The organism is Nocardioides jensenii JCM 1364 = NBRC 14755 (assembly GCF_001552535.1).
GTDB classification, from domain to species: Bacteria; Actinomycetota; Actinomycetes; order Propionibacteriales; family Nocardioidaceae; genus Nocardioides; species Nocardioides jensenii.
On the sequence record NZ_BCRJ01000011.1, the window covers coordinates 1 to 57,671 of the forward strand.

General features: G+C 69.0%; 51 protein-coding genes and 1 riboswitch (1 of these 52 running past the window's edge). Of the genes, 35 read left to right on the forward strand and 16 right to left on the reverse strand.

Features of this window, described 5'->3' with window-relative positions; genetic code table 11:
• From NJ4_RS05425 to NJ4_RS05435, 3 genes are all read right to left on the reverse strand, one after another.
• Positions 1-2,223 (reverse strand): SNF2-related protein (locus NJ4_RS05425; protein ID WP_245644470.1); only part of this gene is annotated, 2,223 nt, incomplete at its 3' end.
• Positions 2,220-6,233, reverse strand: coding sequence for an Eco57I restriction-modification methylase domain-containing protein (locus NJ4_RS05430; RefSeq protein ID WP_067431371.1), 4,014 nt, complete (start codon positions 6,231-6,233; stop codon positions 2,220-2,222). The genes NJ4_RS05430 and NJ4_RS05425, both read right to left, overlap by 4 nt.
• Positions 6,234-6,380: 147 nt before the next feature.
• Positions 6,381-7,670: a DUF1173 domain-containing protein gene (locus NJ4_RS05435; protein WP_067431374.1), complete on the reverse strand. Its 1,290-nt coding sequence runs from the start codon at positions 7,668-7,670 to the stop codon at positions 6,381-6,383.
• A 345-nt stretch (positions 7,671-8,015) separates the two neighbouring features.
• Here NJ4_RS05435 and NJ4_RS26340 point away from each other — a divergent pair, with 345 nt between their 5' ends.
• The 4 genes from NJ4_RS26340 (at position 8,016) to NJ4_RS05450 (ending at position 13,188) form a co-directional block, all read left to right on the forward strand.
• Positions 8,016-8,291: a hypothetical protein gene (locus NJ4_RS26340; RefSeq protein WP_217996768.1), complete on the forward strand. Its 276-nt coding sequence runs from the start codon at positions 8,016-8,018 to the stop codon at positions 8,289-8,291.
• Between the two features lie 68 nt (positions 8,292-8,359).
• A complete protein-coding gene (locus NJ4_RS05440) occupies positions 8,360-11,242 on the forward strand; it encodes a hypothetical protein (protein ID WP_217996769.1) in 2,883 nt (960 codons plus the stop codon).
• Positions 11,243-11,343: 101 nt separating this feature from the next.
• Positions 11,344-11,733, forward strand: a complete 390-nt coding sequence (locus tag NJ4_RS25035; RefSeq protein WP_082748209.1) for an NUDIX hydrolase — start codon at positions 11,344-11,346, stop codon at positions 11,731-11,733.
• Between the two features lie 123 nt (positions 11,734-11,856).
• Positions 11,857-13,188 (forward strand): ISL3 family transposase, encoded by a 1,332-nt coding sequence (locus NJ4_RS05450; protein WP_067431380.1) that lies wholly within the window; start codon positions 11,857-11,859, stop codon positions 13,186-13,188.
• A gap of 95 nt (positions 13,189-13,283) precedes the next feature.
• Here the strand turns inward: NJ4_RS05450 and NJ4_RS05455 are convergent, their stop codons facing one another.
• The 11 genes from NJ4_RS05455 to NJ4_RS05505 all read right to left on the reverse strand — a co-directional run bounded on the left by NJ4_RS05455 (position 13,284) and on the right by NJ4_RS05505 (position 24,096).
• Positions 13,284-13,901 (reverse strand): TenA family protein, encoded by a 618-nt coding sequence (locus NJ4_RS05455; RefSeq protein WP_067431551.1) that lies wholly within the window; start codon positions 13,899-13,901, stop codon positions 13,284-13,286.
• A 14-nt stretch (positions 13,902-13,915) separates the two neighbouring features.
• Positions 13,916-14,536, reverse strand: coding sequence for a thiaminase II/PqqC family protein (locus NJ4_RS05460; protein ID WP_067431383.1), 621 nt, complete (start codon positions 14,534-14,536; stop codon positions 13,916-13,918).
• Positions 14,533-15,342, reverse strand: a complete 810-nt coding sequence (gene thiD, locus NJ4_RS05465) for a bifunctional hydroxymethylpyrimidine kinase/phosphomethylpyrimidine kinase (protein WP_067431386.1) — start codon at positions 15,340-15,342, stop codon at positions 14,533-14,535. The genes NJ4_RS05460 and thiD overlap by 4 nt, the downstream gene beginning before the upstream one ends.
• Positions 15,339-15,917 (reverse strand): thiamine phosphate synthase, encoded by a 579-nt coding sequence (locus NJ4_RS05470; RefSeq protein WP_067431389.1) that lies wholly within the window; start codon positions 15,915-15,917, stop codon positions 15,339-15,341. The genes thiD and NJ4_RS05470 overlap by 4 nt, the downstream gene beginning before the upstream one ends.
• A complete protein-coding gene (locus tag NJ4_RS05475) occupies positions 15,914-16,723 on the reverse strand; it encodes a thiazole synthase (RefSeq protein ID WP_067431399.1) in 810 nt (269 codons plus the stop codon). The genes NJ4_RS05470 and NJ4_RS05475 overlap by 4 nt, the downstream gene beginning before the upstream one ends.
• A 5-nt stretch (positions 16,724-16,728) precedes the next feature.
• A complete protein-coding gene (gene thiS / locus NJ4_RS05480; protein WP_067431401.1) occupies positions 16,729-16,929 on the reverse strand; it encodes a sulfur carrier protein ThiS in 201 nt (66 codons plus the stop codon).
• Between the two features lie 5 nt (positions 16,930-16,934).
• The gene (gene thiO, locus NJ4_RS05485; protein ID WP_082748200.1) at positions 16,935-18,068 is read right to left on the reverse strand and encodes a glycine oxidase ThiO; all 1,134 of its coding nucleotides are present in this window, start codon (positions 18,066-18,068) and stop codon (positions 16,935-16,937) included.
• The gene (thiE, locus tag NJ4_RS05490) at positions 18,052-18,690 is read right to left on the reverse strand and encodes a thiamine phosphate synthase (protein WP_067431404.1); all 639 of its coding nucleotides are present in this window, start codon (positions 18,688-18,690) and stop codon (positions 18,052-18,054) included. Before thiE ends, thiO begins: the two co-directional genes overlap by 17 nt.
• Entirely contained in the window at positions 18,687-20,039 is a 1,353-nt protein-coding gene (locus NJ4_RS05495) for a purine-cytosine permease family protein (RefSeq protein WP_067431408.1), read from the reverse strand. Before NJ4_RS05495 ends, thiE begins: the two co-directional genes overlap by 4 nt.
• Positions 20,029-20,141: riboswitch (TPP riboswitch) on the reverse strand. It overlaps the preceding gene by 11 nt.
• A gap of 288 nt (positions 20,142-20,429) precedes the next feature.
• Positions 20,430-22,862: a site-specific integrase gene (locus tag NJ4_RS05500; RefSeq protein WP_067431411.1), complete on the reverse strand. Its 2,433-nt coding sequence runs from the start codon at positions 22,860-22,862 to the stop codon at positions 20,430-20,432.
• On the reverse strand, positions 22,855-24,096 hold the full coding sequence (locus tag NJ4_RS05505) for a tyrosine-type recombinase/integrase (protein ID WP_082748201.1): 1,242 nt from the start codon (positions 24,094-24,096) through the stop codon (positions 22,855-22,857). The genes NJ4_RS05500 and NJ4_RS05505 overlap by 8 nt, the downstream gene beginning before the upstream one ends.
• Positions 24,097-24,191: 95 nt before the next feature.
• On the opposite strand from NJ4_RS05505, the gene NJ4_RS05510 reads away from it, so the two are divergent.
• The 3 genes from NJ4_RS05510 (at position 24,192) to NJ4_RS05520 (ending at position 28,385) form a co-directional block, all read left to right on the forward strand.
• Positions 24,192-26,711 carry a hypothetical protein gene (locus NJ4_RS05510; protein ID WP_217996771.1) on the forward strand — a complete coding sequence of 840 codons (2,520 nt, stop codon included), beginning with the start codon at positions 24,192-24,194 and terminating at the stop codon, positions 26,709-26,711.
• 154 nt (positions 26,712-26,865) lie between these two features.
• Positions 26,866-27,315, forward strand: coding sequence for a hypothetical protein (locus NJ4_RS05515; RefSeq protein ID WP_217996772.1), 450 nt, complete (start codon positions 26,866-26,868; stop codon positions 27,313-27,315).
• Positions 27,312-28,385: a PDDEXK nuclease domain-containing protein gene (locus NJ4_RS05520; RefSeq protein ID WP_082748202.1), complete on the forward strand. Its 1,074-nt coding sequence runs from the start codon at positions 27,312-27,314 to the stop codon at positions 28,383-28,385. The genes NJ4_RS05515 and NJ4_RS05520 overlap by 4 nt, the downstream gene beginning before the upstream one ends.
• Before the next feature lie 87 nt (positions 28,386-28,472).
• On the opposite strand, the gene NJ4_RS05525 is transcribed toward NJ4_RS05520, so the two are convergent.
• Both NJ4_RS05525 and NJ4_RS05530 read right to left on the reverse strand, forming a co-directional pair.
• Positions 28,473-28,859, reverse strand: coding sequence for a hypothetical protein (locus NJ4_RS05525; protein ID WP_067431413.1), 387 nt, complete (start codon positions 28,857-28,859; stop codon positions 28,473-28,475).
• A 111-nt stretch (positions 28,860-28,970) separates the two neighbouring features.
• Complete coding sequence (locus NJ4_RS05530; protein WP_067431416.1) at positions 28,971-29,327, reverse strand: ArsR/SmtB family transcription factor; 357 nt, start codon at positions 29,325-29,327, stop codon at positions 28,971-28,973.
• Positions 29,328-29,738: 411 nt separating this feature from the next.
• On the opposite strand from NJ4_RS05530, the gene NJ4_RS05535 reads away from it, so the two are divergent.
• The 28 genes from NJ4_RS05535 to NJ4_RS05670 all read left to right on the forward strand — a co-directional run.
• Positions 29,739-30,539 (forward strand): hypothetical protein, encoded by an 801-nt coding sequence (locus NJ4_RS05535; RefSeq protein WP_157550782.1) that lies wholly within the window; start codon positions 29,739-29,741, stop codon positions 30,537-30,539.
• Between the two features lie 392 nt (positions 30,540-30,931).
• A complete protein-coding gene (locus NJ4_RS26515; protein WP_245644471.1) occupies positions 30,932-31,447 on the forward strand; it encodes a hypothetical protein in 516 nt (171 codons plus the stop codon).
• Between the two features lie 2 nt (positions 31,448-31,449).
• The gene (locus NJ4_RS05545; RefSeq protein WP_067431421.1) at positions 31,450-32,229 is read left to right on the forward strand and encodes an SAF domain-containing protein; all 780 of its coding nucleotides are present in this window, start codon (positions 31,450-31,452) and stop codon (positions 32,227-32,229) included.
• Positions 32,229-33,062, forward strand: a complete 834-nt coding sequence (locus NJ4_RS05550) for a hypothetical protein (RefSeq protein WP_067431426.1) — start codon at positions 32,229-32,231, stop codon at positions 33,060-33,062. The genes NJ4_RS05545 and NJ4_RS05550 overlap by 1 nt, the downstream gene beginning before the upstream one ends.
• Positions 33,062-34,561: a CpaF family protein gene (locus NJ4_RS05555; protein ID WP_067431429.1), complete on the forward strand. Its 1,500-nt coding sequence runs from the start codon at positions 33,062-33,064 to the stop codon at positions 34,559-34,561. Before NJ4_RS05550 ends, NJ4_RS05555 begins: the two co-directional genes overlap by 1 nt.
• The gene (locus tag NJ4_RS05560) at positions 34,561-35,436 is read left to right on the forward strand and encodes a type II secretion system F family protein (RefSeq protein ID WP_067431432.1); all 876 of its coding nucleotides are present in this window, start codon (positions 34,561-34,563) and stop codon (positions 35,434-35,436) included. The genes NJ4_RS05555 and NJ4_RS05560 overlap by 1 nt, the downstream gene beginning before the upstream one ends.
• Positions 35,437-35,441: 5 nt before the next feature.
• Positions 35,442-36,341, forward strand: a complete 900-nt coding sequence (locus tag NJ4_RS05565; RefSeq protein ID WP_067431435.1) for a hypothetical protein — start codon at positions 35,442-35,444, stop codon at positions 36,339-36,341.
• 36 nt (positions 36,342-36,377) lie between these two features.
• Entirely contained in the window at positions 36,378-36,575 is a 198-nt protein-coding gene (locus NJ4_RS05570; protein WP_057294254.1) for a hypothetical protein, read from the forward strand.
• 49 nt (positions 36,576-36,624) lie between these two features.
• Positions 36,625-37,038 carry a TadE/TadG family type IV pilus assembly protein gene (locus tag NJ4_RS05575; RefSeq protein WP_067431438.1) on the forward strand — a complete coding sequence of 138 codons (414 nt, stop codon included), beginning with the start codon at positions 36,625-36,627 and terminating at the stop codon, positions 37,036-37,038.
• Positions 37,035-37,751: a TadE/TadG family type IV pilus assembly protein gene (locus NJ4_RS05580; protein ID WP_067431441.1), complete on the forward strand. Its 717-nt coding sequence runs from the start codon at positions 37,035-37,037 to the stop codon at positions 37,749-37,751. The genes NJ4_RS05575 and NJ4_RS05580 overlap by 4 nt, the downstream gene beginning before the upstream one ends.
• 26 nt (positions 37,752-37,777) lie before the next feature.
• Positions 37,778-38,191: a pilus assembly protein TadG-related protein gene (locus NJ4_RS05585; RefSeq protein ID WP_245644472.1), complete on the forward strand. Its 414-nt coding sequence runs from the start codon at positions 37,778-37,780 to the stop codon at positions 38,189-38,191.
• A gap of 25 nt (positions 38,192-38,216) precedes the next feature.
• Entirely contained in the window at positions 38,217-41,465 is a 3,249-nt protein-coding gene (locus NJ4_RS26875; protein ID WP_067431447.1) for a LysM peptidoglycan-binding domain-containing protein, read from the forward strand.
• 318 nt (positions 41,466-41,783) lie between these two features.
• Complete coding sequence (locus NJ4_RS05595) at positions 41,784-42,683, forward strand: hypothetical protein (RefSeq protein WP_067431450.1); 900 nt, start codon at positions 41,784-41,786, stop codon at positions 42,681-42,683.
• 76 nt (positions 42,684-42,759) lie between these two features.
• Complete coding sequence (locus NJ4_RS05600) at positions 42,760-43,008, forward strand: hypothetical protein (RefSeq protein ID WP_067431453.1); 249 nt, start codon at positions 42,760-42,762, stop codon at positions 43,006-43,008.
• The gene (locus tag NJ4_RS05605) at positions 43,005-43,952 is read left to right on the forward strand and encodes a hypothetical protein (protein ID WP_067431456.1); all 948 of its coding nucleotides are present in this window, start codon (positions 43,005-43,007) and stop codon (positions 43,950-43,952) included. The genes NJ4_RS05600 and NJ4_RS05605 overlap by 4 nt, the downstream gene beginning before the upstream one ends.
• A gap of 19 nt (positions 43,953-43,971) precedes the next feature.
• Positions 43,972-44,301, forward strand: a complete 330-nt coding sequence (locus NJ4_RS05610) for a hypothetical protein (protein ID WP_067431459.1) — start codon at positions 43,972-43,974, stop codon at positions 44,299-44,301.
• 1 nt (position 44,302) lies between these two features.
• A complete protein-coding gene (locus NJ4_RS05615; RefSeq protein WP_067431462.1) occupies positions 44,303-45,121 on the forward strand; it encodes a hypothetical protein in 819 nt (272 codons plus the stop codon).
• Between the two features lie 8 nt (positions 45,122-45,129).
• Positions 45,130-46,506 carry a hypothetical protein gene (locus NJ4_RS05620; RefSeq protein ID WP_067431465.1) on the forward strand — a complete coding sequence of 459 codons (1,377 nt, stop codon included), beginning with the start codon at positions 45,130-45,132 and terminating at the stop codon, positions 46,504-46,506.
• Positions 46,503-48,041, forward strand: coding sequence for an SCO6880 family protein (locus NJ4_RS05625; RefSeq protein ID WP_067431468.1), 1,539 nt, complete (start codon positions 46,503-46,505; stop codon positions 48,039-48,041). The genes NJ4_RS05620 and NJ4_RS05625 overlap by 4 nt, the downstream gene beginning before the upstream one ends.
• A 248-nt stretch (positions 48,042-48,289) precedes the next feature.
• A complete protein-coding gene (locus NJ4_RS05630; RefSeq protein ID WP_067431563.1) occupies positions 48,290-49,825 on the forward strand; it encodes an ATP-binding protein in 1,536 nt (511 codons plus the stop codon).
• 73 nt (positions 49,826-49,898) lie between these two features.
• Positions 49,899-52,565 carry an endonuclease/exonuclease/phosphatase family protein gene (locus tag NJ4_RS05635; protein WP_067431470.1) on the forward strand — a complete coding sequence of 889 codons (2,667 nt, stop codon included), beginning with the start codon at positions 49,899-49,901 and terminating at the stop codon, positions 52,563-52,565.
• Between the two features lie 92 nt (positions 52,566-52,657).
• On the forward strand, positions 52,658-53,242 hold the full coding sequence (locus NJ4_RS26530; protein WP_067431473.1) for an ATP-binding protein: 585 nt from the start codon (positions 52,658-52,660) through the stop codon (positions 53,240-53,242).
• A gap of 2 nt (positions 53,243-53,244) precedes the next feature.
• Positions 53,245-53,727, forward strand: a complete 483-nt coding sequence (locus NJ4_RS26535) for a hypothetical protein (protein WP_245644473.1) — start codon at positions 53,245-53,247, stop codon at positions 53,725-53,727.
• Positions 53,728-53,761: 34 nt separating this feature from the next.
• Entirely contained in the window at positions 53,762-55,237 is a 1,476-nt protein-coding gene (locus tag NJ4_RS05650) for a type IV secretory system conjugative DNA transfer family protein (RefSeq protein ID WP_082748214.1), read from the forward strand.
• A gap of 14 nt (positions 55,238-55,251) precedes the next feature.
• Positions 55,252-55,953, forward strand: coding sequence for a hypothetical protein (locus NJ4_RS05655; protein ID WP_067431480.1), 702 nt, complete (start codon positions 55,252-55,254; stop codon positions 55,951-55,953).
• The gene (locus tag NJ4_RS05660) at positions 55,880-56,662 is read left to right on the forward strand and encodes a helix-turn-helix domain-containing protein (protein ID WP_245644474.1); all 783 of its coding nucleotides are present in this window, start codon (positions 55,880-55,882) and stop codon (positions 56,660-56,662) included. The genes NJ4_RS05655 and NJ4_RS05660 overlap by 74 nt, the downstream gene beginning before the upstream one ends.
• Positions 56,663-56,678: 16 nt before the next feature.
• Positions 56,679-56,975 carry a hypothetical protein gene (locus tag NJ4_RS05665; RefSeq protein WP_067431483.1) on the forward strand — a complete coding sequence of 99 codons (297 nt, stop codon included), beginning with the start codon at positions 56,679-56,681 and terminating at the stop codon, positions 56,973-56,975.
• A 684-nt stretch (positions 56,976-57,659) separates the two neighbouring features.
• Positions 57,660-57,671: the 5' end (the start) of an ATP-dependent nuclease gene (locus NJ4_RS05670; protein ID WP_067431486.1), read on the forward strand. Its footprint extends 1,773 nt past the window's final position; 12 of the gene's 1,785 nt are visible here — the first part of the coding sequence; it begins with the start codon at positions 57,660-57,662; the stop codon falls past the right edge of the window.

The following is a 57,671-nucleotide window of genomic DNA, read 5'->3' on the forward strand; positions in this document are numbered from 1 at the left end:
CGGGGCAACGCGCCCGCGGTAGTCCGCCAGCGGTGACCCAACAGGCGCGTTCGCTATCGCCTCGACGACGGCCTCGTGGATCGGGAGCACGGTGTCGGTGAAGGCGGAGAAGATGATGACCTTGCGCCGGTCGGCATGCGACAACCCGCGCGGGTCGACGCGCTGGGCTTCGGCCGCGACCTGGGTCAGCTCTTCGATGAGCCGCTCGACCTTGGGCTCGATGCCGTCGATGACGACCTCGGCGAGGTCCCGCAGCTCGCGCAGCAGGGTGATGTCGGAGTCGACGTCGGCCTGAAGCTCGGTGAGGTGGTAGCCGTCAGCTGATTCGATCTGGTCGTCCCTGTCGAACTCCAAGACGAACTCGTCGAGGTCATCGGAGTCCGAGGAGACCCACTCGCTCAGTGCCTCGCCCTTGAGCACGAAGCCCTTGCCGAGCGCGTCAAGGAACGACTCGTGGGAGACGATCATCTTCTCCAGCGAAGCGTGTAGCGCCTGCGGGCTCGACTCCAGTCGTTTCAGCAGCCCCGAGCGGAGAAGGCCGACATTGCTGATCTGGTATTCCTGCAAGTCGTGGTCGACCGTGTACATGCTGGACAGATAGCGGGCAAGCATCAGCCGCTTGGGGTCGCGGCTGCGGTCCTCCCACGCGCGCGGCGCGTGCGGGTCGGTCGGGTCATCGAGGGCGTAAACCATGGCGTCGATGAGCGCAAGGCCATCGTCGTCGAGGTCGTAGTCGATGCGGCGGACCTTGGGCTGGGGGAACTTGATCGTCGTGGGCTTGCCGTCCGGGCCGATGATCAGTTCGTTGGCGTAGTGCTCCTTGACGAACTTCCGGGTGCGGCGAACGGCGACCTGGTCCATCAAGTCGAAGAGGTGCTCGGGCGTGAGGTTGGCCGGGTCGATGGCCTGCGCTTGCTTGATGTACTCGCGGATGCTGGGGATGCCGAGGGAGGCAAACCGGGCGTCGTCACGGATGAAGTACTTGACCAGCGTCTCAAGATCGTTGAGGGAGTTGTTGACCGGCGTCGCGGTGAGCAGCACGACCCGCTTCGGGCTCCCGGCGGTGATTACGCGGTCGACGGCACCAGAGCGCTGCGCGCCGGAGTTGCGGAGGTTGTGGGCCTCGTCGATCACGACGAGGGAGTAGTCCTCGACCTCCTGAAGGAACGCGTCGATCGACCCCTTGTCGGGGTCTAGGCGGTTGCGGACCTCTTCGTAGGAGTAGACCTTCACCCAGCGGCTGAAGTCGTGGGTTTCCAGGAACGGCTCCCACATCGAGGACTTCAGCGCCGCTGGAGCGACGATGAGCACGCGCTGGCGGTTGATATTCGCGGTTCGGTAGATGACCTCACCTGCGAGGTAGGTCTTGCCGAGGCCGACCTCGTCGGCAACCAGAACACCGCCGTGCTCGTCGAGAAGGCGCTCCATGCGAGTCACGCCGTCGGCCTGGAACCGGGTGAGGTTGAGACCGGTGCGAACGTTCGGGTTCTCGTCGACGTCGAGGTGCTCGCCGTAGAGCTCCCAGAGCATGCGCAGGTAGACCGACCACGGGGTGTGCGGGTCCCAGAGGCGGCCGTAGAGCTCGGCGAGATCGTAGGCATCGCTGAGGTCCCAGAAGTTTTCGAACCACTCGCGCACTTTGCCGGCCGAGCTGGTGCCACCGCCCGTGCCGAGGTTCAGCTCGGCGTTGTGGGCGAGGCCGGCGTACGTCATGTTCGACGATCCAGCGATCGCCGTCGGCGCGGCGCCGTCCTCGACGAGGTAGGTCTTGCCGTGCAGGAAGCCACCCGTGTACCGGCGAACCTCCACTCGGGCGGCGCCGTCGGGGTCGACACGCTGGAGCCACTCAACCATCCGCTTCGCCTCGGAGGTGGGCACCCGCGCGAATCCCATCGTGTCCCGCTCGGCCTCCAGCCAGGCCTGGTGGTGTGCGATCGCGGCGTCGCGACGGGCGTCTTGATCCGCGTCACCCCGGGTGATCGCCCGGACCGAGTCCTCCTGGGGCTCCGCGCCGAGGAGCAGCCGCACGCGGGGCGCGGTCTCCAGCTCGTCGGCGAGCAGGGCGAACCCGGCAGGGTTGATGTACGCCGTAGCGATCGCGATGGGCGGAGCCGTGACCTTGTTCTCGCGCAGCAGCCGGAAGAGTTCGTTGACCTTGTCGGCGACCGTTGTCTCTGGGTCGCTCGGCGCGTAGTTGGTCGCGAAGTCGGGAAGCTGCGTCATGCCTTGCCCTTCCACTCTCGATAGTGCTTTAGCACCGCTTCCAGCCGAGGCTCGTAGTCCCATCCGCGGTGGAACGTAGCGAAGACGTGCTCGAGCTGGTCCTCGGTCAGACCGAACAACAGGCCCGAGAGGGCGTCGAGCTCCTCGACCAATGCGTCCTTCTCGACAGCGGTGGTGACAGAACCAATCGGTACTCCGACCTCGTCCGCCCACTGCGCGTAGCGCTCATCGACTGCCGCGAGTCGCCCCGAGATCTCCACTACGCGCGAGACCTTCAGATCGCTCGGCGCGAACACGGGGACGGGGAGCCAGTTGAAGATGTGGAAGTTCATGTGCAACTCGACGTATCGGCGCGAGTACCAGTCGAGCGGAATCGAACTCAGAATGCCCAGGACATACGCTTCGGCATCAGCGCCGCCCGTTCGCCGGACCAGGAGGGGCGCGCTGTTGATGAGCACCGCCGGAGGAATCAAGGCAGCGATCATCGTCCTGGTGTTGGTTGGGTTCGTGATATCGCGGAACGCGATGCGAGGCACCTGGTAGGGCAGGCGTCCCTCCTTGACCATCGCCGCAACGTCCATGCCGCGGTAGGCGCTCGAGGAAGTGCGTACCTGCCGCTGGAGCTTCTGCACGACTCTGTCCTTGATCGCCTGTGCGCCGGCGGATCCGTGCGCGGTACCAGCATCTGGTGCCCAGATGTCAAAGGAGGCACCTTTGAGGACCCGAACCGCCTTGCTGAAGTCGCCTACCGACCAAAGGGCTGCATCCGTCGTCTGGTTGAAGTCGCCCTGGACGGGCACCATCTCGAAGTCGTTTCGACTCTGCCCAATGCTCGGTGCCTCCCGCAGTTTCAGAAAGACGTCAAAGCTCTCTGGGGACGGCAGGAGTGGAAATGATGCGCCCTCAGACCAGCTCCTCAGTTGGTCCTTCGACACCGGCAGGGCGCTGGCCTCGGCCTTCTCCACGAAGGTGCGTTGATCGGTGAATGGGCCACTGACGTGCACGTCCGCGTCGGACCCCTTGTCAACAACGACCAGGGCGATTGAGTAGCGGCCATCGACGCCTTCGAACACCCACCCGCCAGTGTTGATCAGGTTGGTGACGCTAGCGAAGGTACCGGCCGTTAGCACGGCATCGCGCCAGTCAGATGAGCCCAGCGCGGAGGTCGCCGTCCGCGGGAGGACGACCGCGAACCGACCTCCCGTACGCGTGAACTGGAGGAATCGCCACCCGAACGCCTTGTAGAGGTCAGCGTGGCCCCTCTCGAGGCCAGGAAACGGTCCCTTGGCCAGCACCGCGCGGAGAGCGTTCGATGCATCGCGCTCGACCTCCATCTGGGCTAGGAGGTCGGGCCGGCTTTCGCGGTACTCCTCAATCAGCTGTTGCTGACGCTTGACGGGGTGCCCCTTCAGCCCAGGGAAGCGAAGCGTCCAGAACTTGATTTCCTCGTAGACAAGTTCCTCCCAGGGAGGATTGCCCACAACCACGTCGAAGCCCGGCGAGTCTCTGACGAAGACTTCTGGGAAGAGATATGGCATGTGAGCTGGCACCAGATCGTTGGCTGTCTCCTGGACCGCGGGCTTCGACAGGACCCGACGAAGCGATTCCTCATCGAGGATCAGATCCGGCTGGACAGTTCCAATCCGTGCCGCGACAGCGGCATCGAAAATCTGACGCGCAGTGTCCGCAGCCTGCCGTGCCTCTGCGAGGAGGCGCGCGCCTTGCTCAACTTCGGCCTTGTTCGCCTCGCTGGCGTTGGCGACGTCGACGAGCAGTGTCTTCGATGAGGCGAGTTGGTCGGTGAGGATCTCGTCGAACAGACTCATGTCGCCTGGGGTTCGGCCGGGCTGGAGAGCGTCGAGCGCTTCGTCGATGGTCCCGATCCCGGTGAGGCTGTTGGCGTTGACGAGGCCGTGGTCGAGATTGCTCATCGGCAATCCGGGTACGAACGTGTGGATCCAGAGTGCGAGGCGCGCGAGCTCGACAGCCATCGGGTTGATATCGAGGCCATAAATGCAGCGCCGCGCGACCTGGCGGCGAAGGAGGCCGACCTCGTCGACCTCGCTCGTGGCGACGTCGTCTGTGCCGAGGGCATCGCGAGCCACAGTTGCGAGGCGGAGCAGCTCCTCGGTGACGCCAGGCACGGCGTGCTCGGTGAGGAAGGTGCGCATGAGTGCTTCGATCTTGTCGACGGCGGCAACGAGGAAGTGCCCCGATCCCATGGCAAGGTCAGCGACGCGGAAGTCGAAGAACTCGCGGGCAGCCGCTGAGGCGTCGCCCTTGTTGAGGTAGTCGGCGACCTTCTCTAGGTGGGCGGTGAGGGCTGGCACGATGGATCGCTCGATCAAATGGTCGACGACGACCTTCGGGGTGAAGTACGAACCGGTGGCCTTGCGTTCGCCCGATGCGGTGTGGAAGTAGACCGACGCGAATGGTGCGTAAACCTCATCGCCCGGCTTGGCCGGGACCCAGGCACCGCTGCTGTCGACGGTCAGGTCTTCCTCTGCGAGCGAGAGCGAGCTCTCCAGGAGGCCTTCGTAGATCGTGCCAAACTCGCGGACGCTCAGAGAGCGGAAATCGACCGGGCCGAGCACACCGTCACCAGTGACGTCGATAAGGAGGCTCTTCAGTGCTGGGCCGATCACGCTGTCGGGCAGCTCGATCTTCTTGATGAGCGCGCCTTCGGGCGAGCGGTCGAGGTCGGTCGAGAAGAGTCCGCCGTTGTAGGAAGGGATCTGCCATTGCGGGTTGCCCTGGTCGATGGCGTTCCAGACCTGCACGAGGTCGAACCAGATGGTGGCGGAGTCTCCAAACTCGTCGGATTCGGAGTCGAGAAGCCGGCGCGCGTTAGTCTTGAGGCTGTTGGCGTCGAAGCCCTCGTTTCGGCCAGAGGGCAGGAGTCCGCGGTCCTCTGCGTACGCCTGGAACAGGAGCCGGAAGAGGATGCGCAGGGTGACGCGGTAGGCGAGCGAGAGCCCGTCGGCGTCGAGTGGCACGGCGGCGTACTTGGCGAGGCGCTGGGCGACCTCGACCGCGACGGGCGGCACGATCTCGTCGTAGATGCGCTCGCGGAGGCGCGCGCCGAGTTCGCTGGCGTAGCGCGAGCTGTCGCGGAGGAGCTCATCGGCGGTGCCGTCGGCGACGAGCGCGTCGGCCGAGAAGACCAGCGGGAGGAGTGCGGCGTACTCGGAGTCGATGGTGGAGAGGTCGACCTCGAAGAACGTTTCGGCTTGGCCCTTGGAGCCGACCCCGACGCCGTCGCGGCCGGGGTAGAGCCGGATCTGGTCCTTGCGGAGTACGACGAGCCAGGGCACCTCCTGCTTGGATGCCACCGCGAGCCCGAACGCGACCGGTGAGAGTTGGAAGCGTTGGGTCTTGGCGTCGAACTGCTCGGTGTCGTCGAGCAGGACAGCGACGGCGCGGGGCGGGTACCCCCCGATGGACAGCAGCATGGTGCCGTTCGGTCCAGGCTGGGTTCCGAACCCGAGGGCTTCGACGAGCTGCTTGCCGCGCTTGCTAAGCAGGCCCCCGGCCTTGTTGCCGAGTGCCTCCCAGTCGGATCGCTTCGGAACGTTGCTGGTGATGTGGTGCGAGGCGAAGAGGCCGCTGTTGGTGAACCCGGCGACACCGGTCGAGTCGTTGGCCTTGCGGAGGCCGGCGAACCGTTCGGTTGCGGCGAGGAGGTCGGGCTCGGCGAGCACTGACTGGAGCTGGCGCTGCGCTTGCTCGAGCGGTAGGGCGATCGGCTGGGCCTGCGGGTCGGGGCCGAAGAGGTGGACCGAGCCGTCGTGGACAACGGCGACGACGAGTTGGACCTGCGTCCGCCCGGTTCGGGCGGTGAAGAGGTCACGGAGTCCCTGTCGCGATGGCGCAGCGATGGCGGTCGCGACAGCGACCTGGAACCCGCCGAGGCCGTGCGGGTCGGGGCCGAGGTACACCTTCTCGGTGGTGACGCCTTCGGGCGCGGACGGATCGGTCCAATTCACGACCTTGTCGGCGGTCAGACGCACGTCGGCTCCCTCGGGGTTTGGCAGGGCCGCGAGCGTGCGGCCCCGACCTGAAACCCTACCGACGGCGGCCGCCGGAATACTCCAAAAAACCAGGGGCCCTCTACGCCGGCATGATTCGGCGCTGCCCCGCTGGGCATGACGTCCTGTTCAGTGGTCGCTGTGGGGCGTGGTGTGCCGATGGTCAGCCACGGGCGGGAGGGCCGGCATATCCTCGGTGACGACCCACGTCCAGACCTCGGTGCCGGTGTCGGTGGCGATCTGGGCGGCGGTGTCGCGGTCCTCGTCGCTGGTGAGCAGAAACGCCGCGGTAGGGGTCTCGGTGTCGGTGAACACCAGGGAGGCCATGGGCTTGTCGGGAGCGAGGTTGTAGCGCAGCGACTTGGTGAACCTGCGGCGTGCGGCGATCGCGGCGTCGAGGAGCAGCTTGTCGAGGAGCGACTCGTACGGAAGCCAGTGCTCATCGGTCATGACCAGGGAGATCTCCTCGGCGGTGGCCAGACCGGCGCGTCCCACGGAGAAGGTCGCGATCACCATCAGGTGGCCCTCGTCGTCGGCCTGCGACAGTTCGAGCTCGTCACCGAACCGCTTGTTGAGGCGGGCCAGGAGCTTGTCGTCGATCATGAGCGGCGCGTCGGGCAGGTGCCTGACGAGGAGCTTGTGCCCGAACCGCGCCGGCACGATGTCCTTGTATTCGCCGATGAGCATCATGAACTGCTGGCCGGCGCCGTGCTGCTGCATCGGCGCCCACGCGGAGAGGCGCCGCGCGGCGATCTCGGCCTTCTTCTCGACGTTGAACGGCTCGGGGATGTACAGCCTTGTGGCGAGCGGCTTGCCCTTGGTGAACTTTCCGCGGGCGGCCTGGCGCAGGTACCAGGAGACGATGCGCCAGTTGCGTTTGCCGTCCATACCGGGCGTCCAGGTCGCCAGGTCGGCTTCTTGCCACAGGTAGTGCAGGACGGCGCGGAGGGTGAGGCGGTTGGGGTCGGCTGCGACGGAGTCGGCTACTCCCCCGCCTCCGGCGCCGGCCGGGGCTGCTCGCTCAGCCTTGGACATGCGGAACCCCAGCTTGATGGCGGTCAGGCCGCTGTCGGTTTCTTCGGTGATCGCTGAGCCGAGGACCTGGCCGAGCCCGGAGAGCTGTTCGGGCGGCAGGTAGGAACCGCAGCGGTGCGCGTGTTCGAGGCCGGAGTCGGGCATGCGTTTGATGACGTACTTGTCGGGCCCGATCTTGGCGACGTACATGGCCACGCCGTCGGGGCGGCACAGGCACAGGGGCCGGATCCGGTCGGTGTGCGCGGCCGCGAGGAGCTGCTGGACGTCGCGGTTGTTGATGTGGGTGATCCGGTGGCCGTAGAGCTCGAAGGTCTGCCGGTCACCGGCGTGGTCGTTGCCGTGGTCTGCCCGGCCGCTTGGCGGGGCGCTGTGTGTCGTGGTCATGCCCGGAGAAGCAACGAACCCACGCGCCGATCGGACGCCTCGCGCCGGGCCGGCCTGAACTTTTTCCACATCTTCTCGCCGAGGTGTCCGATCTGCGGTCCGGGTGGGTGCCTTTCGTGGTGAGGGCGGTGGTGAGCCGTGGCGTGGGTGTCGCGGCCGGCGTCCTCGCCAACTGGTTGGAGGTGCCGGGCGTGGCGCGACGGCGTGCGAGTGTTGCTGACTCTGATCAGCTGGCGCTGTGGGATCTTGGTGAGGAACCTGGTGACCAGGCCGGTGAGGTCACCAGCGAGGGCGAGCTCCACACGGGCAGCTCCCTGCAGGTCGTGACGGAGGAAGGGGCTCGGTATGAACCCGTACGGGACGCGGATGCGGGAGCACTACGCGAAGCATCGGGCCACGGAGTTGGCGGCGATCGCCGATCCGGAGAGTTTCTTCGAGGAGCTGGGGCTGCAGATCGAGACGGAGATCGACACGTTGGCGGACGAGATCGCCGGCCCGTCGGACCCGTCGGAGGGCTACCTGGAGCGCGTGGGCCGGCTGACCGAGGCGAGGACGACGGCGGAGTCGGAGGTCCTGCGGCAGCACATGAGGCCGGGTCTGACGACTCCCCCGAACACGTAACAACCGCGGCAGACCTCGTCGTCGACGTACAGCCGGCGACTGCGACCGCTCCGACGGGAGCGCCGGCGGTGGAACCTGCCGGGCTGATTCCTTCCGGGGAGTCGCTCCGGTTCCGGCCGGGCTCGCAGCGGGACCTGGCACCGTCGACGCCACGGGAGCGGCTGACCGCGAACGTGGCTGTGCTGGAACTGCTCGCCCAGCTCGACGAGGAGAACAGGCTCCCCTCGGCGCAGGAACAGGGTGTGTTGGCGCGCTGGTCGGGTTGGGGGTCGCTGCCGGAGGTCTTCGACGACACCGCCAACCACAACGAGGCCGCGGCGCGGGCTCGCGAGCTGCTGCAGGGCCGCGTCCGTGCCGCTGCGGCACGGACCACGCTGAACGCGCACTACACCGACGCCGCTCTGGTCAAGGCTGTGTGGTCGGCACTCGGCGGAGCCGGGTTCGACGAGGCCTCCGGGGGCCGTGTCCTGGAGCCCGGCTGTGGGTCGGGGACCTTCATCGGGTTCGCGCCCGACCATGTCCGAGACGTGGTCGGCGTCGAGCTGGACCCGACCACTGCCCGGGTCGCGTCGCTGCTCTATCCGGCCGCGGACATCCGCGGCGAGTCGTTCGCCGAGACCCGGCTGCCCGAGGGAAAGCGGGACCTGGTGATCGGCAATGTTCCGTTCGCCGACGTCGTCCCGCACGACTCCACTCACAACCGGCTCGGGCTGAGCCTGCACAACTACTTCATCTACAAGAGCCTGCACCTGGTCCGCCCTGGTGGTGTCGTGGCAGTGCTGACCTCGCGATGGACGATGGACGCAGCGAACCCGGCCGCCCGGGACGCGTTCTCCGACATGGCGGACCTGGTCACCGCGTATCGGCTGCCGAACCAGACCCACCACCAGGCGGCCGGCACTGACGTGATCACCGACCTGCTGGTCTTCCGGCGACGCCTCGAGGGCGAGGAGCCATTGGATCTCACGCCTGGCTGGCGGAATCTGGAGAGGTTGCCGTCGTTCCGGGCCGGGACCGGGCTCGAGGACGCCGAAGTCAATCTCAACTCGCTGTTCGTGCAGCAGCCGGCCCGTGTGCTGGGACGCCTCACGTCCCGCTCAGGCCGGTTCGGGCCCGAAGTCGCCGTCAGCCCACCGTTGACCAGCGAAGGTCAGAGCCTCGCCGAGTGGGTCGCAGCGGATCTGGAGCGCCAGCTCGGCTTCGACCTGTCCAACTACGCCGACGTACGGCCCCTGTTCACCCCTCCCCCGGCCCCGACTCGGCCCACCAGCGCCCCGGCGACCACGTCGTCGACGCCGAACCCGGCTGCCGGTCCGTCGATGCCGGGTATGCCGGTTCCGCATCCTCGTCGCGGTGCTGGCGAGGAGGAGCCGCTGATGCTGCCTGGGGCGGTGGTGCGGGCCGAGGGCCACTTCAGCATGGGCGCGGACGGCGGCTGGCTGCACGTGCGCGACGGCGTCCCTGAGCCACTGGAGGTGCCGAAGTCGCAGGCGCACGAGCTGCGGATGCTCACCGGGCTGCGCGACACGGTCGTCACACTGCTGGAGGCCGAGGCGACCACGCCCCTACCCGGTGACCTGCCGACGGCCGCCACCTTGCCCAAGGGGCCGAGCGCCGTGGGTGAGGAGCGGATGACGGCGCTGCGGGGGCGGCTGAACCGGCAGTACGACGCCTACGTCAAGCGGTACGGGCCGATCAACCGGGTCACCAGCCGCAACACCGGCCGGATCGACCCGAAGACCGGTGAACCGGTGCTCGCGCAGGTGCGGCCGCGGCAGGGAGGGTTCCGCGGCGACCCCCACTCTCCTGCCGTGTTCGCACTCGAGCACTACGACTCCGCGACCGGCACGGCCCGCAAGGCCGACATCTTCACCGAGCGGGTCGTCGCGCCACGGGTGTTGCGCACTCGCGCGGACTCCCCGGCCGATGCAGTGTCGCTGTGTCTGGACACCTACGGCGAGCTACGGACCAGCGAGGTCGCCCGGCTGCTCGGCGTCGACCAGACGCAGGCGGAGACCGAGCTGGAGGCGTTCGCGTTCGTCGACCCCGAAACCGTCAAGCGCACCGAGGACGGCTGGTCGGCCGCATGGGTGCCACGCGCGGATCTCCTTTCCGGGAACGTCCGTGCCCGGCTGACCCGGGTCGGAGAGGTCCTCGAGCAGCTCGTCGAGGGCGCTGCCGCGACGGGCGATGAGTCGGCACGGCCGATGGTGCGCCGACTCCAGGCGGCCGAGACCGCGCTGACAGAGGTACTGCCCGAGGACCTGGGGCCGACCGAGATCGTCGCCCAGCTCGGCGTGCCGTGGGTGCCGGCCAAGACGGTGGAGCAGTTCCTGCGCGAGACGCTCGATGACCGCACCGTTGAGGTGGAGCATCCGGGCGGGTCCGTGTGGTCGGTGCGCGGAAACCGACACTCGGTGGCCGCCCGGAACACCTGGGGCACCGAGCGGGTCAGCGCGATCGACATAGTCCAGGCGTGTCTGGAGCAGCGGCAGATCCGGGTGACCGACGAGACCCCGGATGGTCGTCGGATCCCGAACGAGACAGCCACCTTCGCCGCTCAGGAGAAGGCCGAGGCGTTGCAGGAGCGGTTCGTGACCTGGCTGTGGGAGGACCCCGACCGGTGTCAGCAACTGGTCCGCGCCTACAACGACAAGCTGAACGCGATCGTGCTGCGTTCCTACGACGTCGACGAGGCCAAGCACTACCCGGGCATGGCCCGTGTCCACGAAGGACGCCCGCTGCGGCTGCGGCCGCACCAGCACGCCGCAGTGGCCCGGATGGTGGCTCAGCCCTCGGTGCTGCTGGCCCACGAGGTCGGAGCGGGAAAGACTCTCGCTGCGGTGACAGGTGTCTCGGAGCTGCGTCGGCTGGGTCTGGTCCGCAAGCCGGCGGTGGTGGTGCCCAACCACATGCTCGAGTTCTCTGCACCTGTCAAGGGCACGGCATGAGGCGCTCGTCCCGCATGCGGATCCCGCTTGGCACGGTCCGCGTGCCGATATCCCCTACCGATGCGACTGCTGAGTCGTGGCGTATCGATAGAGTCGCCGCGATGAAGACATTGGCCGCTAGCGCGGTGGTGAGGGATGCCGAGAACAAGGTTCTCCTGGTGCTTCGGTCACGGGAGCCTGATGCGGGATGCTGGAGTGTCCCGGGCGGGCGTGTCGAACTGGGTGAGTCCCTTGAGGATGCCGCGGTGCGGGAAGCATTCGAGGAGACCGGACTCCACGTTGCCGTCGAACGAGAAGTGTGGTCGCTCGATGTCTCGAACGGCCCAGATGAGACCTTCGAGATTCACGACTTCCTGGCACACGTTGTGGGTGGCGACCTGGTCGCCGGAGATGACGCCGCCGACGTTGGCTGGTTCGGACTGCAAGAGATGGAGGATATGCCGCTCACTCCTGACCTGGTGGCGTACCTCACTAAACACGGCGTCTTGTAGTGCAAACGAAAGCGGCTCTTCCCAGATGACGGTGTAGCGAGCGCTGGCGCGGCGGTCCCGGGATAGACGTCGAGGTCTCCCGAGGATGAAGGCTCCTACACGCTCAACCCGGAAGACCTCGACGTGCCCGACGCTACCGTCGGCGAGCGCCCAGACGCGTTCGCCCACCCCGATCTGACCACCTTCTGCCGGCTCGACGAGCTCGGCCTCGTCGTCACCGGCCAGCGCCTCGAGCCCGGTCGTGCGGTCCTCGCCTGCCGGGTCGCCGAACCAGATCAGTGGTGCCGGCGCTGCGGCTGCGAAGGATTCCCACGCGACACGGTCACCAGGGAGCTGGCCCACGAGCCGCTCGGCTGGCGGCCCACGATCTTGCTGGTCACCGTCCGCCGCTACCGGTGCGGTGGCTGTGGGCACGTGTGGCGCCAGGACACCACCTTGGCGGCCGAGCCCCGGGCGAAGCTCTCGCGGCGTGGGCTGCGGTGGGCACTCGAGGCGATCGTGGTTCAACACCTCACCGTCGCTCGGGTCGCCGAGGGCCTCGGAGTCGCGTGGGACACCGCCAACGACGCCGTCCTGGCGGAGGGCAAGCGAGTCCTCATCGACGACCCAGCCCGCTTCGACGGCGTCCGGGTCGTTGGCGTCGACGAGCACGTGTGGCGCCATACCAGGCGTGGCGACAAGTACGTCACCGTGATCATCGACCTCACCCCGATCCGCGACGGCACCGGCCCAGCACGGCTCCTCGACATGGTCGAGGGCCGCTCCAAGCAGGTGTTCAAGACCTGGCTCGCCGCTCGCAGTGAGGCCTGGCGCGCCGGGATCGAGGTCGTCGCGATGGACGGGTTCAGCGGGTTCAAGACCGCCACGACCGAGGAGCTCCCCGCCGCGGTCGCGGTCATGGATCCCTTTCACGTGGTGCGCCTGGCCGGCGACGCCCTGGACCGGTGCCGGCGCCGGGTCCAGCAGGCCATCCACGGCCACCGCGGCCACAAGGGCGACCCGCTCTACTCGGCCCGCCGGACCCTGCACACCGGCGCCGACCTCCTCACCGACAAACAGACCACCCGGCTCACCGCGCTCTTCGCCGTCGACGAGCACGTCGAGGTCGAAGCGACCTGGTCGATCTACCAGCGCATGATCGAGGCCTACCGTCACGAAGACCGACGCCACGGGCGCGAGCTGATGGTCAGGTTGATCGAGTCGGTGAGCCACGGCGTCCCGGCCCCGCTGAGCGAGGTCATCACACTCGGCCGGACCCTGAAGAAGCGTGCCGACGACGTCCTGGCCTACTTCGACCGACCCGGCACCAGCAACGGGCCGACAGAGGCGATCAACGGACGGCTCGAACACCTCCGCGGCTCAGCACTCGGGTTCCGCAACCTCACCAACTACATCGCTAGAAGCCTGCTCGAGACCGGAGGGTTCCGACCGCGACTACACCCTCGATTCGGATGAGCCACGAAAGCTCCGGTTGGGATCCCAAATCGGATGCCGCTGGGCTGCCTGTCGACGCGCGGGGCCCATGTCAGGGCCCCGGCGGACATCACTGCTCAGGTGCGGTGACAGGCCGCGTCGAAGAACTCCAGCTCCAGCTGCATGGCCCGTCCGTAGACGGTGCGGACCTCTGCGGTGTCGTCGGCGTAGACGTCGACGAGCCGCTCGATCGTCGCTGCGAGGCTCTCGAAGTCGGGGTCGGCGTAGGTGGCGACCCACCGGCCATAGGTGTCGCTGGTCGGGAGCGACAGCGACTGCCCAAGGTGCGCGTAGAGCCGCATGCAGGGCGTCAACGCGGCGCAGGTGACGCCGATGTCTCCTCGGGCCGCGATGGTCAGCAGGAAATCGGTGTATGCGAGTGTCGCCGGCACCGGCTCGACCGTCGACAGGTCGATTCCCCACTCCGCGGCGTACGACGCGTGCAGCCGCAGCTCCTCGCGCACGCCGATGAGCAGCTCTGCGAACGTGTCGAGCGCCATCCGATCCGGACTGTGCGCGAGCCCGAACCCGTAGGCCCGGCAGAAGGCCTCGAGGAAGAAGGCGTCCTGGGCCACGAAGTCCGCGAATGACTCGCGGGGCAGCGTCCCGTCTGCCAGTCGCCGGACGAACGGGTGCCCGAGCGCTTCCGCCGCCCGGTCTGCGTTGCGTGCCCAGAGGGCCTGCGAAAGGCTCACGGCAGCTGTCTCGTTCACGCCTCGTCCCCCAGGGCCATGGCCCAGAAGCGGGACTCGGCCTCCAGGACCGCCACGAACGCGGCCTCCACGTCCGGTTCCGCGGGCCGCGTCGCCACAGCGTCCGCCGCCTGCTCCAGGTCGCCGACGTAGGTCGCGAACTGTGGCGTCGTCCAGTGCGACACGAACACCCGGTAGGCCGGGGCACCCGGAGCCGCGAAGGACCAGGCGTCGAGGTAGACCCGTTCGATGGCCCACAGCGCGGTGAGCGCGACAGCCACGTCCGCGTCGTCGAGCTTCCTCAGCAGGGCCGAGTACGTCGCGGTCTCCGGCCTCGGCGGCTCCATGAGGTCGAGCTGGTGGGTGGCCGCCAGCTCCTCGAACCAGGTCAGCTCGTCGACCAGCGCCATGGCACCGCCGGCGAGGGCCGCCTGCGCCAGGCGCGGCGCCCTGGCGAGCAGCCTTCCCTGGAACGCGAGCAGGTCGGACACGAAGTGGTAGTCCTGCACGAGCCACGCCTCGAAGGCCGACTCGGTGACTGTCCCGTCGCGCACGGCTTCGAGGAAGGGGTGCTGGGTCGCGTGGCTCCAGGCGGCGGCATGGCGCAGCGGCAGACCGCCGACCGGCGTGTGGCTCATCGGTGACTTCCTGTGAAGTGGTCCAGGGGGCCATGACCGTGACCGAGCTGCCAGGACGCCCCCCTGCTGAGCGCCAGGGACACGTAGTCCTTCGCCGTCCGGAGCGCCGTGGCCGGTACCGCTCCACCCGCCATCGCCGCGGCTGCTGCTGCGGCAAAGGTGCAGCCGGTGCCGTGGTTGTTGACCGTGTCGACGCGGGGCGCTGACAGCTCGTGGATCGACGTACCGTCCCAGACGACGTCGACGGCTTGCTCGGAACACTCGGAGACCGGGTGGCCGCCCTTGATCACGACGACGGCCGGGCCGAGCGCTCCCAGTGCGCGAGCAGCCTCGCGCTGCTCGGTGAGGCAACGGATCGTGGTGCCGAGCAGCACCTCTGCCTCGCGCAGGTTCGGGGTGAGGATGCGGGCGTGTGGCAGCAACGACTCGACGTAGAGCGACTCCGCCTCGGGATCGAGCAAGCGATCGCCGCTGGAGGCCACCATCACGGGGTCGACGACGAGGTTCGGCAGTCGACCCGCCGCCGCGAGCTCCGCGACCGCGGAGACGATGGCGGGCGTGGCGAGCATGCCGGTCTTCACCGCGGCGACGGGCAGGTCCTCGAGGACCGCTTCGACCTGCTCGACGACGAACTCCGCGGGCACGACGTGGATGCCGTTGACGCCGCGGGTGTTCTGGGCGGTCAGTGCCGTGATGGCAGAGGCGCCGTAGACGCCGAGGGCAGCGAAGGTTTTGAGGTCGGCCTGGATGCCGGCGCCACCGCTGGAGTCCGAGCCGGCGATGGTCAGTGCGACGGCCGGAGTCATGAGGCCTCCTGGGACAGAGCGGCGAGGTAGTCGGCCACGAGCTGCGGCGTGCGCATGACGGGCCCCATCGTTGCGATCCCGGACGCACCGGCCGCGAGACAGTCCGCGACATTCGCCGGGTGCACGCCACCGAGCGCGTAGACCGGCGACGTGGCCATGGCGGTGAGAGCGGCGAGCCCGTCGACGCCGAGCGCGGGGCCGTAGCCGGGCTTCGACGCCGTGGCGAACACCGGCGAGACCGTCACGTAGTCGCACCCAGCGTCGCCGGCGGCTCTCACCTCGGGGGCGTTGTGGCAGGAACGGCCGACCAACGCAGGCCGACGCGCAGGGAAGGCATCGCTCGCGGAGAGGTGCACCGCCTCACCGCGAGCGCCGGCGACGATCAGCACCCCTCCGACGGGCGCGAGGACGGCGCGGAGCTGCTCCGCCAGCTCCGTCCGGCGGGCGTCGGGCAGGTCCTTCTCCCGCAGCATCACAGCGCGGGCTCCGGCCCCGACGGCGGTCGCGACGACGTCGACCAGAGGGCCGGAGCACTGGGCATGGTCGGTGAGGACCATCAACGGCGGCAGCTTCATAGGTCGGGGCGTCCCTGCATCGAGGTGGACGCCAGCGCGTGCCACCGGCGGGGGATGCGCCCGGCCCGGGCCGCCAGGCGTCCTGCTTCGACGCCGTGTCGCATCGCCAGGGCCATCTGTTCCGGGTCCCGGGCACGGGTCACGGCCGAGGCGAGCAGCACCGCGTCACACCCGAGCTCCATCGCCAACGCAGCATCCGAGGCGGTGCCGATGCCTGCATCGAGGATGACCGGTACGGAGACCAGCTCGCGAATCAGTGCGATGTTGTGCGGGTTGCCGATCCCGAGGCCGCTGCCGATCGGGGACCCCAGCGGCATCACCGCCGCACATCCGGCGTCAGCGAGCCTGCGGGCCAGGATCGGGTCGTCGCTGGTGTAGGGCAGCACGGTGAATCCGTCGGCGACCAGCTGCTCGGCGGCATCGAGCAGCTCGATCGGGTCGGGTAGCAGCGTCTGCTCGTCGGCGATGACCTCGAGCTTGACCCACGCGGTGTCGAACGCCTCCCGGGCGAGCTGGGCGGTCCGGACCGCCTCTCGGGCGGTCATGCACCCTGCGGTGTTGGGCAGCAGCTGGACACCGCAGCGGTCGAGGACCTCGAGCAGTCCCGTGCTGGTGGAGGCCTCGACCCGACGCAGGGCGATCGTCACCACCTGCGTCCCCGAGGCCACGACGGCGCGTTCGAGTGCCTCCAGGCTGGGCGCGCCGCCGGTGCCGAGCAGCAGCCGTGACGTGAGCGTCCTGCCGGAGATCACGAACGGGTCGGCCGCCTCCTCGGCCTCGAGCCGAACCACCGGATCTGTCGTCATCGCCTTCACCCTCCTGCTGCGGCAGCGAGCAGCTCGATGCTGTCGCCGGGTCCGAGCTGGGTCGTTTCCCACTGGCTGCGCGGCACCACCCCGGAATTGACCGCCACCGCGATCCGGCGGTCCCCCTCGATGCGATCTCGGACCAGCGCGGCCACCGTGATGCTCTCGTCTACTTCGGCGGCGGAGCCGTTGATGGTGATCTGCACTCTTCTCACCTTCCGAATCTGTCGGGCGTGAACGGCATCGCGAACTCGGGCAGGGCTCCGGTGACCACCAGCTCGGCGACCGCCTCAGCAGTCACCGGAGTGAGCAGGACCCCGTTTCGATAGTGCCCGCACGCCAGCACCAGGCCAGGCATCGCCGACGCCCCCAGAATCGGAGCATTGTCAGGAGTGCCGGGTCGCGGGCGGGCGAGGGCCTCGACCAGCTCCAGCTCGCTGACCCCGGGCACGACCTCGATCGCGTCGCGGAGCAGCTCGTACACCCCGCCGGCGGTGACCGTTTCGTCGAACCCCTTTTCCTCGACCGTGGCTCCGACGATCAACTGGTCTCCGGCGCAAGGGACGAGATAGACCTGACGGCCACGGACCAGGGCGCGCACCGTCCCTTCGAGGAGCCCCGAGGCGCCGCGCAACCGCAGGATCTGCCCCTTGACCGGTCGCACCGGCAGCGGTGGCACACCGGGCAGCGCCGCACTGCGCGCGCCGAGCGCCAGCACCACCGTGTGGGCAGCCATCCTGGCGCCCCGGGCCAGCTCGAGACCGACCGCGTGCCCGTTCCGGACCCACAGTGCCGCCGCGTTCGACGGCACCATCAGGACACCGGCCACCTCCGCCGCCGCCCGCAGTGCGGCATGCAACGCCCGGGCGTCCACCGAGTGGTCACCCGCGATGTGCAGCGCCCCGCGCAACCGCGGCGTCAGCGCGGGCTCCCGGCGCCGCACCTCGCGCGCCGTGAGCCGCTCCGCACCCAATCCGAGCTCGCGCTGGAACGCGTGCAGCACGTCGAGTGCCACCATGTCGTCGGCATCGAACCCCACCACGCACGTGCCGGCCGTGCGCAGGCCGACATCGATCCCGCTCTCGCCCTCCAGCTCGGCCACGAACGCCGGGAAGCGGGCCAACGAGGCCCGGCAAAGCTCGAGCAGCTGCTCCTCCCCGTAGCCAACCTCCGCGGTCGGCGCCAACATCCCGCCCGCGGCATGGGAGGCCCCGGTTCCCGGGGCATCGTCGACCACAGCCACCGACAGTCCACGTTGTGCGCACCGCCATGCGATCCCGAGTCCGACCAGCCCGCCACCGGCGACGGCCACATCCACCGTGCCGGCGTCAGCGTCGTGATTCATCGTGGGCCCCCAACAGCCGCAGGAGCGTCCGCGTTGCCTCGACGGGATCGGGCGCGTCCGAGATCGCGGTCACCACGGCCACCCCGTGCACACCGGCCGCCACCAGGTCGGGAACGTGCTCGGCCCTGACTCCACCGATCGCGATGACCGGAACGTCGACCGCGCTGGCCACCGCGCCGATGGCGTCCGGACCCAGCGGGCCCGGCAACCCCGCCTTGGTCACCGTGCGGTACGCCGGTCCCACGCCGAGATAGTCGGCGCCCGCAGCGACCAGCGCAGCCGCCTGCTCGGGACCGCGTGCGGTGCCTCCGATCAGATGCCCCGGCCCCGCGACCCGACGTACCGCCGCGACCGGCAGGTCCTCGGCGCCCAGATGGGTTCCCGCGGCGCCGACGGCGAGTGCCACATCGACGCGGTCGTTGACGATGCACGTCGCCCGCGCCGGTGCGCAGAGCTCCATCACCCGACGCGCGAAGTCGTACAACTCGAGGTCGGTGCAGTCCTTTGCGCGGACCTGCACCACGGGAGCACCGGCGGCGACCGCCGCAGCCACCACACCGAGTGCGTCCCGGCCGTCGCGCGCATCGCTGACCACATGGAGACGACCCAGCTCGGTGCTCATCGCAGGCGTCCTTCTCTCCGGGCGCGCACCGCGGTCGGCAATCCGACGATCGCGGTGAGAGCCATCGCGACACCGAGGCTGACCAGGGAGGCCGACATGCCGTTGGCGGGGTCGATGCCCAGGTCCCCCTGGCGGGCGGACCACCACGCGGTCCAGCCCGCCCCGGGGCCGGCGAAGAAGGTCGGCAACGTGAGCTGGTAGGCAACGAAGCCGACTGCCCAGGGCACCACCAGCAGTGGCCTGGCCGGTGCCGTCGCCGACACGTTCCACGCTCCGCGGGGCAGCAGGTAGTAGGCCACGATCAGGACTCCGATCAACGGCACGAAGACCGAACCGATCAGGAACAGGAACGGCTCATAGGCCACGATGTCGAAGCTCAGTGCGAGCAGGGTCGCCACCGTGCCCACGCCCACAGCGAGGACCCGACGGTCCCACCGAGCCGCGATGTTCTGGCTCGACACGGCAGTCGAGTAGACGTTGGCGAAGGCCTCGTCCAGCTCCACGACCACCAGGACCAGGAGCGCGAGCCCACCCAGCGGGAGCGCCAGCAAGGCATCGATGACGTCCAGGCCCCCGGCGCCGTACGCCACCAGCGCGAGCATCCCCAAGGTGAAGAAGACGATGGTCGCCGCCCCGTAACCGACCGCCGCGCCCAGCCCGGCAGCCCGGGCGCTGCGAACGTGACGGGTGTAGTCGGCGGCCAACGGTGCCCACGAGGCCGGCAACGCGATGACCACGTCGACCGCGGTCCAGAACGACGTCGCGTTCCCCCCCGGGGCCCGGGCCGGCAAGGGTTGGCGGAGGACCTGGACGTACAGGTACGCCACTGCCGCGAGGGCGACCCAGACCGCGTACCGCGCCAACAGCCGCACCACGCCCAACGGACGGAGGGCCATCAAGGTGGCCAACACCCCCGCCGCGACGACGAACGGCCACCGCGGCGCGCCGACGATCCGAGAGGCCGCTTCGGCGATCACCACGATCTCGAACGTCGCCCACCCCACGCACTGGGCCAGGTTCGCCACCGTCGGCACGTACGACACCCGGCCGCCGAGCAGGCCACGCAGCAGCACCATCGCAGGGACGCCTTCACGTGCCCCCGGCGCCGCCGCCAGCCCCAACAGGACGCCGCCGATGACGGCGCCGACCACGATCGCGAGCAGGGTCGTCGACAGTGGCCGGTCCGGCAGTACGACGTACACGGCGGCCACCGGCAGCAGCAGGCTGATGCCCAGGTTCCACCAGAACGCCGTGTTCGACGCGAGGCCGAGCGGCCGAGGCGGAGGTCCCTCCAGAGTCAGCGGAGCGTCCGGCACTCCGGCCACGTCATGCTTGACAGATGTATCCACGCGCGCTCCCTACGCCGGCATTACCCGGTCAGGTTCAAGCGGTCAGCGGCACATCCAGCCGCTATCTCAGCCCGGTTCGTCCGAGCTCCCGCACACAACGACGCCCACCCTACACGTCGGTCGCAGGCCCGCCCGGGTCGAGCAAGTCGCAGACCTGACTGGCGAACGTCCCACAGTGAACGACGTACGAGAGCTGGGTGCGCCGGGCGCCGGCAGCAGATTTCGTCACCGCAAGCGGAACCCCCTACGGCAACGCCACAGGTTCACCGCGCCTGCGTGTGTACGAGCGTGCCGCAAGCCCTGTCCGCGACGATTCCCGGTGACGGGGCGACAACTGGGGTGAGCTGCCCGGCGAGTTCTGCGGCGTCGCCGGGTCGAGGTCGACGCTGCTCACGCTTGTACTCCAATCGTGGGCATGCCGAGGACGGTGACGGTATCGCGGCCTCGGTCGACGTCGGCGAGTCGTCGGGTCTCTGCGCGTTTCTCGGCGAGGAAGCGCAAGGTGAGGTCGATGCCTTCGATCTCCCCGAGCCAGCCTTCAGTCTCGGCGTGTGCGCGGCGGGCGAGCAGGTCGGTGTGGATCTCGTCGAGCCGGGGGATCATCTTGGGGTCGACGAGCAGCATGGGGCAGCGGATGCAGGCGTGCTCGTGTTCGCAAGGTGTCGCGTAGGGGCGGCCGCATTGCCCGAGTTCGACCTTGCGATTGTCGAAGTGCTCCTCGAACTCGCCCCATTCCTGGTCGGTGACGGGCCGGTAGTCGGCTGCTGGGCGGGCGGCGCGGCGGTTGGCCAGGTGGGCCTGGTAATGGCGGATGACGTCTTCTTGGAACACGGTCACGTAGCCGTGGAAGGTCTGCACATCGAGGTGTCCGAGCAGGGCTGCGCCGATGTGGATGGGCAGCCCGTTGTTGGCCAGGTCGGTGGCGAACAAGCGCCGGAAGTCATGCGGAGTAAACCGGATCTTCGCCAGCTGCGGATGCTGCTTCGCGAGGCTGTGGCTGAGCCGGATCAGCATCGTGCGCAGCGCCGAGGGAGTGATCACCTCGGTGCGCTGCCCGATGGTGCGTTGGAACAGGAACGGCTGCGGTTCGCTGGTGACGTGCTCGTGCCGGTCGTAGCGGGTGGCCAGCGCGATGGTCGGACGGTCACGGGTCAGGCGCCGGATGATCGTGGCGATGACGTGGAACAGTTCGGCCGTCATCGGGATGACTCGTTCCCGATCGCTCTTCGAGGGGGCGATGACCAGCAGCGCGATCACCTCGCCGTTGGGTCGGACGTATTGCCGGATGCTGAGCTGGGACAGCTCGAGCATCTCTTCGTTGCGGACGCCGGTGTGGCGCAGGGTCTCGATGCAGGCCCACGTCCAGAACGCGGCGTCCTCGGCGTCGGTGAGGTTGATCGTCGTGCCGCTCTGTTCGTCGTTGACCCGAACGTTGGCGGCCCCGTGGTAGCGCTGATGGCGTGCGTCGCCGGCGCTGAAGATCCTGCTGTAGTGCCGACCGTCGACGACCAAACGTTGGCCGTGAACGGCGTCGGTCGCGGCAGTGAGCAGTGCGGCGAGGTGGTGGCGTCGCTGGTCGGCTGCTGCGACCAGGACCGGCAGCAGCGGCTGCAGGGTTCGGGTGCGGTGGTCGGTGCGTTCCTTGGCGCGTCGCAGCGCCTGGGTTCTGGCGCGGCCGTCGCGGCCGCTGATCGGGCAGGGCGCTGCCCAGCGGGCCCAGTGTTCGGGTTCGTGGGTGGCCCAGCCTTGGATGTCGAGGTAGAGGGCTCGGACGTTGGTGACGATCCCGCTGGCGCCCAGTCGTGGCTTCCCGTCGCGTCGGACATCGACCGCGGCCCGCCACGCCTGGTAGGTCTCCTCGGACAGGGCGAGATCGGTCTGGGCGGGATTGATCGTTTCGATCTCGCGCCAGAAGAGGTCGCAGAGGTCCCGGGCAAGCCCTCGCAGGGTCGAGTGGTCCAGGTCGTGGCTGCGGCGCGTCAGGTAGGCCGTCAACATCTCGGTCACGTCTCGGTTGGCCAGATCGTAGGAATCGACAAGCTGAGCCGGGGTCATCGCCGGGGCGCGCATCGCGCCGCGCAGCGTGGCGGGCACACCGGGTGGGAAGTGCCCGCTGTGGTGCAGGACCTGCCAGGCGAGGTGTCCGATGTGGTGCTCGTAGCCGGCGCCGTAGCGGCCGCGGCGCGTCTCGACCGCGTGGTGCAGGAACCCCTCGGCGGTCAGGTCGGCCAGCTCGATGCCCTGGGTGGTCAGGGCGCCGGCAACATCCATCCTCGCGCAGCGCTTGTAGTGGAGCGAGGTGTTGGTCTGATCGACCAATGCCAAGAACCGCTCCAGACTCGGATCCACTTGGGCAGCCTCGAAGTCCTGGAAATAGTGTTTGAACCGGTTCCCGCGGAATGCAGGCAGGGACGGGCGGATCACCCGCAGGCAAAACAGCAGCTTCAGCGCGTGGCCTGCGTGCTCGCGGTGCGACGGCATGGTGAACAGGTCGCGAACCGGGGTGATACCCGCGTCCAACCCGGACGCGAGCCACCGTTCCTGCCACGTCTCGCCCGGATGCTCGGCCAGGCGTGCGAGCAGGTGGCGCAGCCCGATGCGGCGCTCCGAGGAGCGGGACTGAACAACCGGCCAGATCTCGTCGGCGATCCCTGCGATCTGTTCCGCGGTCGCAGTGTCCAGGTTCCCATGCGGGCGTGGCGGGACCGCGGGGGCCGGGGACGGTGACGGGGTGATCACCTGCCGGGCAGCCAGCTGCCGACGCGGGCGCGCCGGGGCTTCGGGGCGCAGCGCGCGTTGCTTGGTGTGTCGTCGCTCAGCCATCGACCTCACCCGCCGAACTGTCGCCACCGAACACAGTCTTGAAGTCGGCGTCGTCGTAGCCCGGCGTCGGCGTGGTCGCGGGGCGGGCCGCGGCGTAGTGCTTCTGCAGCCGGTCGAAGACCTCTTCGACCCGGGGTCGCAGATAGGGGTCCAGGGACGTCACATGCTGGTGCCGGGTGACGGTCATGACGTCCTCCAGCGTCAGGTTGGGGTCAGCGGTCATCCGCTCGATCGTGGTGTGCCGCAGATCGTGCAGCGTCCAGTCCGTGCCCAGCAGATCGTTCGCGCGTTGCAGCACCCGCCGTGCGGCGAAGTACGACAGCGGCCGTGGCTGGCTGCGCAGGGTGCGCCAGATGACCTCGTCGCCGGCGGGCGTGCCGCGCTCGTCGAAGTAGACCGCCAGCAGCCGCAGCGCCTCCGGCGAGGTAGGAACCGGCTGTAAAGCGCGTGTGCCCTTGCTGATTACCCAGAGCTGCTGTCGGGTCCAGTCCACCCGGTCGCCGGTGACGCCAAGCAGTTCGCTGGCCCTGGCCCCCGTGGACAGGAACAAGGCCAGTAGCGCCCGGTCGCGCGCGTTACGCATCGCAGCGAGCAGTTCGGCGGCCAGCTCGTCTGGGAGAGACCGCGGGACCAGCTCGGCCGACTTCTGTCGCAGCGGCGCGCGGCGGTGCTGCGGCCGCGGTTCGAGCGGACTACGGTGCGCCAACCGTGCGCGGCGAGTAGAGCTCGCCGGCACCGGGTTGCTGACTGGGCCACGGCCGAACTGGGCGTGGAAGGCGTAGAACGAGGACAGCACCGAGAGGGTGTGGTTGATCGTCGCCGGCGCGTACCCCGACCCGAGCGCGCGCTTGCCTGTGCGATGGTTGACCGACGCCATCGACGTCGACGTCGATTTCGATGTCGACGGGTTGCGGCGGCGTTGCGGGTTGTCGGCTGTTCGCATCCAGCCGACCAGAACCTCGACATCGGCGCGCGTCGCACGATCCCAGTCGACCTCGAGCGCGTGAAGCAGCCGACACCAGCGCAGCAGGTCCTGGGCGTAGGAGCGCGCGGTGAGCGGGCTCATGTCGGTGAGCATCAGGTCCCGCAAGAACGCCGAGAACGGCTCGACCTCCTCGCCGTGCTCGTCGACGACAACGAACGGCAACGACGCCGTTACGCCGGCGCGTACCGCTCCCGTTCGAGGCAATTGCTCGCCACCATCCATCAGAGCCCGTCGGATCTCATTCACCATCGCGTCCAGCGCCTTCCGCTCAACCCGCCGGCGCGGGTGTCGCTGCCGGATGACGCCTGACCCATGGGAACCAGCCCGGGAATAAAGGGGGGTCATTGCACTCGGCAATTTCAGGGCGGGTTCCGAAGTGCAGTCAACAGGACCAGTTCAGCCGGGAGTGGCTGCAGGCCTACCCGCAGGCCCGCATCCTCACCTGTGGCACCGAGGATCTGGTCAAGGACAAGCGACAGCTGTTCGTCGCCCGAGCCGCGACCGGCGAGTGGGACGCGGTCATCATGTCCCGCTCGGCGTTCGAGAAGATCCCGGTCTCCAAGGACACCGAGGAGGCTTACCTCGACGAGCAGTTGACCCAGCTGCGGATGTGGCTGGCCGCCTCGAAGTCCGAGCGCGGCCTGTCGGTGAAGCGGCTGGAGGGCACACTGGCGCGGGCCGAGGAGCGGTTGAAGAAGCTGCGCGACGTCGAGCGTGACCCCGCGATCACCTTTGAGGCCACCGGGATCGACTACCTGTGCGTGGATGAGGCGCACGGCTACAAGAACCTCCGGCTGGCCTCCAACATCCCCGGTGTCGCCGTGGACGGGTCGAACCGGGCCACCGACTTGGACTTGAAGATGTCCTACCTACGCGGCCGCCACGGCCGCCGGGTGGCCACGTTCATGACCGCGACCCCGATCGCCAACAGCGTGGCCGAGGCGTACACGATGCTGCGCTACCTCGCCCCCGCTGACCTGGAGGCGGCGGGGATCAGCGACTTCGACACTTGGGCGGCCACCTTCGGCCAGGTTGTCACCGACCTCGAGCTCTCCCCGTCCGGGACGGGCTTCCGGATGAAGGCCAGGTTCGCGAAGTTCAACAACGTCCCCGAGCTGCTGCGGCTGTGGCACCAGGTCGCCGACGTGAAGACCGCCGACGACCTCAGCCTGCCCACCCCCGACCTCGAGGGTGGAGCGCCGGAGACGGTGGTGGTGCCGCCGAGCCAGGAGCTGGTCGACTTCATGGCCTTGCTCGCGCAGCGGGCCGATGCCGTTTCGTCGCGGGCGGTCGACCCGAGCGAGGACAACATGCTCAAGATCAGCGGCCACGGCCGCGCGGCCGCGCTCGACCTACGGCTCGTCGATCATCAGATCGACGGCCTGGGCGCGTTCTTGGACCGTGAGCCCTCGAAGGTCGATGCGGTTGCCGAGCGGGTCGCCGGCATCTACCACGACCACGCCGACGTGGTCTTCGGCGCCGACCCGGAGCCGGGCGCGCTGCAGCTGGTGTTCTGCGACCTGGGTACGCCGACCGGGGCGGGCTGGAACGCCTATGAGGAGCTCAAGGCCCAGCTCGTCGCCCGTGGCGTGCCGGCGCCGAAGGTCCGGTTCATGCACGAGGCCAACAACGACCGCGCGAAGGCGCGGCTGTTCGAGCAGGCCCGCACCGGCCATGTCGCGGTACTGGTTGGGTCGACGGAGAAGATGGGTGTGGGCACCAACGTGCAGCGCCGCGCGGTCGCGTTGCATCACGTGGACTGCCCGTGGCGGCCCGCCGACCTTGCGCAGCGCGACGGCCGCATCATGCGGCAGGGCAACCTGAACGAGTCCGTCCGGGTGTACCGATATGTCACCGAGTCGAGTTTCGATACCTACCTGTGGCAGACGGTGGAGCGGAAGGCGAAGTTCATCAACCAGCTGATGCGCGGCCGGCTGGATGTGCGCGAGATCGAGGACATCGGCGACTCTGCGCTCTCCTACGCCGAGGTAAAGGCCCTCGCGTCGGGCGACCCGAGGATCATGGAGTTGGCCAAGGCCGAGACCGACACGACCAAGCTGGAGCGACTCGAGCGGGCCTGGAGCGCAGCCCAGCGCAGCCTCGCGGCGACGATCCGGGAGGCCGGCCCCCGGCTGGAACGACTCGCGACCGACCGCGAGCAGCTGATCGCGGCGATGCCACTGCGCCGCGACACCGACGGCGACGCGTTCTCGATGCGTATCAACGGCGCGGCCTACGGCAAGCGAGCCGACGCCGCCCCGGCCCTGCAGCGGGCCCTGCTCGCGGTGCAGCCATACCAACGCGACCCCCAGCCGCTCGGTGACGTGGGCGGGCTGCACCTGCAGGCGACCGCGGACTCGTGGATGGGCCAGCCCCGCTACGTCGTCTCACTCGTCGAAGTGCCGCGCGTGCACCTGCTCGTCGAGGCCGGCGACGTCCGTCAACCGAACATCGGCCTGGTGACGCGGGCCGAGAACCTCCCCCGGCGCCTGGAGCGGGTGCTCGACGAGGTCGAGATGGACACCACCAAGATCACCCGCGAGGCCGAGAAGGCCCAAGCGGGCCTGGCCGACGCCTTTCCGCGTGCCGGCGAACTCGCCGAGGTCCGCGCGACGCGGGACCGGCTCTCGGCCGAGCTGGCCGCCGACAGCGCCGAGAAGGCCACCGCCGAACACGCGACCGAGCATGACCCCACTGCCCCGGGTACCCCTGCGGTTAACGGATACCGGCCCGACACCCCACCCAGTCCGCCTGCCCAACCGGGTGAGACGAGTCGCCCCGCGATCGCGCCGCCGGCCCCTTCCCCGCCCGCTCGACCTGGCGAGCGTCCGCGGCCACCGGGCACGCCGGGGTGGTCACGATGAGCACGGGCTGGTCCAACTCCTGCCCACAGGCGGGGCGTGGCCGACTGTTGTCCACCGGTTCGGGCGCGCCGGATGCGCTGTGCTGGCCGATTCTGTTGCACTGGGCAGCGGGGTAGAACTCCACTGCCGACCCCTCTGGAAAGGACCACAACTGGTGGCTGTTCCTACCACTGATCGCGCCGGGGATGTGTACGACGCGGCCCCGGACTTCGTCTACGCGGTCTCGCTGCTCGCCGCGCTCGAGGACGCGACCGGGCAGGAGGAGCACGCCATCGTGTTGCCGTTCCTGGGCATGGCCCGCGCCGAACTCACCGAGTTCGGGCAACGGCGGCCCTCGCACTACGTCCCGGTCGAGGTGGGTGACCTGCGGTCGGGGCTGGCCGACCTCGAGCAGCGCCTCACGGCGCTCCTCGCGGACTCGCAGGTGCTCCAACACAGCCTCCGCCTCCACTCAGCCCGCAGGCTGCTACGTCGCGGGGCCACGCTGCACCGCCGGGGCGCGCTCGCCTCGACCAAAGAGCCCCGCTCGCTCACGGCCACCCCCGAGCGGAGGCCCGGCCGGACCCGGTCAGTGTCGGACGGTCTTGGGAGAGTTGACCCATGAGTGAGCCGACCCCGCCGAGTCAGGAGCGCGGCATCAGCCCGGTGCGCCGGTCCCCGGCCGGTGAGGCTGCGACGCCAGACGACCTGGTCGAGCGGGTGTCGTCGCTGGTCCGTGAGGCCAGAGAGTCGATCGCGTCCTACGCCAACGCGACGTTGACGCTGACCTATTGGCAGGTCGGTGCGCTGATCGACTCCGAGGTGCTCGGCGGGGAGCGGGCTGACTACGGGTCGCAGATTGTCGCGTCAATGGCGCGAGAATTGACTGAGCGATTCGGACGGGGCTTCGAGGAGAAGAACCTGCGCCGCATGATCAAGTTCGCCCAGCTGTACCCCGACGCCCAGATTGTCGCGTCGCTGGCGCGACAATTGAGTTGGACCCACTTCGTGACCCTCATGCCGCTCAAGTCGCAGGAGGCCCGGGCCTTCTACGCGGATCAGGTGGCCGCCGGGCGGCTCACGGTCAGGGAGCTCAAGGGCGCCATCAAGCGCAAGGCCTACGAGCGCCGCGAGATCGCCAACTCGCAGATCGAGCCGGGGTCGATGGTGCCGGCTGACACGTTCAGCGATCCCTATCTGCTCGACTTCCTCGGCCTCCACGACGGATACGCCGAAGCGGACCTGGAGGCTGCGATCCTCCGGGACCTGGAGGCCTTCCTGCTGGAGGTCGGCACCGGCTTCAGCTTCGTCGAGCGCCAGAAGCGCGTGATCATCGACGGCGACGACTTCCACCTCGACCTTCTCTTCTACAGCCGCCCCTTGCGGCGCCTGGTCGCCGTCGAGCTCAAGATCGGGAAGTTCGATGCCCGACACGAGGGCCAGATGAAGCTGTATCTCAAGTGGCTCAACCGGTACGAGCGCACTGAGAGCGAAGAGGCACCGATCGGCCTGATCCTGTGCACAGAGGCCAGCCGCGAGCAGGTCGAACTGCTGGAGATGCACAAGGACGGGATCGTCGTCGCGGAGTACTGGACGGCGCTCCCGCCGAAGGCGGAGTTGGAGCAGCGGCTCCAGGCGATCCTGCGCGACGCACGTGAGCGCCTCGCTCGCCGGGGACTGCCCTCCGGCGAGTGAGCGGGAAGTTCGTCCACCATCACGGTGGTGGACGAACCCGAGGCTTGGTTTGCCGGCCCACGACGGTGGGCTGGAACTGGGTGTTTTCTAGCCCGCGGCCTGGCGTTCGACGTCGTCGAGAAGGTTGCCCTGGCGCTCGAGGAACGCTCCATCGCGCGCGGTGGCTCCGTTGGGCAGGAGTGCTGCCTGCTCGAGGTCGGGGGTCGCTGGCCATTCGTCGAGGGCAGGGGTGGCGAGACGTTGCGCGGTTAGCCCGTAGCGGAGTCGGTGGCGATCCCAGGCGGCGACGGAGGCGCCTCGCTCGGCGGGGGAGAGGGCCTTGAACCCTTGATTACGCGCTTCGCTGCGGGCGACGTGCTCGTCGGCCGGGACGCTCCGTAGCCAGGTCTTGTACTGATCGAGCTCGTGGAGGCCGGCGCGGATGCGTCGCCCGGAGAGACGGGACTTCAGCGCAGACTGCTGGCTGATCGACATCTGATCGAACTCGAGGCGCTTCGCTGCGGTGCGTTCCGGCGCGGGCGGCCGGGGAGAGGTTGTCCCACCAGGGCTTCTCCGCCGCGCTATTCCGCGCCACCGGCCTCGCTCCTACTGATCCTGCTCGGGGTCGGGAAGAGGGCGACCAGCGACGTAGTCGATCCAGATCTTGCCGACTTCCTCAGCGCGGGCGGGGTCGGTCTCCCACAGCACAACCCGCCCCTTTGCACGGCGGTCGCCCCGCGGGTGGTCGGCGGTGACCAGTCCCAGGTCCTCGAGCGCAGATAGGTGACGGCGCACCTGACTGGGGTCGACGCCGATTGCCTTGGCTAGTTCCGGCGCGCTCATGGCCCGGAGTGAGAGGTGCCGCAGGATCTCGGTGCGCGCACTGTTGCCAATCGCGTCGATGATTGCCAGCACCCCCTCGGGCATCGTGGGCGGCTTCGACAGACGTGGCACGCGCTGCATTGTGCCGGAACGCGAAACTCGCCGGACCTTTCGTTATGACGTGTCTTTAGCACCTGTCATGTGTCATGCTCAGGGTAATGCAGAACAGGATCCGGTGGTGGGAACCACGGGTCAGTCCAGAGCGTCGGGCTTGACGGCGTCTTGGACAATGAAGGCCCCGGTTCGGGCCGGGGCGGGAAGGACGCGCGGTCTTGGGGATGCGTCAGCAGATCCGACAACCGGGGGCACAGACGCCCCCGGCGAGATTCGGTGCGCCAGACTCCCCGCTCGCTGATCCGCGTGGAGCTGCGACCCGCGGCATCGATCAGCCGCCGCTGGTGGCCGGGCCACCGCACCAGCTGCCGCGTCTGACGCTGCGACACCCCATTCAACTGAGGCGCGCGAGCGCGTTCCGAAGATTACTCGCCGCCGGTGTCCGATCTGTACTGCCGCCGGTTGCCTTCGCTGTTAGAGAGCCCCACCCAGAGGGAAGGACGTCACCTTGAACCCGACGCGCAGTACGGCGCGGTCGGCAACCCGTCGGCCATGTCGTCAAGACTGGTGCCCCAGGCCCGTGCATCGGGCGACTCGGGCTCAGGAAGGACGCTCATGAAGCGCACTCTCATCGCTGCAACCGCTCTCGCCCTGGCGGGAACCCTCGCCGGCTGCGGGGGTAACGACGAGCCGAAGGCCGACCCGACGCAACCACCCACTACGAGTTCGTCGCCGACCCCTACCAGCGACGCAGGCGGCCCGCCAACTGACTGGGAATCGAACTTCACCCAGGCAGAGCTGGCCGCGGGCAAGAAGGCCCTCGCCCGCTGGCAGAAGTGGCGCCAGCTCTCGGCCGAGATCTACCGGAACGGCGTGCTCACCCCGGGAGCCAAGGCCACGCTCCAGGAGTACGACTTCTGGTGGCAGCGCGACATGGTGACTTTGGGTGAGACCTACGAGAAGGGCGGCCTGCGACGAGAGACCGACGTCGAAGCTCTGTGGTCCTACGTGAAGTCAGTTCGGCTCAACAACGGTGGCAAGTCAGGCGAAGTAGTGATCGTCGAATGCACCGACTACGAGCCTCTGCGCTACACCCGAAACGGGAAGCCGCAGAAGATCAACAAGCCGAAGCATCTCGTGACGCCGCTGCTGATCACGATGACCAAGCCGGACGAGCAGCATGGCTGGATGTATTACGAGACAGATCTGAAGGACAAGAAGTCGTGCGCCGCGGAGTGAGTGCTGCGGCAGCAGCCGCGATGTTGGTCTCGTTTGTCGTGGTTCTGGTGATCGGCACCAGCAGCCCTGCAATGGCGGACTGCCCTCCTGACCCGGTCGACGAGACGGGACTTTGCCTCTCCGACACCGTCCCAGGGAACCCGGGGGATACTGATCCCGGCGACCCGGGGGATGCGGGCGATGGGCCTAGCGGACCGGCTTGCCCCGGCGCTCCGAATGGGATCTGCGTCAACGACTACGGCTTCATCTGGAACAGCGCCCACAACTGCTACGCATTCCCGCTGGACCCGCAGCCCGAGGCGAACAGCCCCCTTTGGGGTGGCCATGACCCGGCCGAAGGCACCATCTGGTCGTGCGATCCCACGGTCTCGGTTCCCGAGAACGTGTGGTTCGTGCCCAACGGGGCGGCGGTGATCGACCCGGGCCAGGTGGCGCAGCAGCTCGTGGAGCGGGCTCCGTTCGAACTGGCCAACGCGCACATCGCGCCGCCACCGACCTACCACACGTACATCAGCTACTCGAATTGGATGTGGATCCCCGAGGGCCAGTGGCACGACGTGTCGGTGAGCCTGACGGTTGCGGGCGCGACGGTCACATTGACGGCGACGCCGGACTACACCTCGTGGGACATGGGCAACGGAGCGACCGTCTCGTGTGTGGGTCCCGGCCGTGAGTGGGTCAAGGGGATGCCTGAGGACGCGCCGACGAACTGCTCGTACGCCTACGACGAGATGAAGGACCCCGAGGGCGACAAGTGGACGGTGTCGGCTCGGATCAACTACTCGGTCGGCTGGACCTGTACCGGCAACTGCGGCGGCCAGACCAGCGGCGACCTCGGCGACGTGACCGCGCTCGCCGGTGACTCGACCTCGATCACGGTGTATCAGCGACAGACAGTAGTGAGGTAGATGTGACCAGCCTGGATTCTTGGACGTCGCGCCGGGCCAACGACCGACGTGCGGCGCCGCTGCCGGGCGGCCTGCCTGGTGCGGCCTCGCTGTCGAAGGCGGTGTCGAAGGCTCCGCGGAAGTACGGCCAGATGCTGATGAGCGTGCTGGTTGTGATCGCGGCGGTGATCGCGGGCGGTTGGCTCTATGTCAACAAGGGCGGCGTGGAGGAGGTGTTGGTGGTTGCCCAGCCGATCCCGGCTGGGCACCCGATCACCGAGGACGATGTCCGCACCTCCAAGGACCCGCTCCTGGTCTCGCGAAGCGTGTCTGGCATCGACGGGGCGATCCTGGTCTCCGATGTCGACTCGGTGTTCGGGCAGCGCACCACGGTCGCACTGTTGCCGGGTCAGGTGCTGACACAGGACTCGCTGACCAGCGACCTGCTGCCGCAGGAGGGCAAGCGCCTGATCGCGGTGAACCTCCCGGCCGGCCGGGTGCCTGAGACCTTGGCCCCTGGTTCGGTGGTCGACGCGATCGCGGTGCCGCAGGAGGGGCAGGCGGGTGACCCGAAGGCTCTCGATGACCCGGTGGTGATCTCGGCCGGTGCCACGGTGTACTCCTCGAAGCAGTCGCATGACGGCACCGTGGTGGTCACGATCCTGATCGCGGAGACCGACGCGAAGACGGTGGCGGCGTACGGGGCGGTGGGGCAGCTGACGCTGCTGCAGGCCCCGATTACCGAGGGTGACCCAGCTGACTCCGCCCCGCAGGACGACGGCGCTGCCGGAGGGCAGGGCTGATGCTCATCGCTGTGTGCTGCGACCGCGGCGCCCCGGGGTCGACGACGACGTCGTTGGCGCTGGGCGTCTCGACACCGGAGCCCACGATCGTGGTCGAGGCCGACCCGTACGGCGGTGACCTCGCCCTGGGGTGTGTAGCACCCGGTGGCCATGGTGAGGCGTTCCCGCCGACTCCGACGGTGCTGACCTTGGCGACCGAGGCACGTACGTCGGTGACCCCCGGTCTGGCGGCCAGCAAGGCCCATGAGTTCACGGGATCGACGCGGATAGTGCCGGGACACTTCTCGGCCGAGCAGGCCGCAGGCGTGAAGAACTGGGCTCCACTGGCCGAGGCGCTGCGCGCCTCTGCATCGCGCGTCGTTGCCGACCTCGGACGGATCCACTCCAGTTCGCCGAGCATCCCGGTGGCGGCGGCCGCCGATGTGGTCGTGATGGTGACCCGCCCCGAGGTGGGTGCGGTGATGCACCTCAAGGACAGGCTGGAGCGGCTCGCTCCGGTGCTGGCGAACATCCGCAACGCCCCGCCGATCGTGGTGCCGGTGGTGGTGACGCCGAAGCGGATCGCCGGGTCGGTGCTCGAGCACGTCGGTCGGATGCTGGCGCCGAGCAACGCCGCCGGCGTCATCGCCGGGATCGGCTGGATCGCGCTGGACCCCACAGGGGTCGAGGCGATTCACGCCGGCCAGGTCGGCGGCAAGAACGAGCGCACGCCGCTGCTGAGGTCCGCGGGCGTACTCAACGACCAGATCAACCAGGCCGCTGGTGTCGGGCCGTACGGCGCGCATGAGGCTGCAGCGGTGGACGCGTACGCCGGCCAGGGGGGAGAGGCGTGATGAACAGCAACAACGGAGCCAGCTCGAATGGCCGTGGCGCGCACGTGAACGGGATGCACCTGAAGCAGCTCGTGCCGGTCGACCAGGTACTGGTCAAGCGTCTCCAGTCGCGCGTGGGTGCTCGCCGCGGGAAGGCGCTGGAGGAGTTCCGCCGGAACAGCCAGCCGATCCCCAAGGGCGAGGACGCCCGGCAGCACACCGAAGCCCTGCTGGCCTCGGTGCTGGCCGAGTACGAGTCCGACCTGGTCGAGGACGGCCACAACCCGCTGGAGGAAGACGCCCGGGACCGGCTGGAGGCCGCGCTCAAGGCCCAGTTGTTCGGCGCGGGCAACCTCGATCAGCTGCTGGAGGATCCCGAGGCCGAGGACATCGTGATCAACAGTTGGCAGAACGTGTTCGTCACCTACGCCGACGGCACCAAGGCGCAGATGCCGCCGGTCGCCTCCTCGGACAAGGAGCTGGAGGAGATCGTCAAGACGATTTCTGCCCACGACGGCCTGTCCACCCGTCCCTTCGATCTGATCAACTACAACGTCACCCTCAGGCTGCACGACGGCTCACGTCTGCACGCGGTCCAGGGGGTGAGCGCGAACGGTCTGTCGATCTCGATCCGCAAGCACCGCCACAAGAGGGCCACCCTGCTTCCGCTTCCCGGGCTGGCCGAGCGGGAGCGCGCCGCCGGGGTTCCGGAGTCGCTGCGCACCAAGGACCTGCTGAGCGAGGGAACCGTCGACCACGACCTCGCCGCGTTCCTGTCCGCGCTGGTGAAGGCGCGTCAGAACATCATGATCGCCGGAGCCGTAAGTGCGGGGAAGACCACGCTTGTGCGGGCGCTGGCCTCCGAAATAGACCCGATCGAGCGTCTGGTCACCGTGGAGCGGTCCATCGAGCTCGGCCTGCATGAGGACCCCGAGCGCCACCCCGACATCGTGCCGCTCGAGGAGCGGCTGGCGAACGTCGAAGGAGAAGGCGCAATCGGGTTGGCCGACCTGGTGCGCAACTCGCTGCGGATGAACCCCTCGCGGGTGATCGTGGGCGAGGTCTTGGGTGATGAGGTCATCACGATGCTCAACGCCATGGCCCAGGGCAACGACGGGTCGCTGAGCACGATCCACGCGAACTCCTCGCGCGATGTCATCGGGAAGATCCAGACCTACGCTCTGCAGGCTCAGGAGCGGTTGCCGTTCGAGGCCACCAACGGCCTGATCGCGAACGCACTGAACTTCATCGTGTTCCTTCGCCGGATCCGCACCGAGGACGGCCGTCAGCGCCGGATCGTCGAGTCGATCCGTGAGGTTGCCGGACGTGATGAGGACGGCGTGAAGACGACCGAGTTGTGGAAGTACAACAGGGCCACCGGTCGCACCGAGTTCACCCGGAAGGCGATCATCCGCGAGGAAGCCCTCCTCGATGTCGGCTGGGACCCCGATGGCACGACGGACCTGAACAGGTTCGCCGAGCCGAGCGGTGCCAACGGCGATGAGGGGTGGCAGATCTGATGACCCTCTTCGTGGCCTGCGTCCTGGCGGTCAGCCTCGGCATCATCGGGGTGATCCGCACCGCCCGCGGCAAGAACCTGCTCCCGGCGCGGGTGACCACGGCCCGGCGCAAGGTGGCCGACCCCCAGCAGGCTGCCCGGCAGGTCACGATCGCGCTGATCGTCGGCGTCGTGGTCGGGATCTTGACCCGTTGGCCGGTGGCCGGGCTGATGGCGGTCGCTGTGGTGATCTTGTGGCCGAAGCTGGCGCGCTCGGGTGCGATCGAGAAGCACAGCGTGGCCAAGATCGAGGCGATCGCGAACTGGACGGAGTCGCTGCGCGATGCCGCTGCCTCCGAGTCGGGGCTGGAGCAGGCGCTGCCGGCAACCCTGGACGGTGCGCCGGCGCTGCTGCGCCGGCCGTTGCGGAACCTGGTCAACGCCCTGGACCTGCGTACGCCGCTGCCGGTCGCGTTGGCCCACTTCGCCGACGAGGTCGATGACCGGGGCGCCGACAAAGTCGTGATCGCACTCTCGCTGACAGCCCAGCAGCGTGCCGGGAGCCTCAAGCGGGTGCTCACGACGCTGGCCTCCAATACTCGTGCCGAGCTGGAGATGCGCCGCAAGGTGCTCACCGAGCGCAACGGCGTCCGCCGTCAGTCCAACCAGGTCGCGCTCGGCCTGCTCGCGCTGGCCGGGCTGCAGGCGGTCTTCCTGCGCGGCTGGGTCGAGCCGTACAGCACGGTGTACGGACAGATGGTCCTCGCCGTGCTGGCCGCGGTCTACGTGGGCCTGCTGGTGCGGTTGCAGCGGCTGGCCTCCCCTGAGCCACACCCCCGATTCCTGTCCGGGGCAGACGCCCTGGCACAGGCCACGGGCCGGGAGGTGGCCTGGTGATTCCGATGCTGATCGTCTCCGCGGTGGCGGGCCTCGGGCTGCTGCGGCTCCACCGGCTGGCGTTCCCCTCCGCGCCGCCGCTGGCCGACCAGGCGGCTCGGTGGGAACGGGCACGCGCCCGGGCCGGTCGCCGTGCCCGTCTCGACATCGCACCTGAGGACCAGACCTGGTCGAAGAGGGCCGCGGAGTGGTTCGCCGAGCAGCTGCGCACCCGCCGCCCCGACGACATGCAGACCTACGAGCGTGACCTCGCCGTCACGGGTCAGCCGATGGAGGAGTGGCTGGCCAAGCTTCTGGTGTGGTTCCTCATCGGCCTTCTCGGCCCGGTCGCGCTGGTGCTGCTCGGCAACGCCGCCGGACTGGGTATCCCGATCCTCGTCGCTCCCGCCCTGGGGCTCGTGAGTGCCGTGGTCGCGGTGATCGGCGAGGTCCGCCAGCTGCGGGAGACCGCCGGCAAGCGCCGCGAGGCACTGTGCGACGCGCTCTCGGACTTCCTCGACCTGGTCGTGATGTCGATGGAGGGCGGCCGCAGCCACGCCGACGCGCTGCCCACCGTGGCGCAGATCGGCACCGGGTGGGCCTTCCACGCCCTCTACGACGCGATCGACAACGCCCGGCCCAACGGCATGACCCCGTGGGAGGCGCTGGGCGAGGTCGGTGAGCGGTTCGGCGTCGTGGAGCTGCTCGACCTCCGGGCATCGCTGAATCTGGCGCAGGACGAGGGCTCCAGCATCCGCAACACCCTCATCGCCCGCGCCCAGTCGATGCGTGATGCCCGACTGGCCGATGCCCACGCCCGCGCGAACAAGTCCACCGACGCGATGCGCAACAACCTGATGGTCATGGCGCTGGTGGCCGCCGCGTACGTGATCCTCGCCCGCGTCCTGTTCCTGTTCACCGCCTAGCCCGAACCTCTACTGCTTGAAGAAAGGAACCATCTCATGAACGAGTCCACCCACCTGAAGATGGCGATCGAGTACTGGCGCTCCCGCTGGGAGGTCGCCCAGCGAGACGAACGCGGAGCCTCGGCACCGGAGTACCTGGTGCTGCTGCTCGGCATCCTGGCGATCGCGGCACTGGCGATCATCGCCGTGCGCACCTTCGTCACCAACAAGGGCAACGAGCTCAACGGCCAGTAGGACCGCAGATCCACGCTGCTACTGGACAACGCGACGAAGAAGACCAGCCATGACCATTCGGAAGCGCCTCCGGCCCCTGGGGTGCCTGCTGCCGCGCCGCCGCGACGAGCGCGGCATCGCGGCCCCGGAGTTCGTGGTCGTCATGCCGCTGGTGATGCTGGTCTTCCTGATGCTGGTGCAGTGGTCGGTGCAGTTGTACAACGACCGGATCGTGCACGCCGCGGCCCGTGAGGCAGCGGTCGACGCGGCCTCCTGGGAAGGCACCGAGGACGCTGGCAGGCAGACCGCCAACGAGTACCTGGCCGACTCTGGCAGCGACCTGTCCAACACCAGCGTCAAGATCAAGGTGGGGGCGACCGAGGTCACCGTCACCGTCTCCGGCGAGGTGATGACTCTCGTGCCCGGCTTCACCAAGCAGGTCTCCGCGACTGCCACCGTGCCACGGGAGAGGTTCGCAGAATGACGCGGCCGCCGAGCGCGACACCAGACTGGCGAGACGTCATCGGCTCCTTCAGCCACGACGGCCCCGGCGGCGATGAAGCGCTCGCAGTCCAGCATCCGGACCTGATGGCCGCTCTCCAGGAGCTGACGCCCGACGACGAGCCGCTGAAGATCGGCGGGGAGAGCGTCACCCGCCAGACAGATGGGTCTTGGCGAGTCGGACGCGACAGGAACCTTGCCTCGCCGTGGGTCGTGGTCCAGTCGCTCCGTTCCTCCCGCCACCCCTACTCGCGCCACGGCCGTTCCTGGCGAGAGCGTCTTCGCGCACCCCGGGACGAGCGTGGCTACGCCGCCGTCGAGCTGCTGGCGATGACTACCGTGCTCGTCGGATTTATCACCGTCGTCGTCGGCGGCGGACGGATAGTCGACTCGAACAGCCAGGTTGATGACGCTGCCTATGCGGCCGCGCGGGCAGCATCCCTGGAATCGAACTTCCAGGCAGGACAGATCGCCGGCCGAGACGCTGCGGAGGATGCGCTGGCCGACCGGGGCAAGGCCTGCACCCGCCTGACCGTGTCGTTCGCGGGAACCGACTTCCGCACCTCAGGACACGTGAGGGTCGAGGTCACCTGCCACGCGAACCTGAGCGACGTTGTCGGGTTCGGCCTGCCTGGCGCCAAGAACTTCACCAGCACGGCTGTGGTCCCTATCGAGCAGTACCGGCGGCTGCCGTGACGGGTTCACGATTTCTGACGTCCCCGATGAGCCGACGGCTGCGGCGTCGGCGCGATGAGCGGGGTGTGGTCTCGACGTGGACGATCCTCATGGCCTCGGGGGTGTTCCTGGTGCTGCTGGGCCTGGTCTATGACGGCGGCAACGCCATGAATCAGCGGATCGCGGCGCACCGCGCCGCTGAGCAGGCCGCTCGTGCGGCCGCCGACGAGATGCGCGGCGTCCGTGACGGCACCGAAGGAATCAACCAGGCGACCGCGACCGCCCGCGCCAACCAGATCCTGCAGCAGGCCGGCTGGAGCGGCACCGTGAACATCGACGGCCTCGACGTCACGGTGAGGGTGACCGGTGGATCGGACAACGCGTTCCTCAATGTCCTCGGCTTCACAAGCTTCCCGGTCGACGAGACCGGCACCGCAACGTCCATCACGGGCCCGAACTAGGTTCCCGGGAGAGAGAAGAAACATCATGCTGGGATTGGTCAAGCGACTCGGAGCCCTCGCACTGCTGCTGGGCCTCCTCGTGGGGTTCCCTGCCCTGCTGCTCGCTGCTGTGGGCAACGCGTGGCCTGACGGCGGGTTGAACGAGCTGTCGCTCATGAGCAACTCGGCCGTGCTCGGGATGGTCTCGCTGTTGGGCTGGTTCGTGTGGGCGCAGTTGCTGCTGTGCACCCTGTGGGAGATCCCGCCCGCATTGCGACACGAGACCGAGGGGGCCTCGAGGCTGCCGATCGCGGTCGGTGGCCAGCAGAGGTTCATACGGATGCTGGTCCACACCGTGCTCGCGGTCGGAGTCACCTCGACGACGCTGCTCGGTTCGCACGCAGGCACCTCGGAGGCTGCCCCGGCGGCACCTCTGCGGCCTGTCACCCATGTGGCGCACCAGGCTCCGGTCGCGAACCCGGGGGCCAGTCCCGCCGCCTCGCCGGTCAAGGGGGCCCCGGACAGCACCCAGGACCAGCGGGCCGACCATCCGAGGATCGTTACTGACAAGGGCGACACCTTGTGGGGCCTGGCCGAGAAGCACCTTCGCGACGGGTTCCGCTGGCAGGAGATCGCGGACCTGAATCAGGGGCGGGCCATGTCCGACGGCCGCACCTTCACAAACCCGCGCAGCATCGAGCCTGGTTGGGAGCTGCTGTTGCCCGTCGATGCGACCAACCTGCCCGGCGACCAGGTCCCCGGCGCAGAGACCGAGCACGCCGTCGCGGCCGGTGAAACGCTGACCGGGATCACCAAGGAGACCACCGGCGACCCCGACAACTGGCAGGCGCTGTACGAGGCCAACAAGGACGTCATCGGCAGTGACCCCGACCTGATCTACCCCGGACAGGTTCTCGTACTGCCGGGCGCTGGTGACGTCGACCCGGCCACGGGCACCGGCCGGCCGCCCCAGCGAGAGCCCGGGCAGCGCGACCACGTGCCCGGCAAGTCCACCGACGGCCAGGACGGTCAGGGAGACGACACGGGGGCCGACGGTTCCGGCGGAGACATCGACGCTGCGCAGGACCAGCAACAGACGCCCGCGGAGCCGGCTACGCCGACCGCACCGTCGCAAGGATCGGCACAGGTGGCCCCGGGCAGCACGGAGCAGGTCTCCACCGAAGCCGACGAGGCCAGCGACGAGGGCGGGATCACGGGCCTGCGGGCGCTGCTGGCCACCGCCGCGTGTCTGTCGGTGGGAGCCCTGGGACTGGTGGCCGGCAACCGGCGTCGCCAGTTCCGGAGGCGCCGGATCGGCCGCACGATTGCCTCGACGCCCGACGAGCTCGTGGAAGTGGAACAGGCGATCCTCGAGCACGGCTCAGAGGCGCAGGAGGACGTCGCGTTCCTCGACCGGGCTCTTCGGCACATCGCCGCGTGCTGCAAGGTGGCAGGCCACCGGCTTCCCCAGCTTGGCGCCGCCGTGCTGGGCGATGAGGACCTGACCCTGCTCTTCACCGACCCCGCCCCCGGCGAAGCGCCGGAGGGCTGGACCGCGACCGATGACGCCCGGGCCTGGATGCTGCCGCGCTGGACCTTCCTCGAGGAGGACCTTGAGAACCAGCCGGCCCCGTACCCGGCGTTGGTGACCATCGGCCAGGACGAGGGCGGTCGTACCTGGCTGCTCGACCTGGAGACGCTGGGCATGTGCGGGATCGGCGGCGATCCGGCGCAGGTGGCTGACCTGGCGCGGTTCATGGTGGCCGAGCTGGCGGTCAATGCATGGTCGGAGGGGAGTGAGGTGCTGCTGGCGGACCAGTTCGGGACCGAGACGATCGGCCTCAACCCCGCCCGTCTGCGGCAGGTCCAGCGCAGCGACGCCCTGGCCCGGGCAGCTGTGCTGACCGGTGAGATGGGCGAGGGCGAGCAGAACCTGGATGCTGATGTGTTGACGCGCCGCCGCGATGGGCTGCTGCTGGACAGCACCAACCCGGTGGTGGTCGTGGTGTCCTCCCGTCCCGAGGGCGAGTTCGTCGCCGACATCGAGGACCGGGACCGCTCCCGGGTCGTGGTCGTGCACGGGGCTGAGGAGACGCCGGCCGTGGAGTTGGCCGGCGACGGGATGGCGTTCTTGTCGATGTGGGGCATCAGCGTCAAGGCCTTCACGCTGCCGACCTCCGAGGCGGAGGCCATGGCGGCGCTGATGGCCTCGACCCGCAACCTCGAGGACGAGCCGGTGCCGGCCACGCAGTCCGACGATGGTCCGCTGGGCAAGTACGCCCGTGCCGACGGGTCGCTGCGTGAGGAGTACACCGAGCCGCGGCGCACCGAGGGCAACGACCCGTCCTCGATGCTGCCCGATGCCGACGAGGTCTACCTGGCCACCGCGGCCACGACCACCGAAGACCTCGCCTCGGCCGCGCCGAGTGTTCCCGAGGAGGTCCGCGTCGAGATCGCGGCACTCGACCCGACGCTGGACCAGGACGTCGCTGACTGGTTCGACGAGTCCTCGCCGCGGCCCAAGGTGCACCTGCTCGGTCCGGTCTCGGTCACCGCACTCAACGGCGGCGACCCCGCGGCGATCGACAACGCTGGGGGCACGGTCTCCTTCATCGCCTACCTGGCCGTTCAGGACCAAGGGGTCACGGGGGAGCGTGCCGCCGTAGCGTGCGGGTGGAAGACGCAGAAGACGGTTCAGAACCGTGCCACCAACGCCCGCTTCCTGTTGGGCACCCGGCCCGACGGGAGCGACTGGCTGCCGGACGCAAGCATGAGCGCTGGCGCCCGGCGGGGCACCAGCCCCACGTACGAGCTGGTGCGGGGGACCGGCGGGGTCCTCAACAGTGCGGACTTGTTCGTGCGGCTCAAGCACCGGGCCGAGCGCCGTGGTGACAACGGCTGCGAGGAGGACTTGGTGACCGCGCTGTCGTTGGTGACTGGTGCCCCGTTCGAGGCGGCTACCGAGAGCCGGTTCAAGTGGTTGTTCAAGTCGGGGCAGCAGCGGTGGGACGAGCTCCTGGTGGGGGCCATCCATGACGCGGCCCACATCCTGGCGACGCGGGCGGTCACGGCTGGCCGGACCGACTTGGTCCGGGTGGCCTGTGACGCAGCCAGGAGGGCCAGCCCTCATAGTGACATCGCGTGGCTCGACGAGGCCGCGGCCACCGAAGCCGAGAGCGGTCGTGACGCCGCTGGCGAGCTCATCCGCGAGCAGGTCCTCGACCGGTACGACGAGGACCTCCCGCCGCGTTCGGAGGCCGTCGTGGAGCAGCGCGAGTGGGGTGCCACCGGGTAGCTCGCGGCAGGCTCCGACGGGGCTCTCGAGGACGGCTTCGGCCCTGTCTCACCTGGATGGTGGGACAGGGCCGAAGCCCGTTTTCTGGTCGCCCACGGGGGTGTCCGCAACCGTTCGGACGCACTTTTCTGACTTCTTCTCGGAGGGGGCTGGTGAGCGGCCTCACCGGCTCTGACCTGCGGTTTTGCGTTTGGTGAGCGGGTGTGGTGAGCGGTCACCGGGCCGGTCCGGGGGTGTGGTGAGCGCTGTGGTGAGCGAGGTGGTGAGGGGTCGGTTCTGCAGTAGGCGCGTCCTGATCGCCTCTCTCGGAGGACCGCCATGTCGGCCAGTCACCCCGTCCACGAAGTCACCATCGGCGCCGCATCCCAAATCCCGAACCCACGCCTGTCGTGGAGCGACGGCCAGCACCGGCGGCGCAAGGCCCAGAGTGCCCTGGCGACCTCGGTCATCAGCAGCTTGGAGGGGTCCGGGAAGTGGACCGAGTGGCAGCAGGTCGAGCCCCGGCTGGCCGGGTTCGCCAGCCTCGAGGACGCACGCGAAGGATGGCGTCGACGCGACAAGCGCTGCTATCAGGTGGTGGCCGGCCTAACCGCCCTCGGGTCCCGGCGCGGGGGCGACGACGACGACGCCGCGCTGGCAGTGGCGGTGCTGCTCGAGGACGGTGTGAACCGGGTAGCCATGACCCTGGCCGACGTGTGCGAGATCGACGACGTCAACGCCACGGTGTGGGAGGAGGTCAAGGGAGCCGAACCGCAGGTGGGCTGTCACGCCGCCACCTACCTGCTGCGCCGCGCCCGGCAGCGACTGAGCCGCCCGGCCGCCGGTATGGTCTCCCGGATCGACACGACGTCCCTGGACGCACGGACCGAGACGAACAACTCGTTGGTGCTCGGCAGCCATACCGACGGCGCGGGCCGCTCCAGCCGCGCCAGCCAGGACCGCGACCTGATCCTCGCGGTCCCCGACGTCGAGGACCCGGTCGAGGACCTGGCCGACCTGCTCATCTGGGCGCGCGAGGTCGGCGTGATCGACACCGAGCAGATCGACCTGCTCGTCGAGCTCCTTGCCGCGGAGAACGACGGCCTCGGTCGCGAGGAGGCGCAGCGGGTCGTCGGCGAGCGCCACGGCGTCGCGATGCGGACGATCCGGCGTCGCCGCGACCGCACCGCCGCGCGGCTGCGGGACGCCGCCCCGAGGTACCTGGCCGCCATCGCCTGAGCACCTCGCTCAGCATTCTCGAAGAACCTCGCCGCGCCCTGTCCGATCCGGACAGGGCGCGGTTGCTTCTCCAAACATGAGCGAGCAGGCACACACCGCAGTCACCGTCCCCGAGCCGACCCCCGAGGTCGCCGCGCAGCTGCTGGACGTGGTGGCCGACCACAGCGTCGACCACGCGCTGTCCGACATCGAGCGGATGATTGCGCGTCTGCGCGCCGACGCCGTCGAGGCCGCGGAGGCACGCGAAGTACTCCGCAACACCCCCGCCGCCGTTCTCCGTGAAGCGCTGCGGCTCCGGGCAGCCCGGATCGAGGCGACCCGATGAGCACCAGCACCGCGACCCGGTACTCCACCCGCGAGCTGCGGGCTGCCGCTGCCGCACTGGCGGCCGGCAAGTTCGCCACCCCGGCCACGCGACCCTCGACACCGGAGACGGCCGGGGACCAGGACCCGCGCGCGACCCTCGAAGTGACCGCCGCGACCGAGGGGGAGCGTGACCGTGCCTCCCGTGGTGACGGCTCCACGCCGAGCCCGGGCGCCACGTCGGCGGTGTCGACGGTGTCGACGGGGGCCGGGCCGCTGGTGCGGGTGCGTGCCGCCAACGCTGGCGCTGGGGCCTCGACGATCGCCCTCGCCCTGGCCGAAGTCGCAGACGCCGCGGGTATCCGCACCCGTGTGCTTGATGCCGCCGCTCCGGCGTGGTCCGGACTGCTGGGCGCCACGGTCACCGAGCTCGGCGCCGCTGAGGGATGGCGCCGCGGCCGCCGCGGCGACGGCGTGCTGATCGACCGCGTCGAGGAACCGGTACGGATGCCCGGGGAGGTGCCCAGCCCGAGGTCGGTGGACGGCGTCGACCTGACGGTTCTGGACGCCGGCTGGTCGATGCGTGAGCTCGCCGCCTCCGGGGCGGGTTCCTGGGTCGCCACGACCCCGGCACGCGCGGAGGTCCTGGTGACCCGGCCGCATGGACTGGCACTGAGCCAGACCGAGGCGGCGCTGGCGGACCTCGAGGACCAGCTCACCCGCGACGGGGTCGTGGTCGTCGTCGTGGGCGCGGCCCGCTGGAGCGACCGCGAGTTCGCCCCCGCCGGCCGGCTGCTGCGCGTAGCTCGACAGCAGGAGGCCGTTCTGTTCGCGCCGCTGCTGCCCGCCAAGGCCCTGCCGAGTCTGGGCCCCGACCCACTGCCCAAGCAGCTCACAAGCCCCTCCCAGCGCCTGCTGAAGCGGATCACCACCATCACCGGCCCGCTGACGGCGAACCGGACCTGAAAGGAAAGAAGGAGAAGAAATGATCATCGAGACCATCTCGGAGGTCGCCATCCAGATCGCGGCCGCCGGAAACATCAAGGCCGAAGGCGTCGGCGACGTGTGCGCTCAGGCCCCGACCGGAGTCAAGCCGTACGTCAACGACATCCTCGGCTGGGTCAAGTACGGCGTGATCGCCATCATCATCGGCGCCGGCTTCGCCTCCGCGGGGGCGCTGATCGTGGGGAAGTTCGGCCAGATGGGCCGGGCCGCTCAGATCGGCGCCTCGGGGCTGTTCTGGACCGTGATCGGCGCGATCGCGTTCGTCTGCATCTACGCCATCCTCAACGGCATCGTCGGGAACGGCTGCTGACATGCTCACCCGGACCCGACACGTCTACCAGTCAAAGCTGGTTGACCCCGACACCGAATGGACCCGCCGCAGGCTCCAGATCCTGCTGGGGGCCGTGGCCGTCGTCGTCCTCGCCATGGCAGCGGGGGCCGTGTGGTCGGTGGTCAGCATGCTCACCGGCTCCTCGTCCGGCGACGGAACCGGGTCCGATTCGGCACAGCCCGCCCAGGACCAGCTCGCCGACAAGCAGCTGCCCGACGCGCCCTTGGAGGCCGCACAGCCCGGAAGCCTGTCCTCGGGCGAGACCGGCACCCTCCAGATCCCGGCACCGATGGAGGTGGGGGAGGTCGGTGTTGCGACCGGGTTCCCGCACACGCCGGAGGGCGCCCTGGCTCAGCTGGCCGCGATCGACACGACCGCGTTGACCTCGGCGTCGGTTCGAGTGGCCCAGGAGGTCATCACTGCGTGGGCCGCCCCTGGTGGCCCGACGGCCGAGAGCTGGTCGGGTGTGCGGGGCCTGGCCGCGCTCCTGGAGTCCGCCGGAATGTCCTCGGAGGCGCAGAACACGATCACGATCGGCGCAGAGCCGAAGATGGGGTTCATCAAGGGCACGGTCGGGGACGACTTCGTCATTCCGTGCATCGACTTCATCATCACCGCCACCACCGCGTCAGGCCAGCCGCAGCAGGTCGCGGCCGCCGACTGCCAGCGCATGGTGTGGCAGGACGGCCGATGGGTGATCGGCGAGGGCGAGGAGCCGTCACCGGCGCCGTCGCTGTGGCCCGGCTCCCAGGCCTCCTTCGACGCCGGCTACCAGTGGCTGGAGGTGCCCCAGTCATGAGCTCAGTCATGAGCACGCAGACCGTTGCGGGCATCGTCCCCATGATCGATCTCAACCCCTTGGACTGGCTTGGGGACAAGGCCAAGGAGGGCCTGGCCGACGGGTTCACGTCGATGATGATGTCGATCTGGTCGGGCGCATTGTGGCTGCTCAAGACCGCCTTCGGACTGATCGACAACTTCACCCCCAACGTCGCCGACCCCGACCTGGCCAAGCTGTACTCGGTCACCTTGTGGATCGCCCTGGTGATCGCCCTGGTGATGGCGTTCGGCCAGATCGGCCTCGCGGTCATCCGGCAGGACGGCCGTGGGTTCGGCACCCTGGCGGCCGGGGTGGTCCAGTACGGCGTCGTCCTGTCCTGCTGGATCACCGTGAGCGCTGGGTTCATCGCCGCCGCCTCCGGGCTGACCAAGGGCATCTTGGACACGCTGCTCGGTGTCGACAGCTTCTCCGGCTACGCGGCCGGCGACGGGTTCGTGGACCGCGTCTCGGGCACGACCCAGGCAGCCACGCTCGGGATCTGTGCGCTGTTCATCCTGATCCCGGCGTCCTTCGGTCACATGGTGATCATGATGGTGCGCTCCGCGGCGCTGCTGATCCTGGTGGCCACCATGCCCATGGCTGCCGCGGGAGCGCTGTCGGAGGGCACGAAGTCGTGGATGTGGAAGTCGATCCGCTGGTTCTTGGCCTGCGTGCTGATGGAGCCGCTGCTGGCGCTGGTGGTGGGAATGGGCACGCAGTTCGCCTGGGCCGGCATGCCCGACGGCCAGGAGAAGGGCCTTGGCGACAATCCGCTGCACTTCTCCTCGACGTCAGAGAACATCGGCATGTCCGTCGTCGGGTCGATCATCATGCTGGTGGCCTGTTTCATGCCGCTGGTGTTGTTCCGGCTGCTGGCCTTCGTCGACCCCGGCACCGCTTCGGGTGCCTCGTTCCGGTCGACGATGGACGCCAACGGCGGCGTCGCCGGACTGCTTCGGGGCAAGGGCGCCGGCGGCCAGGCGTCCGGCTCTGGTGCTGCCAGCGAGACCGCCTCGGACGGCCGCACTACTTCAGAGAACGGTGCTGACGCTGAAACCGCGAACCGGTTCCAGTCCTCGGGGTGCAAGAAGCTCGGCGGCAAGGTCGGCGGGGTCGTCGGCGGGGCGATGGAGAAGACCGGGAATGTCGCCCAGGCCGGCGCCTCGATGAGCGTCGACGTGCTCGGCCAGTCCGGCATCGGCAACCAGGGCTACTACCCGACCGACCACACCCCCAAGCAGAAACGTCAGGGACAGCAGGGACAGAAGCTCCGGCCCCTCAACGACACCAACGGCGACGGCGTCGCCAACGACATTCCACCCGAGGCCCAGGCCGCAGTTGAGGACGGAGCATTCATCGCATGAGTGTCTACGGAGCATCCGCGACCCGTGACCGGCAGGCCTGGCTCTTCGGGCTCACCGGCCCCCAGTTCTTCATGGTGCTGGCCGCCGGGTTCCCGACCTGGATGGCGATCGCCATCGGGCAGTGGCTCGCACTGCTCGGCCTCGTCCCGATGTGGGGCGTGATTGCGCTACTGACCTGCCTACCGATCCGAGGCCACTCGGCCTTCCAGTGGATCGGCGTCCTGTTCCGGCACCTGGCCGGGGCAGCGTTCGGCTGGTCCCGGTTCCAGTCCAAGGCCGCCGCCGGTGACCTCGACCTCGGCGACGCCGACGACGATGAGGACGACGGCGACGCGGGCGAGGCGGACCTGCCCGGCATCCTGTCCAGCATCCAGATCCACGACGGCCCGCCGATGACCGGACAGACCGCACGCCCGGCGATCATCCAGAACCACGCAACCCGCACGTGGGCGGCCACCGCGCGGGTCGTCCACCCCGGCATCGGGATGAGCGACGACGCAGATCGGTTCCGCATGGGCGCCGGCCTCACCGAGATGATGGAGGCCGCGACCGCCGGCAACCAGATCGACCTGGTCGTCGTTCAGGTCCGCACCATCCCCGACGACGGCACCGAGCGCGACGAGTGGGTGCGTCACAACGCGCGCCCCGACGAGCCCGAGGTTTCAGCCCGGGTCAACGCTCAACTGGAGTCGATGACCGCCGGCGCGGCCGTGCGCCGCGAGGCGTTCATTACCGTGGTGGTTCGCGAGGACGTCATCAACAAGGACGCCAAGCGCGCCGGGCGAGGCGTGATGGGCCGGGCGAGGATCCTGTACTCGGTGCTGGCCGAGGTCGAGGCCCGACTAACCGGGTCGATCGGCTGCACCCGGGTGTACTGGCTCGACAGCTCCGAGCTCGCAGTGGCGATCCGCACCGGGTTCGAGCCCGGTGATGCGCCCGCGCTCGCGGACGCGGCGATCCACCACCGCGAAGCCCCGGCGATCACGGCCGGTGTCCCGCTTGGCGCCGCCGGTCCGACGAACGCGTCGACCGCGCTGCGGTCCTACCGGCACGGGGAGTGGGAGTCGATCTCCTCCACCATCCTGCTGCCCCGCAAAGGCGCCCGGATGGGTGCGCTGGCGCGGGTGCTGGTCCCATCGCAGCCAGGCGAGCGGCGCGCGCTGACGGTGTTCTACCGGCCCGTCTCGCAGCAGGCGGCCGACCGGGCCACCGGCCGGGCGCAGATGTCAGCGGTGATGGCCGGCACGCTGCGCGAGAAGGCCGGCAAGGTCGAACGGGCCAAGGACCGCCAGTCGGTCGGCAAGCTGCACGAGCGCGACGAGAAGCTCGAGATGGGTCGCTCACTGGTCAAGGTGTCCTCGGCCGTCTCGGTCACGGTTCCGGCAGGGTGGAACATCCAGGACTTCGGCCGCCGTCTCGACGCCTCCATTCGTATCAGCGGCTTCACCCCACTCCCTCTGGACGGGGCACACGACGCGGCCTTCGCCGTGTCCGCGATCCCGCTGGGGGCAGGCCTGCCGAAGAAGCGCCGCTAACCCGAGAAGCGCGCAGACCCGGCCCGGCCTGAAACAACCCGGTCGTCAGATGTCCGATTTGGCGGCCGGGCTGTTGCTTCTCCAGGCATGGAGCACCAATCCGCCCTGCCGAAGGAGACACCTGTGATGTCGACGCGATCGAGGAACCGCTCGGACCTGGGCGCGGCGGGACCGCCGCTGGTCGGTCGCCTGCACGCGATGGCGACCACGCACCCCTCGCCGCGCGTGACGACGGGGGAGTGGTGAGCGTGGCGGCGACCAAGACCCGCGCTCGTGGTGGCTCGAAGACCTCGCGGCCGTCGTCGCGGACGATCGACGACCTGCTGTCGGACTTCGGGACCACGATGCCGCGCAAGGCGGCTCCGGTCGCGGATCCCCCGGCTGAAAAACTGTTCCCCGGTTCGGTCAAGCCCAACGGCGTACGCCGGATGGGGCATGGGTGGGCGGCCACGATGCCGCCGCTGGCCGGCTATCAGATGACCTCGGAGGAGACCCCGGTCCTGTGGCCTCTGATCTCCGGTGACGGGCTCCCGCCGTGGGGTGCCGAGATGGGATACGACGTCCTCTCGGGCGGCAAGTTCTACTGCGACCCGATGGGCTGGGTGCTCGACGACTCGATCCCGGTCACCAACCCCAACATCTTCATCTTCGGCAAGCCGGGCCGCGGGAAGTCCGCGACCGTCAAGGCGTTCATGCTCCGGATGATCCGATACGGCTACCGGTCCCTGGTGCTCGGCGACGTCAAGGACGAGTACGAGGACCTCGCCCGGTTCCTCGGCGTCGACCCGTTCCGCATCGGCCCCGGTCTCGCGGGCCGGATCAACCCACTCGACCTCGGCCCGCTCGGCGTGGACTGGGACAAGCAGACTCGCGAGGAGCAGCACCGCCGCGCGAACGTGACCTTCAACCGCTGGCTGTTCCTGATCCGGGGCCTGATCGGCTCCCAGGGCGTGACGTTCACCCCGACCGAGGAGCGGGTCATCAACAAGGTGCTGCGGCACCTGACCGGCTGGTCTGTTGGCGCCTCCCGGCTCAAGCCGGTCACCATCCCGCAAGTGTGGGCAGCACTGGACTCGCCCACGAAAGACCTGGTCGCGGACTGCCGCTACGCCACCGAGCAGGACTTCTACGACGGCACCCGGCCGCTGCGCGACGCGCTGGGTGCGCTGTGCGAGGGATCGCTGCAGGGCATGTTCGACACCGAGTCGACCTTCAACCCCGACTGGCGTGCACCGATCCAGACGCTGTCGCTGCGCTCGCTTCACGAGACCGGCAACAAGGTCGCCGTGGGCATCGCGCTGATGTGCCTCAACTCCTGGGGTCAGGGCATGCGGGAGACCGCATCGGCAGGTGATCGGCGGATCGTGCTCCGAGACGAGGCGTGGCTGCAGACCCGGCTGTCGCTGGACGCGGTCATGGCGCTGGACGCCAACCTGCGGCTTTCTCGCACCGAGGGCGACATCCAGCTGGTGACCTACCACAAGCCCTCCGACCCGCTCTCGGCCGGCGACGAGGGCAGCCAGGCCGCTCAGATCGCCAAGGACCTGCTCAACCTCTCCGACGTGCGGATCTTGATGGGTCAGGACGACTCGGTCGCCGACGAGCTCGGCCGTCTGATGGGGCTCTCGGAGATGCAGCAGTCCGTGATCACGAACTGGGCGATGCAGGAGAAGGGCCGCGCCCTGTGGATGGTCGGCGACCAGCGGTACAAGGTGCAGACGCTGCTTACGCCTCTCGAAAGGCGGCTCACGTACACCAACGACGCGATCGACCCGGTGACCTGAATGTTCGCCGGATTTCTGACGGTTTCGCGTCGAACTTGCACCCGCTCGGCGTCTGCGTGAGGAGGCCGCAGTCGTGAAGAAGGGCATCCTCCTCGGCCTGCCGCTGGTGCTGATCGCTCCGCTGATGCTGCTCATGCTGGGCATGGGGAGCGCGAACATCGAGGCGGTCCGCGCGGCATGCGCCACCACGACCAACTCAACCGCGGGCGGGTCCTTCGGGATCGGCACGCTGAACTGGCGCGGCGCTTCGCACTACAACAAGAACCCCCACCCCGGCGAGCGGCCCTACAGCCAGCGTGTGCCGAACATGGCGACCAAGATCGGCGCCTCAGGGGCCTCGATCATCGGGTTCCAGGAGTTCGAGCCGCCACAGGCTGAGGCCTTCCTCGAGGCCACAGACGGGGCGTGGAAGATCGTGGCCGGCAAGCGCCGAGGGCACTCATCCACGGCGGACGCGATCGCCTATCAGCCCTCGGCCTGGAACGTCGACGAGGTCCGCTACGTCTCGATCAGGTACGGCGGCCCGATGATCCAGGTCCCTCTGGTGCGGTTCACCTCCACTTCAGGACTCGGGTCGATCTGGGTGCTCAACACCCACAACCCCGCCAACGCGGTCGGCGGCTCGGACGCGATGCGCGATGCCGCCGTCCGCGCCGAGGCCGAGGCGTTGGGGAAACTGCAAGCCGCCGAGCCGAGCACGCCGCTGTTCCTCGTCGGCGACATGAACGACAAGGCCCGGTTCAAGCGACTGTTCTTGTCCCTGGCGTCGGGCTGGTCGGCCGCCAACCCCAGCGACCAGCAGATCGACTGGATCATGGGCAGCCCTGCCGTCACCTTCTCCGGCACCGTGGTCGACCGGAGCACCAACGACAAGGCGCACAACTACACCGACCACCCCTTCGTTCACACCACCGCCCAGCTGGCCGGCTCAGAGTCCGGTCGACCAGGAGCTAGCGCTGGTCTGGGTGTGATGCCCGCCAGCATCACGGCCACGCCCGGTGGGCCAGTCCGCGGTCAGGTGCTGGTCGCGAACGCCAACATCAAGACCCGCGGCGGCTTCAACCCCGGTGTCCGCGCCCTCGCCGGCCCGTCGCCGGACTTCATCACGCTCAACGAGGTCGAGGACGTGCCGCTGTCGCAGATGCGTTCCGCCGCGCCCGGCTACGACGCCTACCGCGAGGCGCAGCCGGCGGACACAAATGATGCTGGGCAGGCCATGGGGAGCGCGATCATGTGGCGCGCGGACACCTGGACGATGCTCGACGGTGGCCGCGTCAAGATCGTCGACGACGACCACACCGTGTTCAAGGGCACGAACAAGCTGTGGGACCGGTACGCCGCCTGGGGCATCTTCCAGCGCTCCGACGACGCGGTCGTCTCGATCATCGCGGTCCACCACATGAACAACGTCTATCGGTTCCCCCGCCAGTGGGGGAACCCGCCGATGAGCCGCGCCGAGCAGTACGGACTCGGCATGGACTACCTGACCGACCTGGTCGGCGTCCTGGCCCCGTACGGGCCGGTGCTGGTGGGTGGCGACATGAACTCCCACCCCGGGGATGGGCCCAACGCGGCCGCGCCACGAATGGCGGCGGCCGGCTACCGCTACACCAAGGACTCCGGCGTCATCTACAACTTCTACGCCGCCCCCGTGGAAGTCACCAAGACCTGGGAGATCAGAAAGGCCGCCGTCCACTCCGATCACCCCGCGTTGTTCACACGCATGGCCATGAACGGTGCCGGTCCCGGCACGAACGCACCCCCCGGCACCCAGCCCGGCGCAACCAGGCCGGCCGGCTGCCCACCGTGCCCGACCTCCGGGAACCTCGGCACACTGCTCCAGCCGGTCGCTGCGACCGGCAACCTCGAGGCCGCCAAGGTCGCGGCCTCGGCCGCCTACCAGGCCGGCTTCCGCGGGGAGGACCTGGTCACCGCGGTGGCCATCGCCCGTGTGGAGTCGACCTGGGATCCGAAGGCCACCAACGGGAGCCACTACGGGTTGTGGCAGATCTCCGCACAGCACAAAGGCAAGGTGCCCGGCTGGAACACGCAGGCCGACATCTTCGACCCGCTCCTCAACGCCCGCTACGCCTTCGCGCTCTACTCCGCTCGACCCGGGTCGGGTGAGGCCAAGTTCGCCGACTGGATCCCCTTCGAGAAGACCGACTACCACCAGTTCCTCGACGTCGCCCGCCAGGCGGTCGCCGCAACCGGCGGAGGCACCACGAACGTCGGCAACCCCGGCTGCACCGCCTCGCCGATCCAGGTCGCCGGTGAGCTCTCGGCCGCACTCAAGGCCCGCCTCGACGCCATGATGAACACCTCCAACGGCCTCTGCGGGCTGTCGTGGACCAGCGGCGCTCCCTGCACCTACGACAACCAGTGCCCCAAGGTCGTCGACGCGCTCTACGGCGGCCCTGGCGTCGGCCGGGGCTACGGAAACGGGCAGGACGTCGCCCAAGGCATCATCAACGCCGGACTGGCCCAGTCCCACGGGACAGGCCTCGACCCGCTCCCGCCCGTGGGCGCCGTGGTCTCCTACAACACCGGCAACGGCGTCGGCCACGTGGCGATCTACGTGGGCGGCGGCAAGATCTTCGGCAACGACTACGGCTGTAGCGCGAACGGCGTCTATGGCTGCGTCGGGTTCGCCGACGTCCACACCCCCGGTGGCTCGGTCACCTGGGCCCTGCCCAAGCAGGCGTTTGACCTGGGCGGGATGCCGGCGGCGGCCGCGTAAGCCGCGACGGAAGACAGGCGATCGCAGCGGAAGTCGAAAATCGGTCGCGCTGGTGTGTCCGATCGGCGCCGTTCTGGGTTGCCTTTCCAAGCATGGACGTACGGATCGGCACCACAGTCGACGGCCAGGCCGCCGGGTTCGACACCAGCAGCGCCCGGCCGCTGATGCTGGTCGGCGACGTCGGCCGAGGCAAGACCACCACCGCGCGCTACCTCACCCGGTGGTGGCTGGCGAACACCCGGCGGCATGCCCACGTGTACGCCCAAGCACCCAGCGAATGGGCAGACCTGCGCTGCGAGCCCGAGCACCCCGACCAGCTGGAAAACCCGGTCGGCAGCGACCGCCTCCTGGAAACCTGCCTGGTCGTGGTCGACGACATGGACCTGCTCGACGACAGCCGCATCTCCTTCCTGCCGCGGGGAAGGGCGCGAACGATCCTGACCTCTCACGGCGGCAACACCCTGGCCGGCCGCGCGCTGCTCGACAACGAACTCGACTGCCTGGGCCTGGTCCGACGCGATCACGCCGACCCTGCCGAGGCCGCAGTCCTGGACGGGCAGGGCCGCCTGGACTGGCCGATCGGCACTGTCGCGGTCATCCCGGATCAGCGGGGGCCGATGGACTTCCCGTGTCACCGCTGGCAGGCACCGGCCGGTGCATCGGCGGTGGCGCGATGAGCATGGAACGTTCCCGGCGCGCCCGGTTCACCAACGTCGCCCCGACGGCGGGCGAGTGCACGGTGGCCGTCCTCCTCGCCGGGCTCTTCTTCTTCCTGATCACGCCGCTGGTCGTCCAGGGCGGTGTCGCGTGGGCCACCTCAGGGGGCTTCGCGCTGCCGAACGGGCACCTTCTGGACGCCTACGCCGGGCTGCTGCACGGCCACTTCGGTGCGGGCCTGCACCGCGGCGTCGCCGACACGCTGCCGTCGGATGCCGTGATGTGGGTGCTCACGCTCCTCGGCGAGATCCTGGTGCTCGGAGCCGCCGTCGTTGTCGGCATGTGGATGCGCGACCTGACCGGCACCGGCTCCCGGCACGGCCTGGCAACCCCCACGCAGGCCGCGGAGGCCCTCGGGGTGCCGCGACTGCGCAGGAGCGCAGCGGTGATCCGACCAGACCTCTACGCCCGCTCCGGGCGCCGAACCCCCGTCGGCAGCAAATAGCCGACCCCAAATGCACAGCGGAAAGGAAGCCAACGTGACCACAGCCCTCAAGCACGTGAACCCCCACGAGGTGGGCTGGCGGCTCGGCCAGGCCGGGCGCAGCGGACCCGAACTCTGGGTGCCCTTCGACCGAACCACGTGCGTGATCGGCCCCCAGGGTTCCGGCAAGACCCTAGACCTGCTGGTGCCCGCCCTGCTCGATACGCCCGGTGGCGCGCTGGTGACCCTCACGAAGCCCGAGGATCTGTTCCTCACCCTGGAGGCCCGGCAACGCGACGGCCGGCCAGTCGCGGTCCTCGACCCGTTCAACGCCGCCCCCGGCACCCCGGAGTTGGTGTGGGACCCGATCAACGGCTGTGAGGACGCGATGCTCGCTGAACGGCGGGCGAAGGCGTTCGCGAACGGAACCATCAAGGGCGCCACCTCTCAGTCCTCCGACCAGGCCGCCCGGTTCTACGCCGGCGAATGCGCCAAGGTCCTGCAGGCCTACTTCCACGCCGCGGCGATCGCCGGCATCGGTTTGGACGAGGTGCTGATGTGGGTCTCCAGCCCGCGCGAGTACCCGCAGGCCGAGGAGATCCTGCGTACCCACCCGGCCGCGGAGCCGCTGTGGGACGGTCTACTGCGCGGAGCCCTGTACGGCGACGAGCGGACCGCCGGCAACACGACCACCACCGTCCAGCAGTCCATGGCGCTGTTCTTCCAGCGCTCGATCCGGGAACGCTGCGTCCCCTCCGCGACGCGAGCGGCGACCGACCTCGAGACCCTGATCCGGGCCCGCGGCACGCTCTATCTGCTCGGCCGCGACGACCCGTACGCGAGTGCGTCGCCGCTGATGACGGCAGTCACCGAGCAGATCCTGGACACCGCCAAGCGGCTTGGGGAGACCTCCCCGCACGGGCGGCTATGCCCACCGTTCCTGGCCTGCTTGGACGAGCTCCCGTCGACCGCGCCGATCCCGACGCTGTCGACCCGGATGGCCAACGAACGTGCCCTCGGGCTCTCCTTCATCCTCGCTGCCCAGACCTGGCGGCAATTCGTGGTCTGCTACGGCGAGGACGAGGCCCGCACCATCTACGGGTTGTCGAACAACCTGGTGGTATTCGGTGGCGGCAAGGACATCCGCTTCTACCAAGAGCTCTCCGACCTGATCGGGTCGACCAGCCACACCGAGACCCGGTACTCGGCGCGCGGCCACGAATTGTTCGGCGTGATGGACCGGTCCTATGACCAGCGGCGGGTGCCGATCCTCGAACCGGCCGAGCTGCGCCGCATCGAGCAGCGCAAGGCCCTGGTGCTGGCGGAGATGTACGACCCGATCATCGCGAACCTGCACCGCTGCATCGACGGCAAGCGCGGCAAGGAGCTGCTGGCCGCGCAGCAGCGTGCCCGGCTCGCAGCGCGCGGTCACGAGACCGTCGCACAGCCCATTCACCCGGTGACCGTCGAGCCCGCGACGCCGACCGAGCCGGTGGCCAGGACCCGGCAGCGGCTCGGGATGCCCAAGTAGGCGAGGAGCAGCCGATGACGACACAAGGGCTCACCGGGCGGCACCCCTCCCATGTCGCCTCCCGCGCAGCGGGTGGGGCCGCCGCACCGAAAGGCCACGCGATGATGCCGCTGGTCGGGCTGATGGTGCGCCCGCTCCCCGAGCCCGGCCCCACCATCCGCACGGCGATGGAGCAGCTGCAGCAGGCCAGCGTCGAACCGCCAGCCGATGAGGACGAGCTGCGCGAGCTCGCGCAGATGCCGCGGCCCTGGGACCCGGCCACATGCACCGGGCTGATGCGCTCCGAGCTGTGGACGTGGCTGGACCTAGTCGCGATGTGGGTCAACGAGCAGCACCTGTGGAACGTGACCCGCCCCGGGATCCCTGAGTGCTGGCCCGCGCACCCGCACCTCGTGCACGACCTCGCCGTGCTGGCCTGCAGCCGCTACTACACCAGCTTCGCCGTCACCCCGGCCGCGCTGGAGGACTGGCACCGCTACGCGCTACCGGGGTTCCTCGAGCGGCTGCGAGACCGGCTCGGCGACGGCTGCCAGCCAAGCAAGCACCAGCCCCGGCCCCGGCACGAACGCGACGAAACCCACGCCGCCACGCCCGTGCGTCGCGGCCGCAAGCAGCGCTACCGAGACGACGTCGACCGCGCCGGTGAACTGGCCGCGGCCGCCCCCCAACCCGACTACGCCAAGCCCGACCACGACGACCTTCACGAAAGGTGGTAGCCGCGATGGCCACTCAGACAACAACAGCCTGCGGCTCCGGCTCGTCGACGACCAGCAGGACCAGCCCGCCGAGGCGGCTGCACCAGATGGCGAACTCACCGCCACGCAGGCCGCCGCGTTCGCCGCGCTGGTCGCCGATGCCAACCAGACCGCGGTCAGCTACACGCTTGACCAGATGAACGCCGAGCAGCTGCGGTCGCTCGCGATCGCACTGGCCACCCAGGTCAACGCCGCCGAGACCGCAACCGGGGAGGTGGCCGACGTCGGACCAGACGGCATCTGCGCGATCGCGATCGCCACAGCCGCGCAGCCCTTCGGCACCACCCGCGACGCGGTGCTCAGCGCCGACCGCCACCGCGCGGTGACCGACGCCCGCGCCGTGGCCATGACGGCAGCCCGGCGCGGAGGCCTGACCCTGCCGGCGATCGCGGCCTACTTCGGCAAGGACCACACCAGCGTCATGTACGCCCAGAACAAGGTCGCGAACAACCCTCGGCTCAACGCAGTGTGCTCCCGCATCGTCGACCAACTCGATGAGCACTACGCGGAGCCGACCCGCATCCCCGCCGAGGACCCCGCCGCCCCCGGGAGCGGGCGCAGCACAACGCTGCAGCTGGCCGCCCTCGACCAGGCCCACAACGAGACCGCCCGTCGGCAGCAGGACGAAGACGGCCAGCGGCTCGCGGTCTCGGCCGCGCCCGCCAGATAGGGCAGGGCCGAGCGCGATGCTGAACCGGGACCAGCAGAACTTGCTGGGCGCACTGGGCTCCGCAATGGCAGCCGACGCTCTCCTCGACAGCCTCCGCGACCGCGGGACACTGGAAGGCGGCCGTTCCGCACCGCAGGCAGGCTGCTGGATCAACTACAACCGCAAGGCGGTCTGGCTCGAAGACCACTCGGGGTTCTCCGAGGCGACGATGAAGGCAGCCGGCACTGACAAGGAGACCTGGCGCCGTATCCGGCCGAAGGTCGTGTTGGAAGGTGGCTTGGGGAGGCGGCGATCGCCGGTGCTCTTCCGCTAAATCGTCGATGACGAGCCTGTGGACCTGCTCGAGCTTCTCGACCGGCAGCCAGCGGCGCCTGCCGTGCTGACCCAGTCCGCCGCCATCCAGGCCGGCGATTCGATGCAGGCAACCCGAAGCCCCGCTGCACTTCGCCCAGTTTGCAGCGGCGTCCCTGCGCCCCTGTGCTTCGACGGTGAGGCCTCGTTCAGCCCGACATCGAAGGCTATTCGCGGCTCAGTCGGAGATCAGCGAGGAGGGATTGTCTTAGCACGTCCCTCCGCGCTCGAGATGGCAGATGGCTTTGAGGTGTGCCACCGCGGCTCGGTGACCTACAGGCACCGCCCAGAGCGGCTTCTTCTTGCGCGAACGTGCTCTGCAAGGACTACGCGGAGTTGCGACGCTTGCTCTCGTTCTCTCATGCCTTCTTCTGACCCATGGCGGTCTATTTGTCCTCTGTGTTGCACCTACTTGAGGTAAGGCGCAGTCGCCAACGCCTCGCCACTCGTCCAAGGGGCTGGATTGGGGCGCGCTCCCACAATCCGTCGGACCTGGCGGATATGGTCATGAACGCGACTTTGGCTCAGGCAGTGAGCCGCTGTTTGTCGTCACCATGGAGGGAGGCGCCGGTGTCCGGGGCCAGCTACACGTTCGCCGTTTCCGCTGGCGAGGATGGCACGTGATCGGTAGCGGGGGGATGAGCCGATGATGTTGCGA

What these genes read in the sequence shown, in the direction of transcription:
- thiE (WP_067431404.1), bottom strand. Translation starts at nt 18,690, where the DNA reads ATGAGCACCGAGCTGGGTCGTCTCCATGTGGTCAGCGATGCGCGCGAC.
- NJ4_RS05610 (WP_067431459.1), top strand. Translation starts at nt 43,972, where the DNA reads ATGATCATCGAGACCATCTCGGAGGTCGCCATCCAGATCGCGGCCGCC.
- thiO (WP_082748200.1), bottom strand. Translation starts at nt 18,068, where the DNA reads ATGAATCACGACGCTGACGCCGGCACGGTGGATGTGGCCGTCGCCGGT.
- NJ4_RS05600 (WP_067431453.1), top strand. Translation starts at nt 42,760, where the DNA reads ATGAGCGAGCAGGCACACACCGCAGTCACCGTCCCCGAGCCGACCCCC.
- NJ4_RS05435 (WP_067431374.1), bottom strand. Translation starts at nt 7,670, where the DNA reads ATGACCACGACACACAGCGCCCCGCCAAGCGGCCGGGCAGACCACGGC.
- NJ4_RS26875 (WP_067431447.1), top strand. Translation starts at nt 38,217, where the DNA reads ATGCTGGGATTGGTCAAGCGACTCGGAGCCCTCGCACTGCTGCTGGGC.
- NJ4_RS26340 (WP_217996768.1), top strand. Translation starts at nt 8,016, where the DNA reads ATGAACCCGTACGGGACGCGGATGCGGGAGCACTACGCGAAGCATCGG.
- NJ4_RS05605 (WP_067431456.1), top strand. Translation starts at nt 43,005, where the DNA reads ATGAGCACCAGCACCGCGACCCGGTACTCCACCCGCGAGCTGCGGGCT.
- NJ4_RS05575 (WP_067431438.1), top strand. Translation starts at nt 36,625, where the DNA reads ATGACCATTCGGAAGCGCCTCCGGCCCCTGGGGTGCCTGCTGCCGCGC.
- NJ4_RS05530 (WP_067431416.1), bottom strand. Translation starts at nt 29,327, where the DNA reads ATGCAGCGCGTGCCACGTCTGTCGAAGCCGCCCACGATGCCCGAGGGG.
- NJ4_RS05620 (WP_067431465.1), top strand. Translation starts at nt 45,130, where the DNA reads ATGAGCACGCAGACCGTTGCGGGCATCGTCCCCATGATCGATCTCAAC.
- NJ4_RS25035 (WP_082748209.1), top strand. Translation starts at nt 11,344, where the DNA reads ATGAAGACATTGGCCGCTAGCGCGGTGGTGAGGGATGCCGAGAACAAG.
- NJ4_RS05595 (WP_067431450.1), top strand. Translation starts at nt 41,784, where the DNA reads ATGTCGGCCAGTCACCCCGTCCACGAAGTCACCATCGGCGCCGCATCC.
- NJ4_RS26535 (WP_245644473.1), top strand. Translation starts at nt 53,245, where the DNA reads ATGGAACGTTCCCGGCGCGCCCGGTTCACCAACGTCGCCCCGACGGCG.
- NJ4_RS05655 (WP_067431480.1), top strand. Translation starts at nt 55,252, where the DNA reads ATGACGACACAAGGGCTCACCGGGCGGCACCCCTCCCATGTCGCCTCC.
- NJ4_RS05520 (WP_082748202.1), top strand. Translation starts at nt 27,312, where the DNA reads ATGAGTGAGCCGACCCCGCCGAGTCAGGAGCGCGGCATCAGCCCGGTG.
- NJ4_RS05550 (WP_067431426.1), top strand. Translation starts at nt 32,229, where the DNA reads ATGCTCATCGCTGTGTGCTGCGACCGCGGCGCCCCGGGGTCGACGACG.
- NJ4_RS05475 (WP_067431399.1), bottom strand. Translation starts at nt 16,723, where the DNA reads ATGACGACAGATCCGGTGGTTCGGCTCGAGGCCGAGGAGGCGGCCGAC.
- NJ4_RS05625 (WP_067431468.1), top strand. Translation starts at nt 46,503, where the DNA reads ATGAGTGTCTACGGAGCATCCGCGACCCGTGACCGGCAGGCCTGGCTC.
- NJ4_RS05560 (WP_067431432.1), top strand. Translation starts at nt 34,561, where the DNA reads ATGACCCTCTTCGTGGCCTGCGTCCTGGCGGTCAGCCTCGGCATCATC.
- NJ4_RS05615 (WP_067431462.1), top strand. Translation starts at nt 44,303, where the DNA reads ATGCTCACCCGGACCCGACACGTCTACCAGTCAAAGCTGGTTGACCCC.
- NJ4_RS05525 (WP_067431413.1), bottom strand. Translation starts at nt 28,859, where the DNA reads ATGTCGATCAGCCAGCAGTCTGCGCTGAAGTCCCGTCTCTCCGGGCGA.
- NJ4_RS05570 (WP_057294254.1), top strand. Translation starts at nt 36,378, where the DNA reads ATGAACGAGTCCACCCACCTGAAGATGGCGATCGAGTACTGGCGCTCC.
- NJ4_RS05500 (WP_067431411.1), bottom strand. Translation starts at nt 22,862, where the DNA reads ATGGCTGAGCGACGACACACCAAGCAACGCGCGCTGCGCCCCGAAGCC.
- NJ4_RS05565 (WP_067431435.1), top strand. Translation starts at nt 35,442, where the DNA reads ATGCTGATCGTCTCCGCGGTGGCGGGCCTCGGGCTGCTGCGGCTCCAC.
- NJ4_RS05460 (WP_067431383.1), bottom strand. Translation starts at nt 14,536, where the DNA reads ATGAGCCACACGCCGGTCGGCGGTCTGCCGCTGCGCCATGCCGCCGCC.
- NJ4_RS05585 (WP_245644472.1), top strand. Translation starts at nt 37,778, where the DNA reads ATGAGCCGACGGCTGCGGCGTCGGCGCGATGAGCGGGGTGTGGTCTCG.
- NJ4_RS05470 (WP_067431389.1), bottom strand. Translation starts at nt 15,917, where the DNA reads ATGAAGCTGCCGCCGTTGATGGTCCTCACCGACCATGCCCAGTGCTCC.
- NJ4_RS05505 (WP_082748201.1), bottom strand. Translation starts at nt 24,096, where the DNA reads ATGGTGAATGAGATCCGACGGGCTCTGATGGATGGTGGCGAGCAATTG.
- thiD (WP_067431386.1), bottom strand. Translation starts at nt 15,342, where the DNA reads ATGACTCCGGCCGTCGCACTGACCATCGCCGGCTCGGACTCCAGCGGT.
- NJ4_RS05580 (WP_067431441.1), top strand. Translation starts at nt 37,035, where the DNA reads ATGACGCGGCCGCCGAGCGCGACACCAGACTGGCGAGACGTCATCGGC.
- NJ4_RS26530 (WP_067431473.1), top strand. Translation starts at nt 52,658, where the DNA reads ATGGACGTACGGATCGGCACCACAGTCGACGGCCAGGCCGCCGGGTTC.
- NJ4_RS05665 (WP_067431483.1), top strand. Translation starts at nt 56,679, where the DNA reads ATGCTGAACCGGGACCAGCAGAACTTGCTGGGCGCACTGGGCTCCGCA.
- NJ4_RS05555 (WP_067431429.1), top strand. Translation starts at nt 33,062, where the DNA reads ATGAACAGCAACAACGGAGCCAGCTCGAATGGCCGTGGCGCGCACGTG.